The 57,671-nt window shown below is 40.6% G+C and carries 50 protein-coding genes, 1 tRNA gene and 1 pseudogene (1 of these 52 running past the window's edge); 42 read left to right on the top strand and 10 right to left on the bottom strand.

Going from position 1 to position 57,671, the window contains the following annotated elements:
• Positions 1 to 74 precede the first annotated feature (74 nt).
• Positions 75 to 158, top strand: a tRNA-Leu gene (locus ACLN19_RS04630).
• 90 nt (positions 159 to 248) lie between these two features.
• Here ACLN19_RS04630 and ACLN19_RS04635 read toward each other — a convergent pair.
• Positions 249 to 719: an arginine repressor gene (locus tag ACLN19_RS04635; RefSeq protein ID WP_413383790.1), complete on the bottom strand. Its 471-nt coding sequence runs from the start codon at positions 717 to 719 to the stop codon at positions 249 to 251.
• 143 nt (positions 720 to 862) lie between these two features.
• Between ACLN19_RS04635 and ACLN19_RS04640 the strand changes: the two genes are divergently transcribed.
• From ACLN19_RS04640 to ACLN19_RS04725, 18 genes are all read left to right on the top strand, one after another.
• Positions 863 to 1,540 carry a Crp/Fnr family transcriptional regulator gene (locus ACLN19_RS04640; protein WP_413383792.1) on the top strand — a complete coding sequence of 226 codons (678 nt, stop codon included), beginning with the start codon at positions 863 to 865 and terminating at the stop codon, positions 1,538 to 1,540.
• Positions 1,541 to 1,789: 249 nt separating this feature from the next.
• Entirely contained in the window at positions 1,790 to 3,019 is a 1,230-nt protein-coding gene (gene arcA / locus ACLN19_RS04645) for an arginine deiminase (protein ID WP_413383794.1), read from the top strand.
• 60 nt (positions 3,020 to 3,079) lie between these two features.
• A complete protein-coding gene (gene argF, locus ACLN19_RS04650; protein WP_413383796.1) occupies positions 3,080 to 4,093 on the top strand; it encodes an ornithine carbamoyltransferase in 1,014 nt (337 codons plus the stop codon).
• A gap of 67 nt (positions 4,094 to 4,160) precedes the next feature.
• Positions 4,161 to 5,111 carry a carbamate kinase gene (arcC, locus tag ACLN19_RS04655; RefSeq protein WP_413383798.1) on the top strand — a complete coding sequence of 317 codons (951 nt, stop codon included), beginning with the start codon at positions 4,161 to 4,163 and terminating at the stop codon, positions 5,109 to 5,111.
• A gap of 93 nt (positions 5,112 to 5,204) precedes the next feature.
• Entirely contained in the window at positions 5,205 to 6,707 is a 1,503-nt protein-coding gene (locus ACLN19_RS04660; RefSeq protein WP_413383800.1) for a YfcC family protein, read from the top strand.
• A 12-nt stretch (positions 6,708 to 6,719) separates the two neighbouring features.
• Complete coding sequence (locus ACLN19_RS04665; protein WP_413383802.1) at positions 6,720 to 8,060, top strand: M20 family metallopeptidase; 1,341 nt, start codon at positions 6,720 to 6,722, stop codon at positions 8,058 to 8,060.
• A 113-nt stretch (positions 8,061 to 8,173) separates the two neighbouring features.
• On the top strand, positions 8,174 to 9,154 hold the full coding sequence (locus ACLN19_RS04670) for a LacI family DNA-binding transcriptional regulator (RefSeq protein WP_413383804.1): 981 nt from the start codon (positions 8,174 to 8,176) through the stop codon (positions 9,152 to 9,154).
• Positions 9,155 to 9,345: 191 nt separating this feature from the next.
• Positions 9,346 to 10,371, top strand: coding sequence for a hypothetical protein (locus tag ACLN19_RS04675; RefSeq protein WP_413383805.1), 1,026 nt, complete (start codon positions 9,346 to 9,348; stop codon positions 10,369 to 10,371).
• A 4-nt stretch (positions 10,372 to 10,375) separates the two neighbouring features.
• Positions 10,376 to 11,329, top strand: a complete 954-nt coding sequence (locus ACLN19_RS04680; protein WP_413383807.1) for a 2-hydroxyacid dehydrogenase family protein — start codon at positions 10,376 to 10,378, stop codon at positions 11,327 to 11,329.
• A gap of 35 nt (positions 11,330 to 11,364) precedes the next feature.
• A complete protein-coding gene (locus ACLN19_RS04685) occupies positions 11,365 to 12,819 on the top strand; it encodes a PTS galactitol transporter subunit IIC (protein ID WP_413383810.1) in 1,455 nt (484 codons plus the stop codon).
• Positions 12,820 to 12,841: 22 nt separating this feature from the next.
• Positions 12,842 to 13,828, top strand: a complete 987-nt coding sequence (locus tag ACLN19_RS04690; protein WP_413383812.1) for an amidohydrolase family protein — start codon at positions 12,842 to 12,844, stop codon at positions 13,826 to 13,828.
• Between the two features lie 68 nt (positions 13,829 to 13,896).
• Complete coding sequence (locus ACLN19_RS04695) at positions 13,897 to 15,429, top strand: FGGY-family carbohydrate kinase (RefSeq protein WP_413383910.1); 1,533 nt, start codon at positions 13,897 to 13,899, stop codon at positions 15,427 to 15,429.
• On the top strand, positions 15,426 to 16,163 hold the full coding sequence (locus ACLN19_RS04700) for a sugar phosphate isomerase/epimerase family protein (protein ID WP_413383814.1): 738 nt from the start codon (positions 15,426 to 15,428) through the stop codon (positions 16,161 to 16,163). Before ACLN19_RS04695 ends, ACLN19_RS04700 begins: the two co-directional genes overlap by 4 nt.
• 1 nt (position 16,164) lies before the next feature.
• Positions 16,165 to 16,755 (top strand): sugar O-acetyltransferase, encoded by a 591-nt coding sequence (locus ACLN19_RS04705; protein ID WP_413383816.1) that lies wholly within the window; start codon positions 16,165 to 16,167, stop codon positions 16,753 to 16,755.
• Between the two features lie 243 nt (positions 16,756 to 16,998).
• Positions 16,999 to 19,314 carry a glycoside hydrolase family 68 protein gene (locus ACLN19_RS04710; RefSeq protein WP_413383818.1) on the top strand — a complete coding sequence of 772 codons (2,316 nt, stop codon included), beginning with the start codon at positions 16,999 to 17,001 and terminating at the stop codon, positions 19,312 to 19,314.
• A gap of 104 nt (positions 19,315 to 19,418) precedes the next feature.
• Positions 19,419 to 19,862, top strand: coding sequence for a zinc-dependent MarR family transcriptional regulator (locus tag ACLN19_RS04715; RefSeq protein ID WP_413383820.1), 444 nt, complete (start codon positions 19,419 to 19,421; stop codon positions 19,860 to 19,862).
• Between the two features lie 2 nt (positions 19,863 to 19,864).
• Positions 19,865 to 20,566: a metal ABC transporter ATP-binding protein gene (locus ACLN19_RS04720; protein ID WP_413383823.1), complete on the top strand. Its 702-nt coding sequence runs from the start codon at positions 19,865 to 19,867 to the stop codon at positions 20,564 to 20,566.
• Positions 20,566 to 21,372, top strand: coding sequence for a metal ABC transporter permease (locus ACLN19_RS04725; protein ID WP_413383825.1), 807 nt, complete (start codon positions 20,566 to 20,568; stop codon positions 21,370 to 21,372). Before ACLN19_RS04720 ends, ACLN19_RS04725 begins: the two co-directional genes overlap by 1 nt.
• A gap of 24 nt (positions 21,373 to 21,396) precedes the next feature.
• Here the strand turns inward: ACLN19_RS04725 and ACLN19_RS04730 are convergent, their stop codons facing one another.
• Positions 21,397 to 22,146, bottom strand: coding sequence for a TMEM175 family protein (locus ACLN19_RS04730; protein ID WP_413383827.1), 750 nt, complete (start codon positions 22,144 to 22,146; stop codon positions 21,397 to 21,399).
• Positions 22,147 to 22,208: 62 nt separating this feature from the next.
• Entirely contained in the window at positions 22,209 to 23,465 is a 1,257-nt protein-coding gene (gene tyrS / locus ACLN19_RS04735) for a tyrosine--tRNA ligase (RefSeq protein WP_413383829.1), read from the bottom strand.
• Positions 23,466 to 23,591: 126 nt separating this feature from the next.
• Between tyrS and ACLN19_RS04740 the strand changes: the two genes are divergently transcribed.
• From ACLN19_RS04740 to perR, 9 genes and pseudogenes are all read left to right on the top strand, one after another.
• Positions 23,592 to 24,704, top strand: coding sequence for a low temperature requirement protein A (locus tag ACLN19_RS04740; RefSeq protein ID WP_413383831.1), 1,113 nt, complete (start codon positions 23,592 to 23,594; stop codon positions 24,702 to 24,704).
• Between the two features lie 165 nt (positions 24,705 to 24,869).
• A complete protein-coding gene (gene pbp1b, locus ACLN19_RS04745; RefSeq protein ID WP_413383833.1) occupies positions 24,870 to 27,170 on the top strand; it encodes a penicillin-binding protein PBP1B in 2,301 nt (766 codons plus the stop codon).
• A gap of 308 nt (positions 27,171 to 27,478) precedes the next feature.
• Positions 27,479 to 31,051 carry a DNA-directed RNA polymerase subunit beta gene (rpoB, locus tag ACLN19_RS04750; RefSeq protein ID WP_413383835.1) on the top strand — a complete coding sequence of 1,191 codons (3,573 nt, stop codon included), beginning with the start codon at positions 27,479 to 27,481 and terminating at the stop codon, positions 31,049 to 31,051.
• Between the two features lie 66 nt (positions 31,052 to 31,117).
• The gene (gene rpoC, locus ACLN19_RS04755; RefSeq protein WP_413383837.1) at positions 31,118 to 34,759 is read left to right on the top strand and encodes a DNA-directed RNA polymerase subunit beta'; all 3,642 of its coding nucleotides are present in this window, start codon (positions 31,118 to 31,120) and stop codon (positions 34,757 to 34,759) included.
• A gap of 93 nt (positions 34,760 to 34,852) precedes the next feature.
• Positions 34,853 to 35,287: a cupin domain-containing protein gene (locus ACLN19_RS04760; RefSeq protein ID WP_413383839.1), complete on the top strand. Its 435-nt coding sequence runs from the start codon at positions 34,853 to 34,855 to the stop codon at positions 35,285 to 35,287.
• Between the two features lie 15 nt (positions 35,288 to 35,302).
• Positions 35,303 to 35,623, top strand: a pseudogene (locus ACLN19_RS04765) (carboxymuconolactone decarboxylase family protein).
• A 56-nt stretch (positions 35,624 to 35,679) separates the two neighbouring features.
• Complete coding sequence (gene polA, locus ACLN19_RS04770) at positions 35,680 to 38,328, top strand: DNA polymerase I (protein ID WP_413383841.1); 2,649 nt, start codon at positions 35,680 to 35,682, stop codon at positions 38,326 to 38,328.
• A gap of 11 nt (positions 38,329 to 38,339) precedes the next feature.
• Entirely contained in the window at positions 38,340 to 38,768 is a 429-nt protein-coding gene (locus ACLN19_RS04775; protein WP_413383843.1) for a CoA-binding protein, read from the top strand.
• 124 nt (positions 38,769 to 38,892) lie between these two features.
• Positions 38,893 to 39,354 (top strand): peroxide-responsive transcriptional repressor PerR, encoded by a 462-nt coding sequence (gene perR, locus ACLN19_RS04780; protein WP_413383845.1) that lies wholly within the window; start codon positions 38,893 to 38,895, stop codon positions 39,352 to 39,354.
• 24 nt (positions 39,355 to 39,378) lie between these two features.
• On the opposite strand, the gene dusB is transcribed toward perR, so the two are convergent.
• The 5 genes from dusB to gshAB all read right to left on the bottom strand — a co-directional run bounded on the left by dusB (position 39,379) and on the right by gshAB (position 45,846).
• Positions 39,379 to 40,362 carry a tRNA dihydrouridine synthase DusB gene (dusB, locus tag ACLN19_RS04785; RefSeq protein WP_413383847.1) on the bottom strand — a complete coding sequence of 328 codons (984 nt, stop codon included), beginning with the start codon at positions 40,360 to 40,362 and terminating at the stop codon, positions 39,379 to 39,381.
• The gene (gene hslO, locus ACLN19_RS04790; RefSeq protein WP_413383849.1) at positions 40,349 to 41,221 is read right to left on the bottom strand and encodes an Hsp33 family molecular chaperone HslO; all 873 of its coding nucleotides are present in this window, start codon (positions 41,219 to 41,221) and stop codon (positions 40,349 to 40,351) included. The genes dusB and hslO overlap by 14 nt, the downstream gene beginning before the upstream one ends.
• A gap of 86 nt (positions 41,222 to 41,307) precedes the next feature.
• Positions 41,308 to 42,573, bottom strand: coding sequence for a toxic anion resistance protein (locus ACLN19_RS04795; protein WP_413383851.1), 1,266 nt, complete (start codon positions 42,571 to 42,573; stop codon positions 41,308 to 41,310).
• Position 42,574: 1 nt separating this feature from the next.
• A complete protein-coding gene (locus tag ACLN19_RS04800) occupies positions 42,575 to 43,435 on the bottom strand; it encodes a hypothetical protein (RefSeq protein WP_413383853.1) in 861 nt (286 codons plus the stop codon).
• A gap of 158 nt (positions 43,436 to 43,593) precedes the next feature.
• Positions 43,594 to 45,846 carry a bifunctional glutamate--cysteine ligase GshA/glutathione synthetase GshB gene (gshAB, locus tag ACLN19_RS04805; RefSeq protein ID WP_413383855.1) on the bottom strand — a complete coding sequence of 751 codons (2,253 nt, stop codon included), beginning with the start codon at positions 45,844 to 45,846 and terminating at the stop codon, positions 43,594 to 43,596.
• 210 nt (positions 45,847 to 46,056) lie between these two features.
• On the opposite strand from gshAB, the gene ACLN19_RS04810 reads away from it, so the two are divergent.
• From ACLN19_RS04810 to ACLN19_RS04865, 12 genes are all read left to right on the top strand, one after another.
• Complete coding sequence (locus ACLN19_RS04810) at positions 46,057 to 47,349, top strand: adenylosuccinate synthase (protein ID WP_413383858.1); 1,293 nt, start codon at positions 46,057 to 46,059, stop codon at positions 47,347 to 47,349.
• A 154-nt stretch (positions 47,350 to 47,503) separates the two neighbouring features.
• Positions 47,504 to 47,866, top strand: coding sequence for a DUF1033 family protein (locus ACLN19_RS04815; protein WP_413383860.1), 363 nt, complete (start codon positions 47,504 to 47,506; stop codon positions 47,864 to 47,866).
• 218 nt (positions 47,867 to 48,084) lie between these two features.
• Entirely contained in the window at positions 48,085 to 49,026 is a 942-nt protein-coding gene (comGA, locus tag ACLN19_RS04820) for a competence type IV pilus ATPase ComGA (RefSeq protein WP_413383862.1), read from the top strand.
• Complete coding sequence (gene comGB / locus ACLN19_RS04825) at positions 48,950 to 49,993, top strand: competence type IV pilus assembly protein ComGB (RefSeq protein ID WP_413383912.1); 1,044 nt, start codon at positions 48,950 to 48,952, stop codon at positions 49,991 to 49,993. Before comGA ends, comGB begins: the two co-directional genes overlap by 77 nt.
• A complete protein-coding gene (gene comGC, locus ACLN19_RS04830) occupies positions 49,990 to 50,316 on the top strand; it encodes a competence type IV pilus major pilin ComGC (RefSeq protein ID WP_413383864.1) in 327 nt (108 codons plus the stop codon). The genes comGB and comGC overlap by 4 nt, the downstream gene beginning before the upstream one ends.
• Positions 50,285 to 50,719, top strand: coding sequence for a competence type IV pilus minor pilin ComGD (gene comGD, locus ACLN19_RS04835; RefSeq protein WP_413383866.1), 435 nt, complete (start codon positions 50,285 to 50,287; stop codon positions 50,717 to 50,719). Before comGC ends, comGD begins: the two co-directional genes overlap by 32 nt.
• Positions 50,673 to 50,966 (top strand): competence type IV pilus minor pilin ComGE, encoded by a 294-nt coding sequence (gene comGE / locus ACLN19_RS04840; RefSeq protein ID WP_413383868.1) that lies wholly within the window; start codon positions 50,673 to 50,675, stop codon positions 50,964 to 50,966. Before comGD ends, comGE begins: the two co-directional genes overlap by 47 nt.
• The gene (gene comGF / locus ACLN19_RS04845) at positions 50,950 to 51,381 is read left to right on the top strand and encodes a competence type IV pilus minor pilin ComGF (protein WP_413383870.1); all 432 of its coding nucleotides are present in this window, start codon (positions 50,950 to 50,952) and stop codon (positions 51,379 to 51,381) included. Before comGE ends, comGF begins: the two co-directional genes overlap by 17 nt.
• Complete coding sequence (gene comGG / locus ACLN19_RS04850) at positions 51,365 to 51,778, top strand: competence type IV pilus minor pilin ComGG (protein ID WP_413383872.1); 414 nt, start codon at positions 51,365 to 51,367, stop codon at positions 51,776 to 51,778. The genes comGF and comGG overlap by 17 nt, the downstream gene beginning before the upstream one ends.
• Before the next feature lie 66 nt (positions 51,779 to 51,844).
• The gene (locus ACLN19_RS04855; protein ID WP_413383874.1) at positions 51,845 to 52,789 is read left to right on the top strand and encodes a class I SAM-dependent methyltransferase; all 945 of its coding nucleotides are present in this window, start codon (positions 51,845 to 51,847) and stop codon (positions 52,787 to 52,789) included.
• A gap of 68 nt (positions 52,790 to 52,857) precedes the next feature.
• On the top strand, positions 52,858 to 54,048 hold the full coding sequence (locus ACLN19_RS04860; RefSeq protein ID WP_413383876.1) for an acetate kinase: 1,191 nt from the start codon (positions 52,858 to 52,860) through the stop codon (positions 54,046 to 54,048).
• A 152-nt stretch (positions 54,049 to 54,200) separates the two neighbouring features.
• Complete coding sequence (locus ACLN19_RS04865; protein WP_413383878.1) at positions 54,201 to 54,848, top strand: CPBP family intramembrane glutamic endopeptidase; 648 nt, start codon at positions 54,201 to 54,203, stop codon at positions 54,846 to 54,848.
• Positions 54,849 to 54,869: 21 nt separating this feature from the next.
• Here the strand turns inward: ACLN19_RS04865 and proC are convergent, their stop codons facing one another.
• Both proC and pepA read right to left on the bottom strand, forming a co-directional pair.
• Positions 54,870 to 55,640, bottom strand: a complete 771-nt coding sequence (gene proC, locus ACLN19_RS04870) for a pyrroline-5-carboxylate reductase (protein WP_413383880.1) — start codon at positions 55,638 to 55,640, stop codon at positions 54,870 to 54,872.
• Between the two features lie 10 nt (positions 55,641 to 55,650).
• Positions 55,651 to 56,718, bottom strand: coding sequence for a glutamyl aminopeptidase (pepA, locus tag ACLN19_RS04875; protein ID WP_413383882.1), 1,068 nt, complete (start codon positions 56,716 to 56,718; stop codon positions 55,651 to 55,653).
• A 222-nt stretch (positions 56,719 to 56,940) separates the two neighbouring features.
• Between pepA and ACLN19_RS04880 the strand changes: the two genes are divergently transcribed.
• On the top strand, positions 56,941 to 57,270 hold the full coding sequence (locus tag ACLN19_RS04880) for a thioredoxin family protein (protein WP_413383914.1): 330 nt from the start codon (positions 56,941 to 56,943) through the stop codon (positions 57,268 to 57,270).
• Positions 57,267 to 57,671, top strand: partial view of a YtpR family tRNA-binding protein gene (gene ytpR / locus ACLN19_RS04885; protein ID WP_413383884.1) — the 5' portion only. 222 nt of this gene lie beyond the right edge of the window; the window shows 405 of its 627 coding nt (coding positions 1–405); its start codon is at positions 57,267 to 57,269; the stop codon falls past the right edge of the window. The genes ACLN19_RS04880 and ytpR overlap by 4 nt, the downstream gene beginning before the upstream one ends.

Below are 57,671 nucleotides of genomic sequence, written 5' to 3' on the forward strand. Positions count from 1 at the left end.
TAAGGCAAGGGACTTTGACTCCCTCATGCGTTGGTTCGAATCCAGCTACCCCAGTTGTCATCATATAGTATGATGCCGGCGTGGCGGAATTGGCAGACGCGCTGGACTCAAAATCCAGTGTCCTCACGGACGTGCCGGTTCGACCCCGGCCGCCGGTATAGCTTAAAAGTAGTAGATTATTCTACTGCTTTTTTGTAGTTAAAAAACTCCTCAGAGATACCTTGAGGAGTTTACGATAGGAGTAGTGATTATTTATCAGTGAAAAAGAATGGAGGTGTATAGGCGCTTAGTTGTTCAAAGCAGGCTTGGGCTTTTTGGGCATCTTCACAGATGACTAGACAAGTATCATCACCGCATATGGTTGTGATGATTTCATCCATATCTAAAAAATCAAGGATAGAACCAAAAGTTTGAGCGAGTCCAGGTAATGTTTTGAGTACAACTTGGTGTTGTACGGGACGCATCATGACAAGAGCGTCTTCCATGTAGAAGCGCAAGCGATACTCCCAGCGAGATTTACTGATACTATAAATCTCATAATGTGGATCACCGTTATTGATTTTGATGAGGTTGAGCTCTTTCATATCGCGTGAGAGTGTCGCTTGTGTGATCGAAATGCCATTTTGTTGGAGTAATGCTTGTAGTTCTTGTTGGGTTTTAATGTGTTTTTCAGAGACAAGAGATCGTATTAACTTTTGTCTAGCTTCTTTTTTATTCATGATAATACCTCCATAATACTCAGCTTGAGTATAACAAAATTAAGGAAAATTGTAAAACGTTTTCAATTTTTAGGGTTTAATGGTACAATAAAGGTGATTAGGGAACAAGAGAGTATCAAGACTAAATGGAGGGTAAAACTGGGATGATTAGTAGAGAACAGTACTATTATTTACGGCAGTTAGATGATTTCCGTTATTTTTCCATTGATGAATTTGATCATCTTGTTTCTGCTGTGCAATTTAGAAAAGCTAAAAAGAAGCAAATTCTCTTTTATCGTGAAGATAATAGAGACAAGCTCTTTTTATTAGTGTCTGGTTATGTTAAGTTTGAGCAGGCAGACCGTTCGGGGAATTTTTTATATACTGATTTTGTGAAACGTGATTCGATTTTCCCTTGTGGTGATTTGTTTTCTGAGACGACTTATCATTTTTTGGCAGTGGCGATGACGGATATCGAGTATTTTACGATTCCTGTAGATTTGTATGAAAGTTATTCGTTGGGGAATCGGTATCAGATGAAGCATCTCTATACGAATATGTCACGAATTTTAGAATTTCATGAGATTCGTTTGAGAAATATGGTCACTTCCAGTGCTCAAACACGTGTTATCCAATCATTAGCGCTTCTTTTAGTAGAGATGGGAGATGATGAGAAGTTACCATTTACGTTGACAACCATTGATATTGCCAATCTTAGTGGAACAACAAGAGAGACGGTGAGTCGTGTTTTGGGGCAATTAAAGGAAAAAGGCGTTTTATCTTTGTCTCATAAATATTTATGCTATGAAGATAAAGATTATTTTTTACAATATATCACTTAAAATCCAATTTTTTTGGATTTTTTTATTTTATAATTATGAGTGTATTTATATTTTTTAATACTTTTTTCGTTTTTAGCTGCTTTTTATGTAAATATATGTAAAAAAAGGGTAAAAGTGTGATGGATAGCGCTTTCTATTTGTCTTAATGGTCACGTTACCAAAAAGCAAAACGTTTATAATAAAACTGTAAATGAGATAGCTAACTCGCTGGTATGTGAATTCACTTATCGTTAGAAAGGATGACAATCTATGGCTGAAAAACAACCAATCCACGTTTACTCTGAAATTGGTAAGCTAAAAAAAGTAATGCTTCACCGACCAGGTAAGGAAATTGAAAATCTAATGCCTGACTACCTTGAGCGTTTGTTGTTTGATGATATTCCATTTTTGGAAGATGCCCAAAAAGAGCATGATGCTTTTGCTCAAGCGCTTCGTGATGAGGGTGTTGAGGTACTTTATTTAGAGGATTTGGCGGCGGAATCGTTAATCAATCAAGATATTCGTGAACAATTTATTGATGAATATTTGGAAGAAGCCAATATCAAAGGACGTGCTACTAAAGAGGTTATTCGCAATTTGCTGTTGTCTATCGAAGATAATAAAGAGTTGATCGAAAAGACAATGGCAGGTATTCAAAAGGCAGAACTTCCTGAAATTACAGAAGAAAAAGGGTTGACTGACTTGGTTGAATCTGACTATCCTTTTGCAATTGACCCAATGCCTAACTTGTACTTTACTAGAGACCCTTTTGCCACTATTGGTAATGCAGTGTCTCTAAATCATATGTACTCAGAAACACGTAATCGTGAAACGATTTATGGTAAATATATTTTTACCTACCATCCTGAGTATGGTGGAAAAGTACCTATGGTTTATAGTAGGGATGAAACAACACGGATTGAAGGTGGCGATGAGCTAGTCTTATCAAAGGACGTCTTAGCAGTGGGTATTTCTCAACGTACAGATGCTGCGTCTATCGAAAAGCTCCTTATCAATATCTTTAAACGTCGTGTCGGCTTTAAAAAGGTGCTCGCCTTTGAATTTGCCAATAACCGTAAATTTATGCATTTAGATACTGTCTTTACCATGGTTGACTATGATAAGTTTACCATTCACCCTGAGATTGAAGGGGATTTGAAGGTGTACTCTGTCACTTATGATGATGGTAAGCTCCACATTGAAGAAGAGACAGGAGACTTAGCAGAACTTCTAGCTGACAATTTAGGGGTTGATAAGGTTGAGTTGATTCGTTGTGGTGGTGATAATATGGTTGCTGCGGGACGCGAACAATGGAATGATGGTTCTAATACCTTGACCATCGCCCCAGGTGTAATTGTTGTGTATCGACGCAATACCATTACAAATGCTATTTTGGAATCTAAGGGTCTGCGCTTGATTAAAATTGGCGGTAGCGAATTGGTACGCGGTCGTGGTGGACCTCGTTGTATGTCAATGCCGTTTGAGAGAGAAGATCTCTAGAAGTATCAATCGTACAAGGCTATTAAATAGCTAGTGAAAGACAATAGAAAAGAGGATGTTATGTCATCAGTATTTCAAGGAAGAAGTTTTTTAGCAGAAAAAGATTTTACACGAGCAGAGCTAGAATATTTGATTGATTTTTCAGCTCACCTAAAGGATTTGAAAAAACGTCATATTCCGCATCGTTATCTAGAAGGTAAAAATATCGCTCTCCTTTTTGAAAAGACTTCAACACGTACACGTGCGGCGTTTACAACAGCTGCGATAGACTTGGGAGCTCATCCTGAGTATTTAGGGGCAAATGACATTCAGCTTGGTAAAAAAGAATCAACTGAGGATACAGCAAAAGTCTTAGGACGTATGTTTGACGGTATAGAATTCCGTGGTTTTAGCCAACGTATGGTTGAAGAGTTGGCTGAGTTTTCAGGTGTTCCTGTCTGGAATGGTTTGACAGATGAATGGCACCCAACACAAATGTTGGCAGATTTTCTAACAATCAAGGAAAACTTTGGTAAATTAGAAGGATTGACGTTGGTTTACTGCGGTGACGGTCGTAATAATATGGCTAATAGCTTGCTTGTGACAGGCTCTCTCTTGGGTGTCAATGTTCATATCTTTTCACCAAAAGAGCTCTTCCCAGAACAAGATGTTATTAGTTTAGCTGAAAAATACGCTAAAGAAAGTGGCTCTCATATTTTATTGACAGAAGATGCAGATGAAGCTGTTAAAGGTGCTGATGTCCTATATACAGATGTTTGGGTTTCTATGGGGGAAGAAGATAAATTTGAAGAACGTGTGACATTATTGAGACCTTATCAAGTCAATATGGAGTTGGTTAAGAAAGCCAATAATGACAATCTTATCTTCTTACATTGCCTACCAGCCTTTCACGATACCAATACTGTCTATGGTAAAGATATTGCAGAACGCTTTGGTGTGCGTGAGATGGAAGTGACCGATGAGGTCTTTCGTAGCCAGTATGCACGTCAGTTTGACCAAGCAGAAAACCGTATGCACACCATTAAGGCTGTCATGGCAGCAACTTTGGGAAATCTTTTTATTCCAAAAGCTTAAACGAGAAGAACAGGAGGGCTGAGCTAAGTTTGCTTTAGCTTAGTCCTTATTTGTTAGGAGATAAGGTATGGCACAGAGAAAAATTGTTGTGGCTTTGGGTGGCAATGCGATTTTATCGTCAGACCCATCAGCACAAGCCCAAAAAAAGGCTTTAGTAGAGACAGCTAAATACCTTGTAGAATTGATTAAAAATGGAGATGAGCTGATTATTACCCATGGTAATGGACCTCAAGTGGGAAATCTCTTGCTCCAAAATTTAGCAGCGGATTCTGAAAAAAATCCCGCTTTTCCTCTAGACTCTTTAGTAGCGATGACAGAGGGTAGTATTGGTTTTTGGTTGCAAAATGCTCTTGAAAATGAATTGACCAAGGAGCATATCACAAAAGAAGTAGCGTCATTGATTACGCAGGTGCTTGTTGACAAAAATGACCCTGCCTTTGACAATCTTAGTAAGCCCATCGGTCCTTTTTATACCGAAGAAGAGGCTAAACAAGAAGCTCAAAAGACTGGTGCGACTTTCAAAGAAGATGCAGGGCGTGGTTGGCGAAAAGTTGTCGCCTCCCCTAAACCAATCGGTATCAAGGAAATCGGTACTATTAGAACCTTATTAGATTCAGGTGCTGTGGTTATCGCTAATGGTGGCGGAGGCATTCCTGTCATCGAAGAAAATGACGGTACGCTTACAGGTGTTGAGGCTGTTATTGATAAGGACTTTGCGTCTCAGATTTTAGCAGAGTTGGTTGATGCTGATTTATTTATTGTATTGACAGGTGTCGATTATGTGTATATTGACTTTAACAAACCTAGCCAAAGACGTTTAGAGCATGTGACCTTATCAGAGCTTAGAGAGTATATCGCAGACAATCAATTTGCACCAGGTAGTATGTTACCTAAGGTAGAGGCCGCTATGAATTTTGTAGAGCATAAGCCTAGCGCAAAAGCAGTCATTACTTCGCTTGAAAATCTAGGGGCTTTGATTGCATCTGATAGTGGAACCATTATTGAACATCATAAGTAAGTGAGAAAGGGAGGTTTGTGAGGTAAGTGTCACAGACCTCTTTTTAAGTAGGAGATGATACAGGTGTATCACAAATCATAGGAGGTTATTGCTATGGGCAAAACAGCAAAAAAACGGTTTAAAATGCCGACATCCTATACCATCTTGATGCTAATTATTGCTATCATGGCGGTTTTGACATGGATTGTCCCAGCTGGTGAATATCAGGTGGATAAAGCAGGCAACTTAATCACAGGAACGTATCAGCAAGTTAAGCAAAATCCGCAAGGGATATGGGATATCTTGATGGCACCGATTAGGGCGATGCTAGGTCACGGTGCAACGTCAGGAGCGATAGATGTTGCCTTGTTTATTTTAATGGTTGGTGCGTTTTTAGGCGTGGTCAATGAGACTGGTGCGCTTGATGTCGGGATAGCTTCTATTGTGAAGCGTTTTAAAGGGCGTGAAAAAATGCTTATCTACATTTTAATGCCTTTATTTGCCTTAGGGGGCTCTACCTATGGTATGGGCGAGGAAACTATGGCTTTTTATCCCCTTCTTGTGCCTGTCATGATGGCTGTTGGCTTTGATAGTATCACAGGTGTGGCTATTATCTTATTGGGTTCACAAATCGGCTGTCTAGCTTCTACGGTTAATCCTTTTGCAACAGGTGTGGCTTCAGCGGCAGCTGGTGTGAGTATTGCAGATGGTATGATTTGGCGTTTGGTATTTTTTGTCGTCATGCTGGCGCTAGCTATGGTTTTTGTGGGAAATTACGCTGAGAAAGTCAAAAAAGATCCGACCCAATCCTTAGTTTATAAGACGCGTGAAGAAGACATTAAGCATTTTAATGTAGCTGATACGCAAACGCTCACAGCGGATCTCTCTTCAGGTCAAAAACGTGTCCTTTGGGTCTTTGTTTTGACGTTTGTTCTGATGATTTGTAGCTTTATCCCATGGGAAGACTTGGGTGTGACCTTGTTTAGTGATATTAACAACTGGTTGATTCACTTGCCATATCTCGGACAAGTCATCGGGACATCTATGTCTGCGCTAGGGACATGGTATTTCCCAGAAGGAGCAATGCTTTTTGCATTTGCTGGTGTTTTAGTCGGTATCGTCTATCGTATGGACGAGCATCGTTTGGTCAATGCTTTTATGGCAGGAGCAGCTGATTTGCTTAGTGTAGCTTTGATTTGTGCAATTGCGCGTGGTATTCAAGTCATCATGAATGATGGTATGATTACAGCAACTATTCTTCATTGGGGTGAGTTGGGGCTTAAGGGTCTCTCCTCACAAGTCTTTATCGTATTGACTTATCTTTTCTATCTGCCAATGTCATTCTTAATTCCATCTACATCTGGTTTAGCCAGTGCTTCTATGGGTATTATGGCACCTATGGGTGAATTTGTCCATGTGCCAGCAAGCCTGATTATTACGACTTTCCAAGCTGCATCAGGTGTCTTAAATCTGGTAGCTCCAACATCAGGTATCGTTATGGGAGCTCTAGCGCTTGGCCGCATTGAGATTGGTACTTGGTATAAGTTTGTCGGTAAATTTATCGCTTTAGTAGTTGTTGTTAGTATGGCTATTTTAGTCATTGCGACCTTATTTTAGAGGGGGAGGAAGATGACGTTTATTACAGAAAAACAGCAAAAGGATTGTGTTGAGGCACTAGCTCATCTAGTGAGTTTTGCCTCTGTATTGCAAGAGGATGATAGCAAGACTCCCTTTGGTCAGCCGATACAAGATGCGCTTGATTATACCTTAGCATTAGCCAAGTCATTAGGTTTTAGAACTTACTGTGATGATAAAGGTTACTATGGTTATGCTGAGGTCGGTGAGGGAAGCGAGCTTTTGGCGGTACTTTGTCATTTGGATGTTGTACCTGCTGGAGATAGAACAAAATGGCTTAGCAATCCTTTTAAGATGGACATTAGGGATGGAAAAATCTATGGACGTGGCGTCCAAGATGATAAAGGTCCCTCTATGGCAGCTTTATTTGCCATGAAGGCTTTACTGGATAAGGGTGTTGTCCTAGATAAGAGAGTGCGCTTTATCTTTGGAACAGACGAGGAAACCTTGTGGCGTTGCATGAATCGCTATAATCAACGAGAAGAACAAGCTACTATGGGATTTGCTCCTGACTCTGTCTTTCCTCTGACTTATGCTGAAAAAGGGCTTTTGCAAGTCAAGTTACACGGTAAGGGGGATGCTAGTTTATCTTTAGAATGTGGTGATGCTTTTAATGTCGTTCCTGCGAAGGCTCGCTATTCAGGAGAGTTTTTAGAGGAGGTGACTCGTGCTTTAGATGAGCATCATTTTGAGTATGAGAGTCAAGACGACTCAGTCATCATTGTAGGTTTAGCGCAACACTCTAAAGATGCAGCAAAAGGTATCAATGCTATTGTCCGTTTAGCCAAAGTTTTGTCGCCTCTTTATGATTGTCCTGCACTTAGCTTTATCAGTCAGGTGATAGGTGAGGATGCTACTGGAAGGTCGCTTTTTGGTGACTTATCAGATAGAGAATCAGGCGATTTGAGTATCAATGTTGCAGGTCTTACAGTCAATGAGCGTTTATCAGAGATACGTCTTGATATTCGGATTCCAGTCCTAGCTGACAAGGAGGCTCTCGTCCAACAGTTGGTTACAAAAGCAGCAGACTATCAGCTTGATTATGAGGAATATGACTATTTAGCTCCCTTATATGTCCCACGAGATAGCCAATTAGTAGAAACATTGATGGCTGTGTACCGTGAACAGACAGGGGATTTGAGTGCTCCTATTGCTTCTGGTGGTGCTACATTTGCTAGAACCATGCCCAATTGTGTTGCCTTTGGCGCTTGTTTTCCTAATAGCCCGCAGACAGAGCACCAGGAAAATGAGCATATGGCACTAGAGGATTTGTATAAAGCGATGACGATTTACGCTGAAGCGCTCTATCGTTTGGCAGCAAAACACTCAGAATAACGCAAAAAAACAGGACTTTTGTCCTGTTTTTTCTGCTAGGTCTATATAAGTATTGGTGAGGATCTTATTGCTGTTTGGGATATGGTATAATAAAGAGGTAGGAGGGAGATATTGTGTTTAAAAATGTGACAATTAAAGATATTGCTCTTTTAGTCGGTGTGTCAACTGCAACCGTATCTTATTATCTTAACGGTAACTATAAGAAGATGTCAGTAAAAACACGTGAAAAAATAGCACAGGCCATTGCTACGACTGGTTATCAGCCGAGTCAGATAGCCAGAAGCTTAGTAACAAAGGATACTCAGACCATAGGTGTTGTGATTGCAGATATTACGAACCCTTTTATTTCATCTGTGATGAAGGGGATTCATGACACGTGTAAACAATTTGGCTATAGTGTCAACTTTACGAATTCTGATAATGATGTCCAATTGGAGCTAGAAAATCTGAATCGTCTAAGTCAGCAAAATGTATCAGGTATTATTTTGGATTCGGTGGATGCTAATCATCAAATTGTGCATCTTTTAGATAGAGATAAAGTCGTAATGGTTGATAGACAATCAAAGACACTAGAGATTGATACAGTAGTTGCTGATAATTATCAGTCAACACGAAGCTTTTTGCGTTTGATGAAACAAAAAGGTTATAAGCGTATTTATTTTGTATCTTTTCCGATAGAAGGTATCTCAACACGAGAGATTCGCTACCAAGCTTTTTGTGATGAAGTTAGTGATGATGTCAATAGGTTGATTATTTTAGGGCAAGATAATGTGAGACAGCTAGTAGATCATATCATTGAGACGTCACATGAAAAAGTGGCTTTCTTTACAATGAATGGTCCTTCATTATTAACGTTTATGAAATTGATGCATCAGTCAAAATATCATTACCCTACAGATTATGGTCTAGGTTCTTATGAGGATTTAGAGTGGATGGAAGTTTTAAATCCTAATGTATCTTGTATCCAGCAAGACTCTTATCGGATTGGACAACTAGCTGCACAAACCCTATTGGATAAATTAAGTGCAGACACCAAGCAAGCGCCTCAGTTGTTGGAGGTGAAAAGTCATATTATCGAAAGACATTCTTTTTAAGATTGGCAGTGAGTCAATCTTTTAGAAAAGTTAAACGATTCACTCTTTTCAAAAGAAAGCGCTTGCTTTTTGTCAGAGGAAGATGTATAATAAATATATAGAAAAAAAGAAACTTTAGTCGACTTTAAGTTTGTTTTTTTAGACCTTTTTAGTTAAACGTTTAACTCTCTGCGCGATAGAAGGAGGATATATTGGACGTTAGAAAAGTGATTTCAGATACTTTGCCATCCTGCTATGCAGTAGCTAGGTTGACAGACGAGCACCATGATTATTTACTTGTAGCATCTGAAGTGAAGGACTCGTGTTTTGCTTATGATGTGAATGATGATTTTAAAAAACAGATAGTTTGGGATACTGTTGGTGGAACGATGAGTATCGTCCAAATTCCTGGGACGATGGATTTTTTAGCGACACAGCGTTTTTATCCAGGATTTGATGCAAAAGATTGTCAAATAGTATATGGTCAGTTTAAAGATGGGAATTGGATAGTTAAGCCTTTGTGCGACTTTCCTTATTTACATCGTTTTGACTTGATTTTAGATAATAGTGGTGACATTTTATTTGTTGGGTGTACGATTGCCAATTCAAAAGCATATGTTGAGGATTGGTCAGATAGTGGTAAGATTTTTGTGGGTCGTTTTGATACAGTTGACAAAGCGCTAAAAGACATCAGTGAACTACCCTTACGATTGTTAAAAAATCATGGTTACTATGCGGTCAAAGAAGAAGGTTATTCCTTGATTACAGCCGTCGAAGGTGTCGTTAAATTAACCTACCCGTCATTTTCAGATACTGGAGATTGGCGACTGGATATTCTTTTTGCAGAAGAGACGAGCGATATTGTCCAAATTGATCTTAATCAAGATGGGAAAAAGGAAAATATTCTCATTCAAGGTTTTCACGGAGATCGTCTAAGGGTCTTGACAGAAGACTTTAGCACAGAGCTGTATCATCATCCAAAGGAAACGCCGTTTGGGCATGCTATTTGGTCGGGTCAATTACTTGGTCAAAAGGGGGTTGTTTTTGGTTTTCGTTCTGGAGAAGCAGATTTATTGTGGTATCCTGAAAGTAATACCAGTTTTAAGCCGATTATGTTGGATGCTAGCGCTGCGTCAAGTAATGTGTTGGCATTTGAAAAAGAAAAAAGAGCATATGTCTTTTCGGCCAATAATGGCCGTGGTGAAGTAGCACTCTATGAGTTAGGAAAAGGAGAGTAACATAGTGGTAAAAGAGAAAATTTTAGTGACAGGTATTGTACCTAAAGAGGGTTTGGAAGAATTGATGGCAACTTATGATGTCACTTATTCTGAAACCCCATTTTCACGAGAGTATGTTCTTGAACATCTTCATGAATATGATGGGTGGCTTTTGATGGGGCAAAAAGGGGATAAAGAGATGATTGATGCTGGGGAGAACCTTAAAATTATCTCTTTGAATGCAGTTGGTTTTGATCATGTTGATATTGATTATGCTAAAAGTAAAGGGATTGTCGTATCCAATTCACCTCAGGCGGTACGTGTGCCGACAGCCGAGATGACTTTTGCATTATTGTTGGCAGCAACAAAACGTCTTGCTTTTTATGATCAGATTGTTCGTCGTGGTGATTGGATTGATCCAAGTGAAAAGCGTTATCAAGGTTTAGCTTTAGAAGGAGCGACTCTTGGTATTTATGGTATGGGACGCATTGGATCGACTGTTGCAGGTTTTGCTAAAGCATTTGGAATGAAGGTGCTTTATCACGATGTTTATCGTTTACCAGAAGATGTTGAAAAAGAGCTTGATGTGACGTATGTAGATTTTGATGATTTGGTGACACAAGCAGATGTCATTACAATTCATGCGCCATCTCTTCCTTCGACTAAGCATAAATTTAACAAAGATGTTTTCAAGAAAATGAAAAATCGTAGTTATCTGATCAACGCAGCTCGTGGTCCAATTGTATCTGAACTTGATTTGATTGAAGCTTTGCAGACAGGTGAGATTGCTGGAGCAGGTTTGGATGTTTTTGAATTTGAGCCAGAAGTATCTGAACAATTGAGAGCTTTAGATAACGTCATTATGGCCCCTCATGCAGGGACAGGGACAATTGAGGCTCGTCGTCATTTAGCGAAAGAAGCAGCTGATAACATTATTGCCTTTTTCAATGGAGAAGCGCAAAACGTTGTTAATAAATAAGAGCTAAGAAAAGAAAAAGGGAATAGGTGAGCAATATGCTAGAAGCATTGCGTAAATTTTTTGAAGTATTTGGAGCATCGACAGTTGTTCCGATGATGATTTTTATCGTCAGTCTTTTTCTTAAAGTAAATCCTAGGAAAGCCTTCTTCAGTGCCTTGCGCGCTGGAGTTGGTTTGACGGGATTTGGTTGGATTATATCGTCTTTTGCACCTATGGTAACCACTTATATTCAACAAATGGTAAAGACGACAGGTCTGAATTTACCTATTGTAGATATCGGTTGGCAAGCGGGTTCTTTGACAGCCTTTTCATCTGAAATAGGATTATCATTTTTTGTGTTTGGTTTACTCATTGAGCTAGTTTTGTTTTTAGTGGGTATTACACGCGTTTTTGTTCCGTCTAATCTTTGGAATAATTTTGGTTATATGATTTGGGGAACAATGGCTTATGCAGCGACAGGAAACTTTGTTTTATCCTTTGCTTTTATGGTTTTTGTCTTACTCTATTCGTTGATTATGTCAGAAGTTGTCGCAGATAGATGGTCAGATTATTATGGTGTTAAAAATGCGACGATTAACTCAATTCATAACATCGAAACATTGGTTCCAGCTTTGATTCTTGATCCGTTATGGAATCTTTTAGGCGTCAACAAGGTCAAATTGAATCCTGAGTCACTGAAGAAAAAATTAGGTATTTTTGGAGAACCAATGACACTTGGGTTTATTTTGGGATTGATTATTGGTATTTTAGGAAGTTTGAAGCATCTGACTGATGTTGATACTTGGGGTGGTATTTTAACATTTGCGATTGCCTTAGCAGCTGTTATGACTATTTTCCCATTGATTACGGGTGTTTTTGCAAGCGCTTTCTCTCCTTTAGCTGAAGCTGTGGAGCGCAATAAGAAAAAAGAAAGTGAAGCTGAAGAGGCTGGCAATCTGGATAAAAAGCGTTGGTTTATTGCTGTTGATGATGGTGTTGGATTTGGAGAGCCAGCTACGATTATAGCAGGTCTCATCTTAGTACCTATTATGGTGGTTGTCGCCCTACTTCTTCCTGGAAATCAAGCTCTTCCTGTCGTTGACCTTATAGCTATTCCATTTATGATTGAAGCGATGATAGCCGTTTCAAAAGGTAACATTTTAAAGGCGATTTTAAATGGTGTTATTTGGTTTTCTCTAGGTTTATATGCTGCTAGTAGCTTAGGCCCTATCTATACGGATGCTGTGAAACAATTTGGAGCAGCTCTTCCAGCAGGAGTGGCGATGATTATGAGCTTTAATCTTTTAGCACATCCTCTAACAGCTCTTGTATTCTTTGCTTGGATATCAGGAAATCCTTTATGGATAGGAGCTACGATTGTCATTTATCTTATCTTCCTTTTCTTCCTTCGTACTAAGAGGGAGAGCATCTATGCTTATTTGCGTCGTATGGCAGATAAAAACAGTGGTTATGAAGGTAGTTCAGACAAGATTTTTATTGGTGAAGAGTGAGTCACCTAGAAGGATTTAGATTATGAAAAAAATTGATGGACATGCGCATATTGTTAAAGCCGTTGCAGGATTTAATGGAAAAGGACGTCTTAATCCTATCGGAGATGGTTATACTATCTGGGATGATGGGGAATTGATTAAGTTGATTCCAGATGGCTATGGGACAGAAGATTTTAGTGCTGAAGCCTTTCTGACGATCATGGATGAACATCATATTGATAAGGCGGTGATTTTACAAGGTCATCTAAATGGCTATCAAAACTATTATACTTATTTAGCAATGAAACGTTATCCAGAACGGTTCACAGGCGCCTTTTCAGTGGATCCTTATGCTGAAAATGCCATGCAAATTGTACAACGACATGTTGAGCAGCTAGGATTTAGAGCGATTAAGTTTGAGATTAGCCAAGGTGGTGGTATTCATGGTTATCGTACGCACACTCCTTTCAGATTGGATACCGATCCTTATGTGAGCCGTATTTTGAGTTATTTATTAGATTACCCAGGATTTGTAGTAACGACAGATTATGGTAATTTTGATCAGATTAGTCATCAACCAGATGCTATTGCTAATCTTGCACGTCTTTATCCAAGCCTTGATTTTGTAGTGTGTCATCTATCATTTCCGCACGCAGATACCCCAAATCGTTTGAGAGCAGAGCTTGAGATGTGGCAGGCATTTGACAATATCTATACCGATATTTCAGCTATTCAAGATATTGATAGACCAGATGTCTTTCCATTTCCTAAATCGGAGCAAAATATCCGTATTGCCAAAGAAGTGTTGGGAGCTAAACGTTTAATTTGGGGGACAGATTCGCCGTGGTCAGCTACATTTAATACTTACGAAGAATTAGCGACATGGTTAGAACACATTGATGTTTTTAGCCAAGAAGAGTTAGAAGATATTTTCTATCATAATGCTGAACGTGTTTATTTCAAACCAGAGCATATCAAAGCTAATCGTGAAGCAGTTGACCCTGTGACTAAAGATTTGCGACTATTTTAATGAGCAGGAGTGAATGAAGGTGACAAGGTTACCTTTGTTCATTCCTATTTTTATTAGAGGAGATTATGATGTCATATTACATGAGTATTGATTACGGTGGGACAAATACCAAAGTTATTCTTTTTGATGACAAAGGACAGCAGATAGCGGTATCATCTTTTGAGACGTTACGATTGGAAGATAAGACAGGTTATCGTGAGGTGGATTTGTTAGAGACTTGGCAGGCGATTAGTCAAGCGATTAGAAACCTTATGACAGAGTCTAGTATTATACCTAGTGATATTAGAGCGATTGCTTGTATTGGACATGGTAAGGGTCTGTATGTTTTGGATAAGGAAGGTAGAGAATTTTGTAAAGGGATATTATCGACAGATACTAGGGCAAATGATTTGGCAGAGATGTTTGAAAAAGATATTGATAAACTGTGGCCTAAGACACGTCAACATGTTGTAGGTGTGCAAAATCCCGTACTTTTACGATGGCTCAAAGAGAATAAGCCTCAAGACTATGCCCAAATAGGCAGTATTTTATCAGCTAAAGATTATATTCGCTTTAAATTGACTGGAAAAATCAATCAAGAGTACGGAGATGCCTCAGGAAATCATTGGATCAATTTTGAAACAGGTCATTATGATGCTAGTATATTAGACTTTTTTGGTATTGCTGAAATGATAGATTGTCTGCCTCCTTTAGTGGACTATAAAGAGATTGTTGGTGGAGTGAGTCAGGAAACGGCGAGTTTGACGGGGTTAGTAGAAGGGACACCTGTTATTGGTGGCTTGTTTGATATTGATGCTTGTGCAATAGGTTCAGGGGTTTTAGACAGTCAGACGTTTAGTGTCATTGCAGGCACGTGGAACATCAATACTTATCCCAGTTTATATCCTGCTAGTCAAGATAGCGGGCAAATGAATTCTTATTTTCCTGATAGACGTTATCTTATTGAAGGTAGTAGTGCGACATCAGCTGGTAATTTAGACATTATGCTTAAGTTGCTTATGGCTGATGAGATAGAACGCGCTAAGAATAAAGGAAAATCGATCTACGAGGATTTAGAAAGCTTTTTAGAACACACCGATGCTAGCTACAGCAAGCTTATTTTCTTACCGTTTTTATACGGAAGCAATAGTCATGTAGATGCCAAATCGTGTTTTCTTGGTTTGACTGCTAAGACGAGTAAGTCTGAGATGATTCGTGCTGTTTATGAGGGTGTTTGTTTTGCTCATAAACAACATATTGAACAAATGGTTTTAACGGTGTCTAGTAGACCCCATTTAGTGCGTCTGTCAGGAGGAGCAAGCAATTCACCACAATGGTTACAGATGTTTGCAGATAGTTTATCCTTGCCTGTTGAGTGTGTCGAGGCTACGGAGCTTGGTGGATTGGGAGGAGCGATTGCAGCCCATCAAGCAATATATGGCGTTTCATTGGAGGATGCTGTCAGTCAGATGGTTAGAGTCAAGAAACGTTTTGAACCACGATTGAGTCAGAGTGTTCTTTATGAGGAGAAATATGAGGTTTATCAAGCTTTATTAAAGACGTTATGGCCGACTTGGGAGAAAGTACACGGTCTTTTGGCAAGACTAGAGGAGATAGAATGAGGAAAGAAGATATTATTTTAAATACCATAGTGTTTAAAGAAGCGCTAGATAAGGGAATAAAGCAAGTGGATTTACTAGATAGTATAAAGACTTTAGGTCTGAGGCGCGTGGAGATTCGTCGTGAATTTTTAGGCGATATTACAAGTGATTTACTTCTTTTAAAAGCTAAGGCAGATGAGTTAGATGTGGAGTTGTTTTACAGTATCAATGAAGATTTTGTCTTAGACCATAAGATTCATCCTAATCTTCAGCTGTTTTGTCAAGAGGCAGCCTTAATAGGAGCTCCTTTTATAAAGCTTAATGTCGGTGATGCTAGTAGGATTAGCCTCTCAGAATTGGAGGAATGGCATAAGCAATTGGATACAGGCATTGGCATACGTCTTGAAAATAATCAAGATCCTCAGTTTGCTAGTATATCAAATTGTCAATTGATGATGGCTAAGTGTCAAAAAGCTAATCTTCCCATTAGTTTTGTTTTTGATACAGGAAATTGGGCTTGGGTTGGTGAGAATGTCTTTGAAGCTTTGGATGCCTTAAAAGATGTATCAACTTACATACATTGTAAAAACTACCATAAGCAGGAAGATGAGGTAATGTTAACCAGTTTATTTGCTGGGGATTTGGATATGTTAGGATTGATGAATATGTTTTCTGATGTAGAGTATATCGCTTTTGAATACCCTGCATCAGTAGATATCATCAAGAAGGATCTAGAGAAATTTTGTGGAGGTTAAGATGACTTTAGAAGAGCAACGTCAGCATATATTATCAGGAGCTATGTATAATGATTTGACACCAGAACTGATAAAAGCAAGAGAACGAGCAGTCCTTTTGACGAATGACTATAATAACAGTTACGGTCAAGCTAATGATGTGCGTGAGAAGATATTAAAAGAGCTTTTCAATGATGTCGGTGAAGGTACTTATTTTGAACCGCATTTTCGTTGTGAATTTGGCTATAATATCTCTATCGGAAAACGATTTTATGCTAATTTTGATTGTGTGATGTTAGATGGGGCAGAGATTACGATTGGTGACAATGTTTTATTTGGTCCGCGTGTCGGTATTTACACCTCAAATCACGCCATAGATCCACAAGAGCGTAGGTTGGGTGCTTGTTACGCTAAACCTGTTAGGATTGGTGATGATGTTTGGATTGGAGCAGGTGTCCATATCAATCAGGGGGTAACAATCGGCGACAATGTTATTATTGGTTCAGGTAGTGTGGTGACAAAGGATATCCCAAGCAATGTTATTGCAACTGGTGTGCCTTGTCGTGTTATTAGACCCATCACAGATGCCGATAAAAGTGGATATAGAGCTTAGACTAAAGAGGAGTTGGGTTATCTAGACAAGTTATAGTGGGATAAGGTAATTAAGATATAGGTCAGCTAGAGGACTTAGCAATCCCCTCTAGAAGGTGATATGAAGCAGGCGAGAGGATCGTCTGCTTTTTATAGTGATAATTGTCACAATTTTTTCTGAAACATCTTGAAAGTAGCAATGAGATATGTCACTATGAATATATATATATATATTCATTTTGAAAAGAACATAGGAGGAGTGGCCATGAATAAGCGCCAAACAATCTTAGCCGTAAGTTTTGCTACTATGATCTTGGGAGCCAGTAGCCAGACGATTTTTGCCGATGAGACACAAGATGTAGCTGTAAAAGAAGTTGCAACTGTAAAGGAAGTTAGTCAAACAAGCACAAATGATGGTCTTTTGGATACAAATGTACAATCAACAGCTGACATGACTGCAACGTCAACATCAAGCGATAGTGTCGCAGAGCAAGTGCCAGAAACAGCACAAACAGAAGTATCTTCTGCCTCACAAGAGGTGACTGATTCTAAAGTTGAGGCACCAGAAGAAGCAGCTTCTACAGTTACTCCAAGTGCAGATGCTGAGATTGAAGCGGTAAGTACAACTGAGACAGGCGCTAAAGCAGTTACAGAATCCACTCCTTCTGCTGAGTCACTCGATGCTAACGGTCTCAACGAAACAGCCAATAAAATTGCTACTGAAGCAGGATTAGACATCTCCACTCTAACGGCTGATCAAAAAGAAGCTTTGAATGCGATTATTTTAGATAATCAGGCCAATACTGGAACTAAGTTGACTTATAAAAATCTAGAAGATATCGTAGAGACATTTTTAAGTCAAGACGCTAGATATGCCATTCCATATTTTAAAGCTGATACCATTAAAAATATGCCAGCGATGACAACTGTTGATGCTCAGACAATGGAATTAACAGATTTGGATATCTGGGATTCATGGCCAGTACAAGATTTGGATACTAAATTGGTAAGCAATTGGAATGGGTACCAACTGGTAGTTGCTATGGCAGGTGCTCCAAATAAGAACTCAAATCACCTATATTTGCTTTATAATGATTATAAGGACAATAATTTTGCAAACTGGAGAAATGCTGGTCCGATTTTTGGATACTATGCCAATGCTGATGAACAACAGTGGTCAGGCTCTGCTACGGTTAATTCGGATGGAACTATCCAGCTTTATTACACCAAAAATGATACGAGTTATGGAAAATTAAACCATCAACGTCTAGCAACTGCAACACTTAATTTAAAAGTAGTTGATGGCGAAGTGGTTATTGATTCTGTTACAAATGATAGAGAGCTATTTGCAGGTGATGGCTATCATTACCAAACGTATCAGCAGTTTGAATCAACCTTTAACGATGACATCAATAACGATGGTTTTGCAGATAGAGCTGATAACTATACGTTGAGAGACCCACACATTGTCAAAGATGATGATGGTACTCGCTACCTTGTGTTTGAGGCAAATACTGGATTGGAAAACTATCAAGGTTTGCACCAACTTTATGATTTTAAAAATTATGGCGGTGATACAAAGTATAACGTTAAGAACTTTTTATCATTTTTAAATAATAAAGAAAAAACGAAAATAGGAGCATGGGCAAACGGTGCTATTGGGATTGTTCGATTAGTAGGTAGTGAGAAAGTACCGATTGTAGCTGAAGCTTACACGCCACTTGTAACCACTCATTTGGTGACAGACGAGGTTGAAAGACCAAGTGTGGTAAAAGTGGGTAATCGCTATTATTTATTTACAGCATCACGTATTAGTAAATCATCAGATACAGAAGGAACTATTAAAGTTCGTAAAGATGTTGGTGATGATGTTGTTATGCTAGGATTTGTATCAGATAGTCTTAGAGGTCCTTACAAACCGCTTAATAATTCTAGTGTTGTTTTAACAGCTTCTGTACCAGCTGACTGGCGTACAGCAACATACTCTTATTATGCAGTGCCTGTCGAAGGGTCTGATGATACTATATTAGTGACAGCTTATATGACTAATAGAGGTGAGATTGCTGGTGTTGGTAATAATTCGACTTGGGCACCAAGCTTCTTGGTTCAATTATCTCCTGATGGGACATCACATATCTTAGCAGCGATGACAGAACAAGGAGATTGGATTTGGGATGATAGTAGTAATACCTTACATCATGTCGGTACTTTAGAGAATTCTCATTTGCCAGGGGAAGATTATGAAGTTGATTGGGAAAGATTGGGTAGCTATGGTGGTTATAATTTGAAACCGCATCAACCATTGACACCACACAAACCAGTGACTCCGAATACGCCAGTGACACCTGTCACACCTGTTGACCCACAAGATCCAACAGTACCTACGACACCAACAACTCCTGAAGATCCTGCTAAGCCAGAAGATCCAATGACACCTGTGATTAACAAGGAAGTTCCTGTTGTATCTGCTGGGATGGCTCTACCAAATACAGGTTCGAAAGAGATGAATATTATGAGTGGCTTGATGATGGTATTGACGTCCATGAGTGCTCTCTTGTATCACAGAAAACGCAAACATTAATAAAAAATAGGGCTAAATCTAGCCTTATTTTTTATGTATGAGAAGTCCTTGCGGCAGAGATAGGTTCGTGATATAATTAACTGGTTAAGAAAAGGAGGTTCTCTATGGAAATCAATGCACAAATTGACCAACTCATCAACCAAATTGTGATGCGGGCTGAAAATCAGCATGAGTTTTTATTGGGGGCCTGTCAGAGCGGTCTTTCTTTGACCAACACGCAGGAGCATATTTTGATGTTGCTGTTAGATAATGGGCAACTGAGTAATTCGAATTTGGCTAAGAGCTTGTCTGTTAGTCAAGCAGCAGTCACTAAGGCGGTAAAGCCTTTGTTAAAGCAGGAGCTTGTGCGTTCAGTAAAAGGGAAGCACGATGGGCGCTTGGTTCTTTTAGAGTTGACAAAAGCAGGCGCTCCGATTGCTAAGGAGCATAAGCATCATCATGAGTTGACTTTGGCAGTATATGATCATGTGCTGAGTGATTTTTCAGCTCAAGAACAAGACGTCATTGTGCGCTTTATCAAGCGAGTATCAGAGGCGATAAAGGAGTAAGTATGCGCTACATTACAGTAGAAGATTTGAGTTTTCAATATGATAGCGAACCTGTTTTAGAAGGGGTCAATTATCATCTTGATAGTGGCGAATTTGTGACCTTGACTGGGGAAAATGGTGCTGCTAAGTCCACCTTAATCAAGGCAACGCTAGGCATTTTAAAGCCTAAGCTAGGGCAGGTGACTATCAGTGATGTCAATAAAGACGGCAAAAAATTACGCTTGGCCTATTTACCACAGCAGATTGCTAGCTTTAATGCTGGTTTTCCATCGACTGTCTATGAATTTGTTCGTTCAGGACGTTATCCTCGTAATGGCTGGTTTCGTAGGTTAGATAGTCATGATGAAAAGCACGTCCAGATAAGCTTAGAGTCGGTAGGCATGTGGGATTATCGCCATCGTCGTATAGGAAGTCTATCTGGTGGTCAAAAACAGCGAGCGGTGATTGCCAGGATGTTTGCCTCAGATCCTGATATTTTTGTCTTGGATGAGCCGACAACAGGTATGGATAGTCGAACGACAGAGACTTTTTACGAACTGATGCACCATAGTGCTCATAAGCACGGTAAATCAGTTTTAATGATTACTCACGATCCAGAAGGGGTGAGTCGATTTGTTGATCGTAATATTCATCTGGTGCGTGATAATAGTCTGCCTTGGCGTTGTTTTAATGTCCATGAGGCTGATGAAAGTGAGGAAGTCTAATGTTAGAACTGTTATCCTTTGGGTTTATGCAGCGTGCGCTTCTAGCGGCTATTTGCATTAGTATTTTTGCACCTATTTTGGGGATTTTTTTGATACTGCGTAGGCAAAGTTTGATGAGCGATACGTTGAGCCATGTGTCTCTAGCGGGTGTTGCTTTTGGTCTTCTTTTAGGCGTTTCAACGACTTGGTCAACCTTGGTCGTCGTGGTTCTTGCAGCTGTTTTATTAGAGTATTTGCGGACAGTCTATAAACACTATATGGAGATTGCAACGGCGATTATCATGTCGTTTGGCTTGGCGATTGCTTTGATTGTCATGAGTAAGGCTGATGGTGGTAGTGTGAGCTTAGAGCAGTATCTTTTTGGTTCCATTATTACGATTAGTTTGGAACAGGTGATTTTTCTAGCTATCATGGCGATTTTGATAGTTTGTTTGACTTTTTTATTTATCCGTCCTATGTATGTTTTGACCTTTGATGAGGATACTGCCTTTGTAGATGGCCTTCCTGTCAAGCTCATGTCTATTTTATTTAATGTCGTGACAGGTGTTGCGATTGCACTGACTATCCCTTCAGCAGGGGCGCTTTTGGTATCGACCATTATGGTCTTGCCAGCCAGTATTGCTATGCGATTGGGTCGCAATTTTACCTCTGTTGTCTGGTTGGGAATGCTGATAGGCTTCATCGGTATGGTATCTGGTTTGTTTATCTCGTATTATTGGGAGACACCAGCGAGTGCCACGATTACTTTGATTTTTATTAGTCTGTTTGCCTTAGTTGGCTTTATCGGGCGCTTTTTAAAGGCATGAAAAAAGAACCCCTAGGGGTTCTTTTTATCTTTGTAGAGGCTGACGAGCTTGTGATTTTAGGGAGTGCCTAAAGGAAATGATAGGGTTGATAATATAGAAATAAAAGGCGATTTGTGGGTTGATAAAGGATAGGGCAAGGATGACAAGGCTCAGTAAAAAGGTACCCAGGAGCCTACGATAATTCATGCGGTTGATGAGTTGTTTGGTATAAGTCGTGTCTTGAAAGCGCAGGCTTGAGATAAGATAGCCGATAAGCCAATGGAAAAAATTGGTTATCAAAACAGCTATACCGTAGCTCAAAACGGCTATGGTTGTCACATCTTCCATCATCCAACGCGCAAAGATAGGAAGCAATGCCAGTCCAGCCATAAAGCCAAACTGAGAAATGACGATAGCAGGTGTTATAGTTTTGACTTGATTAAATTGCTTGTGATTGTCCCACCATTTATCAAGGACAATGAAAAAGGTTGTCAAAAAGATGAAAATACTAAAGAGAAAGTCATGAAAACGACTAACTTCCGTAGGCAGTGGTATCTCTAGCAGCATAACTGTTGCGATAATGGCAATGATAGCATCAGAAAAGACTTCGGTGTGCTCTTTGAGCCGCTTGCTATTATCTATCTCTTGCTCTTCAATCAAGCGTTTTCTTACCTCAAGTGATTCCTCATCTGATAGCCCTTCAAGCTCTGGATAGAGTTGGGAAAATTCTTCTTGAATGTGATTAAAAAACGGTTCTAATTCTTGTTTGCGACGTTCTTTTTTAGATTGTCTCATAATCCTCTCCTAAATAATCTTCCTTTCGATAGAAAAGAGCGAGTAATTTCGCTCTTTTAGTATTAGTAGTGTAGGACGAAGTATTTTTTCTTCCCACGACGAATAACGGTAAGCTGACCTTCGATTTTATCTTGCTCTGATAAGGTGTAATCTAGGTCTGTGATACGCTCGCCGTTGATGTAGATGGCACCGTTTGTGACATCTTCTCTAGCTTGGCGTTTGGAGTTGACAATCTTAGCACTTACTAAGATATCAACGATGTTTAGGCTATCCTCATCTTGAACGGCGTAATTAGGGACATTTTTGAGTCCTTGTTTAAGTTCAGCAACAGAGAGGGCCTTGATATTTCCTGTAAAGAGTTGCTCAGTGATATTGACAGCTTCTTGATAAGCATCTTTGCCATGGACCAAGGTCACTACCTCACGAGCCAAGGTCTTTTGGGCTAGACGTTCATGTGGTGCTGCTTCAAATTGAACACGAATCGCTTCGATATCTTCTAAAGATAAGAAGGTGAAAATCTTGAGGAAACGTATAGCATCCTCATCCATAACATTGAGCCAAAATTGGTACATCTCGTAAGGAGACGTCTTTGTAGCATCAAGCCAGACGGCATTACCTTCTGATTTACCAAATTTTTTACCTGTCGCATCGGTGATAAGCGGCACGGTCATGACGTGTCCAATCTTATCTGCTTTACGGCGCAACAACTCAGTACCTGCTGTCATGTTGCCCCATTGGTCGCTACCGCCGATTTGTAGAGTCACATTGTATTTGTCATTTAATTCGTAAAAGTCATAGCCCTGCATGATTTGGTAGGCAAACTCTGTGTAGGAAATTCCTGTCTCGATACGTTTTTTGACAGACTCTTTACTCATCATGTAGTTGACGGTGAAGTACTTACCGACATCACGGAGAAAGTCAATGAAACTCACGCTAGCAAACCAATCGTAGTTGTTGACCATGACAGCTTTATTGTCACCGTCATCAAAATTTAAAAAGCGTGAGAGTTGGTTTTGGATTTTGCTAACCCAACCATAGACAGTTTCCTTGGTTTGTAGGCTACGTTCGGCATCTTTAAAAGATGGGTCACCAATCAAACCAGTTGCACCTCCAACAAGAGCGTAAGGTTTGTGTCCTGCCAATTGTAAGCGGCGGCTTGTCAAGATAGCGACTAAGTGCCCTAGATGTAAGCTATCAGCCGTAGGATCATAGCCTGTATAATAAGAAACCTGTCCACTTTCTAGCGCCTTGCGTAGGGCATCTTCATCGGTCGTCTGAAAGACAAGTCCACGTTCCTTTAGCTCATCAAAAATGTGCATGGTTCTCTCCTTTGAAAAATATAATCAAGTATCATTGTATCATATTTTGACTAAAAAGGGCGAAAATTCCTGAAAAAAGCCTTCAAGCTTATGCTATAATGAAGTAACGGAGGAGAAAGGAATACTATGACAAAAAAAGTTGAAATGAGTGAGCTCTTTTTTGATCTTGTTTTTGTGTATGCGATTTCTAAGATGACAGCGCTTATTCATCATTTACATGAGGGTATTATCCCTTTATCTGCTCTTATCGCTTTTATGCTTTGCTTAATTGTGGTTATCAATACGTGGATGTATCAGACGGTCTTTACCAATCGTTATGGTAAAAATAGCATCTGGGATCATTTGTTTCTGCAGGCAGAGATGATAGCAGTGCTCTTTTTATCCAATAACTTTTCACTAGAAGGTGCAGAAGCACTTTTTCGCCCCTTTTCGGTGGTTGTAGGTGTGATATCCTTGTTGATTTTAGGTCAGTATCTCAGGCAAGTTTTTCGATGTGAGGATGACCTCTATATCTCGCTTGCGAAATCTTACGTTAAGATTTTAGCTATTCGGACAGGGCTTGTGTTTTTAGGTGTTTTTCTACCTTACCAGGTGGGTATTTATGTCGTTAGTGCTGGTATTTTGTTAGGCATGTTGTTGCCAATTTCGTTAGAGAAAAAGATGCAAAAGACGCCCGTCATTGTCCCTCATTTGCTTGAGCGTCTATCTTTATTAGTGATTATCACTTTTGGAGAGATGTTGATTGGGATTGCGCCTTACTTTAGTGTGGAGACCTTATCTGTGACGTCTGTATTGGTCTTTATATTGGTTTTGTGTTTGTTTTTCTTTTATGTGATGACATTTGAGCGTTTTGTCAATCATCATGCTGAGCAGGAGACAGGGGTTAGTATGATTTATCTCTATTATCCAATGTTTATTGGACTGAGCTTTGTGACGGTATCGCTATCTGTCTTTGAAAGTGACGTTAATCGTCTCTTTTGGGTAGTGTTTTGCTATTTGGGGCTATATCTCTTTTATAGTGGTTTACTCGCTCAAAGACACTACAATCATGACCGTTTGGTGTACTCGAAAAACTATCTTCTTAAACAAGCTGTGATTTTTGGAGTTGGGCTATGCCTTAGTCTCTTTCTCAGGGAAAATGCAGAGCTGGTCTTACTGCTGACCACAGCCATGACAGGGATTATCTTACTAAACCATTATCTTTTTTATCAGAAACAAGTCAACAGCCCAAAAAGCTGAGGTTGACTTTTGAAGTTCGTATCGTCATTTTAGAGGAGCTAGAGGGCATTTGCCTTAGCATTTTTTAAAAGTGAGGAGACGAGCTTTTTTAATTTGTCAAGAGAGCTGACTAGACAATAGGCAAGCACCGTTAAATTTGGTATAATGTAAAATGAGGTATTTTTGATGTTTAAGAAATCAAACAAAAACAGAAAATCTGATAAAAAAGGTACTCAGACGTTTAGTCTATCTGAGATTGGCGCGATTTTGTTGCGAACGCTAAAGTTGCTCTCAGACTTTGTCTATATCATTATCATCCTGATGGTTATGCTTGGCGGAGGGATGGCAGTGGGTTATCTGGCTAGCCAGATTGATAGCGTCACAGTGCCAGATGAAGCAACACTGGTCAAGGATGTAACCTCTGTCTCTCAAGTGTCACAAATGACGTATTCAGACAAATCATTGATTTCAGATATTGATTCGGATTTGTTGCGTACGCCTGTTGAGAGCAGTGCTATTTCAGACAATGTCAAAAAAGCCATTATTGCAACTGAGGATGAAAATTTTGAGGTGCATCATGGTGTGGTGCCAAAGGCCGTCTTTCGTGCGGCGGTCGGCTCACTTTTAGGTTTGGGGGAGTCTAGTGGTGGCTCGACCTTGACGCAGCAATTGCTCAAGCAGCAAGTCTTGGGAGATGACCCTTCATTTAAGCGGAAATCACGTGAGATTATCTATGCTCTATCGCTTGAGCGTTATATGAACAAAGATGATATTCTCACCGCTTATCTCAATGTGTCTCCTTTTGGGCGTAATAATAAGGGACAAAATATTGCAGGTGTTGAAGCAGCTGCTCAGGGTATTTTTGGTGTCTCAGCTAAGGATTTAACCATGCCACAGGCAGCGTTTATTGCTGGCTTACCACAAAGTCCTATTGTCTATTCACCATACAGTGGTAATGGTCAGCTCAAATCTGACGAGAATCTCCAGTATGGTATCAAACGCCAACAAGATGTCCTCTACAATATGTATCGTACAGGGCTTTTGACCAAAGAGGATTATGACACTTACAAAGCCTATGATATTAAGCAAGATTTCATCGCACCAGAAGCGCAAGAAGTCAATACACATGATTATCTGTATTACACAGTGATGAGCGAGGCTCAGGAGGTCATGTATGATTACCTTATCAAGCGTGATAAGGTGTCTGAGCAGGATTTGAAAAATGACGAGACCAAAGAAAGCTACCAAAAACTAGCTCTTGAGTCTCTTCAACAAGGTGGCTATACCATTAAGACGACGATCAATAAAAAGGTCTATGAAGCCATGCAAACTGCAGCTGCGCAGTATGGTAGTATCTTGGATGATGGGACAGGGACCGTTCAGATGGGTAATGTCCTAATGGACAATAATACAGGCGCTGTTTTAGGCTTTATTGGTGGACGCAATTATGCTAGTAATCAAAATAATCATGCCTTTGATACCAAGCGTTCAACAGGCTCAAGTATTAAGCCGATTATCCCATATGGTATCGCTATTGACCAAGGCTTGATGGGAAGTGCTAGTATCTTATCTAACTATCCAACGACCTTTTCAAATGGTGAGAAAATCATGCACGATACCGAAGAAGGTACAGCCATGATGGACTTGACAGAAGCGCTCAATAAATCATGGAATATCCCAGCTTATTGGACTTACCAGCTCTTATTGAGTAAGGGGGTGGATGTCAAAGGCTATATGGATAAGATGAACTATAATATCAGCAACTATAATATCGAGAGCTTGCCGCTTGGCGGTGGCGTTGAGGTATCTGTGGCTGATCAGACCAATATCTATCAGATGCTAGCTAATAACGGTGCTTATCACAAGCGTTATATGGTAGAGTCTATCACAGATAGTAGTGGCGAGGTCATCTATCAGCATGAGTCTAAGGCAACGCAAGTTTTTTCAAAAGCAACAGCCACGATTATGCAAGATCTGCTCAGAGGTCCTATTGAGTCTGGTCTGACGACGACCTTTAAAAAAGACCTTCAATCTATCAATGCAACCTTGGCAGGTTCAGACTGGATTGGAAAGACAGGGACGACCAATAACTTTTCTGATGGATGGCTGATGTTAGCGACTCCTAATATTACGTTGGGTGGCTGGATTGGTCATGATGACAATAGTTCGCTAGCGAGTACGACAGGTTATTCTAAAAATTCACAATATATGGCAAACCTTGTCAATGCGATTTACCAAGCAGATAGCTCCCTCTTTAGTGATAGGCGTTTTGGGTTGGATCCTAGTGTTATCAAGGCAAATGTCCTGAAAGTGACAGGTCTAAAGCCAGCGACAGTCACCATTAATGATCAGAAAATCACCTTATCAGGTGAGATGACGACAAGCTACTGGGCTAAAAATGGTCCTGGAGATACGGTTTATAAATTTGCCATTGGTGGTACAGACAGTGATTATCAAAAAGCGTGGGCAAGTATTTTACGCAGATGACTTGCCATTTATCAAAAAATAAGTTATAATAGTTGATAACTATTTGTCGTCTGCTTTCTTGAAATATTGTCCAAGAAGGCTTACAGCAGTTAAATCAAACTTTTTTGAGTCGGGTTTAGCTGCTCTTTTTGTGCCTATTTTTAGGATATTTTAGCAATTGTAACCAATACTTAAACTTTCTAAAAACTCACAAAAAAGCCTCATGATATAATTGACAGAAGCGACGGCCTTGCAGGTACTTTTAGTTGTTTGGATGTCAGCAGACAACTGAAACTGGCTTAGTATCTTTAGATAAAAGGAGTAACATCTTGGCAGGACATGAAGTTCAGTACGGTAAACACCGCACACGTCGTAGTTTTTCAAGAATCAAAGAAGTTCTTGATTTACCTAATTTAATTGAAATTCAGATAGACTCTTTCAAAGACTTTTTAGAGACAGGTTTGAAAGAAGTGTTTGAGGACGTTCTTCCTATTTCAAATTTTACAGACACTATGGAGCTTGAATTTGTCGGATACGAATTCAAGGAGCCAAAGTACACACTAGAAGAAGCACGTATCCATGATGCGTCTTATTCTGCTCCTATTTTTGTGACTTTTCGTTTAATCAATAAAGAAACCAATGAAATCAAGACACAGGAAGTTTTCTTTGGTGATTTTCCATTGATGACTGAGATGGGGACGTTTATTATCAATGGTGGCGAACGTATCATCGTTAGCCAGCTTGTGCGTTCTCCAGGTGTTTACTTTAATGATAAAGTCGATAAAAATGGTAAAGTAGGCTATGGTTCAACAGTGATTCCTAACCGTGGGGCTTGGCTTGAACTTGAGACAGACTCAAAAGACATCGCTTATACGCGTATTGACCGCACACGTAAAATTCCATTTACAACCTTAGTACGTGCTCTTGGTTTTTCAGGTGATGATGAGATCATGGATATTTTTGGTGATAGTGAGCTTGTGCGTAACACTATCGAGAAAGACATCCACAAAAACCCAGCAGATTCACGTACAGATGAAGCCTTGAAAGAGATTTATGAGCGCCTTCGTCCAGGTGAGCCAAAGACAGCTGAGAGTTCACGTAGTCTTTTGACAGCTCGTTTTTTTGACCCACGTCGCTATGACTTGGCAGCTGTTGGTCGTTATAAGATTAACAAAAAATTAAATATCAAGACGCGTTTGTTGAATCAAGTAATCGCTGAAAACTTGGTAGATGCTGAGACTGGTGAAATTCTTGTTGAAGCTGGTACGGTTATGACACGCGATGTGATTGATAGCATTGCTGATCAGTTGGATGGTGATTTGAATAAATTTGTCTATACACCAAATGATTATGCCGTCTTGACAGATCCTGTTATCTTACAAAAATTCAAAGTTGTTTCACCGATAGATCCAGATCGTGTTGTGACTATTGTTGGTAACGCCAATCCAGATGATAAAGTGCGTGCACTGACGCCAGCAGATATCTTGGCAGAGATGAGCTATTTCCTAAACCTTGCTGAAGGGCTTGGTAAGGTAGATGATATCGACCACTTGGGAAATCGTCGTATCCGTGCCGTAGGTGAGTTGTTAGCCAATCAATTCCGCATTGGTCTAGCACGTATGGAGCGTAATGTTCGTGAGCGTATGTCTGTCCAAGATAACGAAGTCTTGACACCACAACAAATCATCAATATCCGTCCTGTAACAGCAGCTGTTAAAGAATTCTTTGGGTCTTCTCAGTTGTCACAGTTCATGGACCAGCACAATCCTTTATCAGAGCTATCGCATAAGCGTCGTTTGTCTGCCTTGGGACCTGGTGGTTTGACACGTGACCGTGCAGGATATGAAGTTCGTGACGTTCACTACACTCATTATGGTCGTATGTGTCCGATTGAGACACCAGAAGGTCCTAACATCGGGTTGATTAACAACTTATCTTCTTATGGACATCTTAATAAATACGGCTTCATCCAAACACCTTATCGTAAGGTTGATCGTAAGACAGGTGTTGTCACTAACGAAGTGAAGTGGTTGACAGCTGATGAGGAAGACGAGTACACAGTAGCTCAGGCTAATTCTAAATTGAATCCTGATGGGACTTTTGCTGAGGAGATTGTTATGGGACGTCACCAAGGTAACAACCAAGAATTCCCAGCTAGTATCGTTGATTATGTCGATGTATCACCTAAGCAGGTAGTGGCGGTAGCGACAGCATGTATTCCTTTCCTTGAAAATGACGACTCTAACCGTGCCCTTATGGGTGCCAACATGCAACGTCAGGCGGTGCCTTTGATTGATCCGCATGCGCCATATGTTGGTACTGGTATGGAATATCAAGCAGCTCACGACTCAGGTGCTGCGGTTATTGCTAAGCATGATGGACGTGTTGTCTTTTCTGATGCTGAAAAGGTTGAGGTGCGTCGTGAAGATGGCAGTCTTGATGTGTATCACATCACAAAATTCCGTCGTTCAAACTCAGGAACAGCTTATAACCAACGAACACTTGTCAAAGTAGGGGACCAAGTTGAAAAAGGAGACTTTATCGCTGATGGTCCATCTATGGAAAATGGTGAGATGGCGCTTGGACAAAATCCGATTGTTGCTTATATGACCTGGGAAGGTTATAACTTTGAGGATGCTGTCATCATGAGTGAGCGCTTAGTCAAAGAAGATGTCTATACGTCGGTTCACTTAGAAGAGTTTGAGTCTGAGACACGTGACACAAAGCTTGGCCCTGAAGAAATCACTCGTGAAATCCCAAATGTAGGTGAGGATTCTCTGAAAGACCTTGATGAGATGGGAATTATCCGCATCGGAGCTGAGGTTAAAGAAGGTGACATCCTTGTCGGTAAAGTAACGCCTAAGGGTGAAAAAGACCTCTCAGCCGAAGAGCGTTTGCTACATGCTATCTTTGGTGATAAATCACGTGAAGTCCGTGATACCTCACTTCGTGTGCCACATGGTGGCGATGGTGTCGTTCGTGATGTTAAAATCTTTACCCGTGCCAATGGTGATGAGTTGCAATCAGGTGTCAATATGTTGGTACGTGTCTATATCGCCCAAAAACGTAAGATTAAAGTTGGGGATAAGATGGCGGGACGTCACGGAAATAAAGGGGTTGTCTCTCGTATCGTACCTGTTGAGGATATGCCATATCTTCCAGATGGAACACCAGTTGATATCATGCTTAACCCACTTGGGGTGCCATCTCGTATGAATATCGGTCAGGTTATGGAGCTTCACTTGGGTATGGCTGCGAGAAACTTAGGCATCCATATTGCAACACCAGTCTTTGATGGTGCTAGCTCAGAAGACCTCTGGGAAACAGTGCGAGAAGCAGGTATGGATTCTGATGCTAAGACGGTCCTTTATGATGGACGTACAGGTGAGCCATTTGATAACCGTGTTTCTGTTGGTGTCATGTACATGATTAAACTTCACCACATGGTTGATGATAAACTTCACGCACGTTCTGTGGGACCATACTCACTTGTAACCCAACAACCGCTTGGTGGTAAAGCGCAGTTTGGTGGACAACGTTTTGGTGAAATGGAGGTTTGGGCTCTGGAAGCTTATGGTGCTTCAAATGTCCTTCAAGAAATCTTGACTTACAAGTCAGATGATGTGGCAGGACGTCTTAAAGCTTATGAAGCCATTACCAAAGGTAATCCAATTCCAAAACCAGGTGTCCCAGAATCATTCCGAGTGCTCGTAAAAGAGCTTCAATCATTGGGGCTTGATATGCGAGTGCTTGACGAAGATGATAATGAAGTGGAACTTCGTGATTTGGATGAAGGTGAAGATGATGACGTGATGCACGTTGATGACCTTGAAAAAGCACGTAAAGAGCAAGAAGAGCAAGCTAAAGCACAAGCAGAAGCGGCTACTGATGCAACTGACTAATAGCTAAGTGCTGAGGATATCCTCAGCTTAGCTCGTTTTGAGATAAATCTAAGAAAGGTAAAACTAGTGGTTGACGTAAATCGTTTTAAAAGTATGCAAATCACATTAGCCTCACCTAATAAAGTCCGTTCATGGTCTTATGGTGAAGTTAAGAAACCTGAAACAATCAACTACCGTACGCTAAAACCAGAGCGTGAGGGCTTGTTTGACGAAGTCATTTTTGGTCCGACAAAAGACTGGGAATGTGCGTGTGGGAAATACAAACGTATCCGCTATAAAGGGATTATTTGTGACCGCTGTGGTGTCGAAGTGACACGTGCCAAGGTACGTCGTGAGCGTATGGGGCATATCGAGCTAAAAGCACCAGTATCACATATCTGGTACTTTAAAGGTATCCCAAGTCGTATGGGCTTGACACTTGATATGAGCCCTAGAGCGCTTGAGGAAGTTATCTATTTTGCGGCTTATGTCGTGATTGATCCTAAAGATACACCGCTTGAGCCAAAATCTCTCTTGACAGAGCGTGAATACCGTGAAAAATTACAAGAATATGGCCAAGGTTCTTTTGTTGCCAAGATGGGAGCAGAAGCTATCCAAGATCTCTTAAAGCGTGTGGATTTAGACGCTGAGATTGAAGAGCTTAAAGAAGAGCTTAAAACAGCAACAGGTCAAAAACGTGTTAAGGCGGTCCGTCGTTTGGATGTACTGGATGCGTTTAAAAAGTCAGGTAATAAACCTGAGTGGATGATTTTAAATATCTTGCCAGTTATTCCACCAGACCTTCGTCCTATGGTGCAGCTTGATGGTGGACGTTTTGCAGCGTCTGACCTTAATGACCTTTATCGTCGTGTTATCAACCGTAACAACCGTCTAGCACGTCTTTTAGAGTTGCACGCACCAGGTATCATCGTTCAAAATGAAAAGCGTATGCTCCAAGAAGCGGTTGATGCCTTGATTGATAATGGTCGCCGTGGTCGTCCTATCACAGGGCCAGGAAGTCGTCCGCTCAAGTCACTTAGTCACATGCTTAAAGGGAAACAAGGACGTTTTCGTCAAAACTTGCTTGGTAAGCGTGTTGACTTCTCAGGACGTTCGGTTATCGCTGTTGGTCCAACCTTAAAAATGTACCAGTGTGGCGTCCCACGTGAGATGGCGATTGAGTTGTTCAAACCCTTTGTGATGCGTGAGCTGGTTGCCAAAGGCTTAGTGGGAAATGTTAAGGCAGCTAAACGTATGGTTGAGCGTGGTGATGAGCGTATCTGGGATATTTTAGAGGAAGTCATCAAAGAACACCCAGTATTGCTTAACCGCGCACCGACACTTCACAGACTTGGTATCCAAGCCTTTGAGCCTGTCCTTATCGACGGTAAGGCGCTACGTCTTCACCCATTGGTATGTGAGGCTTATAATGCCGACTTTGACGGTGACCAAATGGCGATTCACGTGCCATTGTCAGAAGAAGCGCAAGCAGAAGCACGTCTTTTGATGTTGGCAGCAGAGCATATCTTAAACCCTAAAGATGGTAAGCCTGTTGTAACACCTTCTCAGGATATGGTGCTTGGAAACTACTATCTGACTATGGAAGATGCTGGTCGTGAAGGCGAAGGGATGATTTTTAAAGACCGTGATGAAGCGGTTATGGCTTATCGTAATGGCTATGTCCACTTGCATACACGTGTAGGGATTGCCGTTGACTCTATGCCAAACAAACCTTGGACAGCAGAGCAACAGCACAAAATTTTGGTGACAACTGTCGGTAAGATTCTCTTTAATGACATTATGCCTGATGATCTCCCATATCTCATCGAGCCAAATAATGCCAACTTGACAGAAAAAACACCTGATAAATACTTCCTAGAACCTGGCCAAGATATTAAAGAGGTTATCGCTGGGCTTGCGATCAATACACCATTTAAAAAGAAAAATCTCGGAAATATCATTGCCGAAACCTTTAAACGTTTCCGCACAACAGAAACATCAGCCTTTCTTGACCGTTTGAAAGATCTTGGTTATTATCATTCAACCTTGGCAGGTTTGACAGTGGGTATTGCAGACATTCCTGTCATTGATAATAAACAAGAAATTATCGATGCAGCGCACAGCAAGGTTGAGCAAATCAATAAAGCCTTCCGTCGTGGTTTAATGACTGATGATGACCGTTACGTAGCTGTTACGACGACTTGGCGTGAAGCTAAAGAAGAACTTGAGGCACGCTTGATTGAGACACAAGACCCTAAAAACCCAATCGTTATGATGATGGACTCAGGGGCGCGTGGTAACATCTCAAACTTCTCACAGCTTGCCGGTATGCGTGGTTTGATGGCTGCGCCTAATGGACGTATCATGGAGTTGCCAATTCTATCTAACTTCCGTGAAGGATTATCTGTATTGGAGATGTTCTTCTCTACTCACGGTGCGCGTAAAGGGATGACTGATACGGCCCTCAAGACAGCCGACTCAGGTTACTTGACTCGTCGTTTGGTCGATGTCGCACAAGATGTGATTATCCGTGAAGATGACTGTGGAACTGACCGTGGATTGACGATTACAGCCATTACAGATGGCAAAGAAGTCACAGAAACCCTAGAAGAGCGTCTTAATGGTCGTTATACGAAAAAATCAGTTAAACACCCTGAGACAGGTGAACTTATTGTAGGACCAGATACCTTGATTACAGAGGATTTGGCAGCAGCTATTGTCAATGCTGGTGTTGAGGAAGTGACTATTCGTTCGGTCTTTACATGTAACACACGTCACGGTGTTTGCCGTCATTGTTATGGTATCAACCTTGCGACAGGTGACGCTGTCGAAGTTGGTGAGGCAGTAGGTACTGTCGCAGCCCAGTCTATCGGTGAGCCTGGTACACAGCTTACCATGCGTACCTTCCACACGGGTGGTGTTGCTTCAAATACTGACATCACTCAAGGTCTTCCACGTATCCAAGAAATCTTTGAAGCTCGTAATCCTAAAGGGGAAGCTGTCATCACTGAAGTTAAAGGTGAGGTTACAGCAATCGAGGAAGATGCAAGTACACGTACGAAAAAAGTCTTTGTCAAAGGTCCGACAGACGAAGGTGAGTACATCGTACCATTTACAGCTCGCATGAAAGTAGAAGTAGGTGATAAGGTACATCGTGGTGCTGCCCTGACAGAAGGGTCTATCCAACCAAAACGTCTCCTTGAAGTTCGTGATACCTTGTCAGTTGAGACTTATCTACTTGCTGAGGTGCAAAAAGTTTACCGTAGCCAAGGGGTAGAAATCGGTGACAAGCACGTTGAGGTGATGGTTCGTCAAATGCTTCGTAAAGTACGTATCATGGATCCAGGAGATACAGACCTCTTACCAGGAACCTTGATGGATATCTCAGACTTTACAGATGCCAATAGAGATATTCTCATTTCTGGAGGCATTCCTGCGACAAGTCGTCCAGTACTTATGGGGATTACAAAAGCCTCTCTTGAGACGAATTCTTTCTTGTCAGCAGCATCCTTCCAAGAGACCACACGTGTCCTTACAGATGCAGCAATTCGTGGGAAGAAAGATCATCTTCTTGGTCTTAAAGAAAATGTTATTATCGGTAAAACCATCCCTGCTGGTACAGGTATGGCACGTTATCGTAATATTGAACCATTGGCAGTCAATGAAATCGATGAACTGGATGCAGAAGAAGCTATCGCAGAAGAAGTCGTTGCTAATGAATCTCATTAATGTTACAAAAAGTAAGCTCATTGAGCTTACTTTTTTGACTTGCTTTCACCTAGAGATAGGTGTAAACTGTTAGTGAAAAAAGGAGATCGTGTTGTGAAATATTATCAAGAATCAGATTTTGAGAAGGTTAATGTTTTTGGCTTAGGCGCTAAAAATGACGCTTATGCCAAGTATTTTAAAGGTCAGTCTTATCTCAATCCTTTAGGGGTGACCAAAGCTAAGGATTTTGCGTTAGCTAATGTCACCTTTGAGCCTAGCTGTCGCAATAATTGGCACATCCATAAAGCGAGTCAAGGTGGCGGACAGGTGCTTATCTGTACCGCTGGTGAAGGGTGGTACCAAGAGGAAGGCAAGGAGGCTATTTCTCTTACAGAAGGGTCTGTTATCATCATTCCTGCTAACGTCAAGCATTGGCACGGGGCAAAGGCAGATTCGTGGTTTAGCCATATCGCCTTTGAGTTAGCTGGAGAGGATAGAGAGACTGTGTGGTTGGAGGAAGTTTCTGACCAAGATTATCAAGCGTTATAAGAGTAGGAGGCTATTATGGTAAAACAAACAGCAGGACATGATCAACTGGGTGATTTTGCACCGACCTTTGCTCATCTGAATGATGATGTTCTTTTTGGTTAGGTCTGGTCTCGTGAGCAAGAACTATCACCTAAATTGCGCTCTATTGTTACTGTGACTGCTTTGATGACTTCAGGTGCTTTTGAGCAACTAGAGCATCACTTGGCTTTTGCTAAGCAAAATGGTGTCACTAAGGCTGAAATTGCAGAAATCATAACACATGCAGCCTTTTACGCGGGTTGGCCTAAGGCCTGGTCAGCGTTTGGTTTGGCTAAAGCGATTTGGAAAGAAGACTAAGCACTCGTCAAAAGCCTAATGGCAACGAAATAAGAAGAATATGGTATAATAAAAGCATGACAAACAAGAAAAAATTATTATTGATTGACGGCTCTTCAGTAGCTTTTCGTGCTTTTTTTGCGCTTTATAATCAAATTGACCGTTTCAAAAATGCCAACGGCTTACATACCAATGCCATCTACGGTTTTCATCTCATGCTCAATCATCTGATGGAGCGTGTCCAACCCAGCCATATTTTAGTGGCTTTTGATGCTGGAAAAACAACCTTTCGTACGGAGATGTATGGTGATTATAAGGCAGGTCGCGCTAAAACACCAAATGAGTTTCGGGAGCAACTTCCTTATATTAGGGACTTATTGACGCATTTGGGGATTGCTTATTATGATTTGGTCAATTATGAGGCAGATGATATTATCGGTACGCTTGATAAATTGGCTGAAGATGAGAAGACCTATCAAGTGACCATTGTCTCAGGAGATAAAGACCTCATCCAGTTGACTGATAATAACACAGTTGTTGAGATTTCTAAAAAAGGTGTGGCAGAATTTGAAGCGTTTACGCCTGATTATCTCATGGATAAGCTAGGTATTACGCCTAGTCAATTTATCGACTTAAAGGCGCTTATGGGGGATAAGTCTGATAATATCCCAGGGGTCACTAAAATCGGTGAGAAGACAGGGCTAAAACTTTTGGCTGAGTATGGTAGTCTGGAGGGGATTTACGAGCAGATTGACCGTATGAAAGCCTCTAAGATGAAGGAAAATCTCATCAATGATAAGGAGCAGGCTTTCTTATCAAAGACTTTGGCAACTATCGACACCAAGGCGCCCATTACCATTGGTCTTGAGGACATTGTCTATGAAGGTCCTGATAAGGAGAAACTGTCAGCTTTTTATGATGAGATGGGCTTTAAGCAGTTCAAGGCGGATTTAGGTGACGATAGTGAAGGCAAGGCTACATTTGAGGTTGCTTATAAATCAGTTGAAAACGCAGCTGATGTGAGTGCCGATATGTTTTCAGAGGATACCTTTTATTACGTTGAGACGTTAAGAGATAATTATCATCTTGAGGAGATAGTTGGCTTTGCTTGGGGAGATGACAAGCAGATTTATGCGTCTCAAAACCTTGAGCTCTTAAAGACAGAGGTATTTCAAAAAGCCTTGTCAAAACCTATCAAAACCTATGATTTCAAGCGAAGTCAGGTCTTGTTGAGCCATTTGGGACTAAAAGCTAAGGGTGTTTCTTTTGATAGTAGGTTAGCGAAATATTTGCTATCGACGGTTGAGGATAATACTGTCTCAACGATTGCTAGGCTCTATACAGATTTACCATTAGAGACCGATGAGGAAATCTACGGAAAAGGTGCCAAGCTAAGCCTCCCTGATAGTGATACTTTACTAGCTCATCTGGCTAAAAAAGTGAAAGTCTTGCAGATGTCTGAGGCACCTATGTTAGAACAATTAAAAGCTCATGAGCAAGAAAGTCTGCTATTTGATATTGAGCAGCCTTTGGCAGAAGTCCTTGCCGACATGGAAATCACAGGTATCAGTGTCAAAAAAGAGACGCTCCAAGAGATGGAAAAGGACAATCAAGCCCTAATTGACCAGCTGACTGCTGAGATTTATGACTTGGCAGGTGAGACCTTTAATATCAATTCACCAAAGCAATTGGGGATTTTGCTTTTTGAAAAGTTAGGCTTGCCTGTTGAGATGACGAAAAAGACCAAGACAGGCTATTCGACAGCAGTTGATGTTTTAGAGAGCTTAGCGCCAATTTCACCTCTAGTTACTAAGATTTTAGAGTACCGTCAGATTAGTAAATTACAATCGACTTATATTGTTGGTTTGCAGGATTTCATTTTAGATGATGGTAAGATTCATACTCGCTATGTGCAGGATTTGACACAGACAGGTCGTCTCTCAAGTGCTGATCCTAACTTGCAAAATATCCCTATCCGCTTAGAGGCAGGACGTCAGATTCGTAAGGCGTTTGTGCCGTCGCATTCTGATGCTGTCTTGTTGAGCTCAGATTATTCACAGATTGAATTGCGAGTTTTGGCGCATATCTCAGGCGATGAGCATTTGATAAGAGCGTTTAACGAAGGAGCTGATATTCATACATCAACAGCTATGCGTGTCTTTGGTATTGACAAGGCTGAAGATGTCACAGCCAATGACCGTAGAAATGCTAAGGCTGTCAATTTTGGTATCGTTTATGGTATCTCAGACTTTGGATTATCAAATAACCTAGGTATTTCCCGAAAGCTTGCAAAACAGTACATTGAGACTTACTTTGAGCGCTATCCAGGCATCAAGGATTATATGGAGCGTGTGGTCCGTGAAGCAAAAGATAAGGGGTATGTAGAGACCTTGTTTAAGCGCAGAAGAGAGCTCCCAGATATCAATTCACGTAATTTTAACATTCGAAATTTTGCTGAGAGAACGGCGATTAACTCACCAATACAGGGCTCAGCAGCGGATATTCTCAAGATTGCGATGATCAATCTTGCTAAAGAGTTGAAAGAGGGTGGCTTTAAGGCTAAGATGTTGCTTCAAGTGCATGATGAAATTGTTCTTGAAGTACCACAAGACGAGCTAGAGGCTATTAAAACGCTAGTGACAAATACTATGGAGTCTGCTATATCTCTATCAGTACCCTTGATTGCTGATGAGAGCGATGGCAAAACGTGGTATGAAGCCAAGTAAGGAGGCCGCTTATGACTTATCATTTTACCAATCCAACGAAAGCCGTTATTGATGACTATATGAGGTCAGCAAAGACCATTGCAGTGGTGGGTTTATCACCTCGTGAGACGAGTCCTGCCTATAAAGTAGCTAAACGAATGCAGGAAGCGGGCTACCGTATCGTGGGTATCAATCCTCGATACAGCGGTGAGTTGATTTTAGGTGAGCCTGTTTATGAGAGTCTAGCTACCTGTCCTGTAGCCCTTGACATTGTTGATGTTTTTAGACCGAGCGAGGCTTTAGCAGATGTAGCGCGTGATTTTTTGAAAACAGACGCCAAGGTATTTTGGGCACAGTTGGGCTTAGAAAGTCAAGAAGCAGAGCAGCTTTTACGAGAGCAAAAGCGTGATGCGATTGTAATGAATAAATGCCTTAAAATAGAATATGACAAGATGAGATGACAGGTAAACTGTCGTCTTTTTTAGGAAATATTCCCAAAGTATTGACTTTTTTGGTATAATGAAGATATTGAGGGTTACGCTATAGCAAGATGTTATCTCATCGCGTAAGGAAAGGAGGAGGTTGATGGACGTTGAACTAAAACCAAAATCACATAGAGCTTATGAGCATGTTTTAGCGCATTTGCGTGACAAACATGTGCGTATCACAGAGACACGCAAGGCTATTATCGCTTATATGGTAGATAGTGATGAGCATCCAAGTGCGGAAAAGATTTACAAAGACCTTCTGCCCATCTATCCTAGCATGAGTCTCGCTACGGTTTACAATAACTTGAAAGTCTTAGTGGACGAAGGATTTGTCGAGGAGATTAAGATCAGCAACGATAGTACGACTTATTATGATTTTATGGGGCATGAGCATGTTAATATCATTTGTGAGTCTTGTGGGAAAATTGTTGATTTTAAGGATGTGGAAATCTTGGATATCTCTCAAGAAGCCTATGAGCAGACCCAATTTAAAATTACAAAGATGCAGCTGATGGTTTATGGGATTTGTCCTGAGTGTCAGCTTGATCAAAATAGATAAAAAAGACTGGTATAACCAGTCTTTTTACGATGTTTGTAAAGTGGCAAAGAGGTCTTTGACTTCTTGGACGGACTCAGCTCTGGAGACAGCACCACGAATTTTAGCAGCACCAGAAGTACCACGTAGATAGTGCGGCGCTAAGCCACGGAACTCACGAACAGCAATTGCTTCGCCTTTTAGATCAGTTAGGCGCATGAGGTGATCTAGAGCGATGGCTAGCATTTTTTCAAAAGGAAGGTCAGGCAGTTCTTCACCCGTTTCAAAGAAGTGGTTGATTTGCGTAAAGATATAAGGGTTACTTCTAGCCCCTCGTCCTACCATGACAGCATCGGCACCGATTTCTTCAATCATAAAGGCAGCATCTTGGACGGAACGGATATCTCCATTGGCGATGAAAGGAATTTCTGTGATGGCTTTAGCGACGTTGGCAAGTGTTTCGTGGTCACAGACACCTGTGTACATTTGCTCTCTGGTGCGTCCGTGCATAGCAAGAGCAGAGACACCAGCAGCCTGAGCGGCTAGGGCATTTTCCACGGCTAGACTGTTATCTGACCAACCAGTACGCATCTTGACGGTCAAAGGAATATCAAGGACAGACTTGACGGTACTGATGACCTTATAGATTTTTTCAGGGTCTTTTAACCACATGGCGCCCGCTTCATTTTTAACGATTTTATTGACGGGACAGCCCATATTGATATCAACGAGGTCAGTCTTGGTATTTTTTTGGATAAATTCAGCAGCACGTGCTAAACTATCGCCATCGCTGCCAAATAATTGGATAGAGACAGGATGTTCGCCCTCATCAATATGGAGCATATGAAGGGTTTTTTCGTTATTGTACTGAATGCCTTTATCAGAGACCATCTCCATAACGACAAGACCAGCTCCGAATTCCTTAGCGATTGTCCGAAAGGCAGAGTTGGTCACACCAGCCATAGGAGCAAGGACGGTGCGGTGGGGAATTTCAACATTTCCAATGTAAAAAGAGCTATTAAGCTTTGTCATTGATAATCTCCTCTAAGTCATTTTCTGAAAACGTGTAAGTTTGATTGCAAAATTGGCAAGTAATCTCAGCTCCATGGTCTTCTTCTTGCATGGCTTTAAGGTCATTCGTAGGTAGAGCAGCAAGGGCATCTTCAAAACGCTCAGCTGAACAATCGCAAGCAAAACGCAACCCGTCTTCTGATAAGCGTTTGTAGTCATCCTCACCGTAGATGGCATCAAGAAGAGCATCAATAGGCTTTTCAGATGCTAGTAAGGTTGATATGGCAGGCATATCCTCAATACGTTTTTCATAGCGTTTGATATCTTCTTCAGAAGCACCAGGAAGGACCTGCAGCATAAAGCCACCAGCTACTTTGACCTTATCATTGTCATCGAGTAAGACATTGAGTCCCACAGCAGAAGGCGTCTGTTCGCTTTCGGTTAGGTAGTAGGCAAAGTCTTCCCCAATTTCCCCAGAAATTAGAGGGGTCATAGATGTATAAGGCTGACCTGTACCATAGTCAGTGATGACGATAAATTGACCTTGCCCCATAAAAGGACCAACTAAGACTTCGCCAGTTGCTGTCTTTTTGATGTCAACACCCGCATTTTGAATGTAGCCTTTGACATTACCATGTGTATCTGCGACAGAGATGATATGCCCAAATGAGCTATTACCGATAATTTTGAGGGTGATTTTGCTATCACCTTTTTGGTTGGCAGCAAGCATTTGATTGGCAATGAGCGCACGTCCAAGTGCTACGGTAGAACTTGATAGCGTTTGATGTTTTTCCTGTGCCTCAGCGACGCTCTGACTACAATCTAGAACATAAGCACGAAAGGCACCATTACTTGAAATTGATTTAACGATTTTATCCATACTTGTTATTATACCACAAAGCGTTTATTTTGCATGAATGAGGTTTTCCTATACCTATAAAAACAATCCATAGTCACTATGGATTGTTAGGGTGTCGTATCTTCTTTGAGTTGTTCTTGGACGTCTTTGCCATCATTGAGTAGAGATTGGATAACCTTTTGGTCACGGAGCTTGACAGAGTCGTTGATAGTTTCTGCTGACTTGATGACTGCCGCTTCAAGTTGAGCTCGTTTTTGGCGTCCGTTAGTGATGGCTGCGATAATCATATTGTTTTGAGAAACTAAACTCTCAGCAAGGGCCGTTACGGATGCGACAGAGACCGTAGGGTTTTGAGCTGTTTTTTCGAGCATAGGGATGGCTTCCTTGCTGGTTTCTGCGAGCATTTGGAGCGCTGCGTTATTGGCATTGACAATAGCATCAGCTGTCATTCCTGATTTGATAGATTGTTGCATGACACCGAGTTGTGCGATAGAGAGTTTCATCGTAGGGATGGTATTGCGGCGCAACATACCTAGTTTTTGACGCATATCAGAGGAAACTTTGACGAGATTTCGCATTTGGGGAGTGGTTGCCCAAGCAACATAGAGACGGCTTAGATACTCTGTATGTTGTTGTTCAAGAGTGTTGATAACCTCGGTGGTATGGGCGAGTTCATTACTTTTGAATTGATAGTCAGGGATAGTGCTATCAAGCATATCCAGCTCTTCTTGGATAGCCTTAGCACGTGAGGTAGCTTCTTTTTGGCTAGCTTCTAAAAAGGCAATGACACCAACCAAGTTTTCAATAGATTGGTTGTTATCTTCGATGAGCATCTCAGCTGAGACGATATTGCGCGCAAGAACTTCTTCTTGCTTGACGACAGAGGCTGCCATACTGTCCATTCGTTGTTCGATGGTCTGAGAATCAAAGTAAAATTCCTGCAAGGTGTTTTTGCTTTGTTTGAAAAGCTTTTGCAGAAAATTTTGCTTTTTTTCAAGCTCTGCTGGTGTCGCGTCTTTATATTTGGCAATGAAACCGTTGAGTTCACGGTTGGCATTGCGTAGCAAATCATCCACTTGAGGAATTTGCAATTTCTTTTGTTCAGAAAGAATATGATTGACCGTGATGTTGACATTTTCAACTGCAGCTTGACCAAAGTCTAATAGTGCATTTTGGTCAGCTAAAAAAGTGTCCACAAGACTAGGCACTTTTTGAGTGATGGCTTTTTGTTGCTCAGGCGTGAGCTTATCAAAAAAGGAAACCTGCCCAGTATGACTGGTGTCAGCACTTGTGATAATGGCGGTTGTTTTATCTGTTTTTGTTAGCGTATTGTCAGCGATTTGATCAATATCAAAATTAAAGGTATCTGTCATCCTAATCTCCTTGATTATCTAAGTGATCGCGCATAATGCGTAAGCTAATATCAAAATCTTTCATGTCATTTTCATTGAGTTGACGCAAGGTCTCGTCTAGATCATAGTCAAATTGAACCAGCGCATCTCTAGCATCGGATAAACGCTTTTCAGCATTATAATAGTCTTTAGGAGAAGCTTTGATTTTTAAATAACCAGAAAGCACATCCTCAAAGCGCTCCATACTGACTTGGTGTAGAGCAGCTAGCTCTTCTTTATTATCAGCTTCTTCAATCTTTTGTAAAATAGTCTTGTGGTCTCTTTGAATGTTTTGATAAGTGGTTAATATCTCTGGTGCTTCTTTGGTGATAAGCTTTTCAAAGTCAGTTGTTGTTTGATCGTCTTTTTCTGGGCTTGGTTCATCATAAGAAGTATTTTGGGGATGCTTGAGGTCATCTAGGGCTGTTAGGATATCATCGTAAGCAGCTTCTGAGCGGTGTTTTAAACGTTGATAAGTATCTTCTCCAATGTCTGATCTTAAGGTATTGATTTCGGATTGGATCTGCTTGATTTGAGGAAGCAGTTGCTGTGCTTTTTGGCTATATTGCTCAAAATCTTTGTCTTCCCAGAGTCTATCAAGCATTTTGATACGTCTGTCTGCTTGGCGAATGTTTTCTTGTAGGGTCTCTATACGCTGTTGAGTGGTTAGGTAGGTCATTTGTTTGTGTTTGTTGGTGTAGTATTTTCCGATACGATAGATACCGTATCCACCAGCTGCGAGAAGTCCGATAGGCAAAACAAATTTGAGAACAAATAGGACAAGTATGATAAAGATAATAGTGCCGATGATACTATCACTAGATTGGGTTGAACGTTTTGACATAGATCTCCTCACTTTTTTGTTAATCTGTCTTTATTGTAGCTTAAAAAATAGGATTAGACAACTTTTCATACCCTTCTTGTGTCAAAGAATTTATCTCTATAATCATGTCTATGATACGAAGATAAGAAGAAAGAAGTCTAGGCAATGACCTAGACTTCTTAGCATTCTGGAAAGAGTTTATCTAAAATTTTACGTGTGATAGCTTGACCAGGCCCTTCCTGACAGTAGGTGTGCATGTACATAGATGGGTTGAAGTTTAGCTCGATGCAGGTTGCAGGGATTTTCTGTTCAGGGTGTTTGAGGTGTTCATCTGGGATGATAAGGTCAACACCACAGGCCCATGCGCCCATAGCACTTGCCATTTGGCTAGCGAGGTCTTTATAATAGTCTGGCATAGTATCGGTTACATCGACAGAGTCGCCACCTGTTGAAATATTAGAGTTGCGTCGTAGATTGACCTTAACACCAGCTTCTACGACACTATCGACATTATAGCCTTCTTGTGCTAGCATAAGACGCTCAATATCGCCTAATTGGATGATTTCAAGGGGAGAGCGATGGTCGTAGCCACGTAGAGGGTTTTGGTTTTTCAGGGCGACCAATTCAGCAATTGTATGCTTAGCATCTCCCACGACATTAGCAGGTAAGCGTAATAGTACAGCCTCACATTTACCGTCAAGGACAAAGAAACGATACTCGGTACCTTCGATGTATTCCTCCACTAAAATACTACTATCTTCTGCAAAGGCTATATCAAGAGCTTTGCCGTAATCTTCAAATGAACATGCTTTCTTAAAGATGGAAATACCCAAGCCAAAGTTGGTCGATTTTGGTTTGACAACAATAGCTTTATCTCTGATATGTGTATAGTAGTTAAGGGCGTCCTTCTTTTGCTCAAAGGCTTTACCTAGAGGGACTTTAAAGCCTTTTTCAGCCAATATTTTCTTAGTGACGACTTTATTAGCCATAGCTAGAGGGACGACATAGTTATCTTTAGAAGTCATATTAGCATTTTTGACCCATTCGATGTGATTGTGGTGCCATAGCTTTAAAAATTGGTCATCTTCATCTAAGATGTCAAGGTTAATCCCTTTTTGGATAGCATCAAACATAAGCATCTGCGTAGATAATTCCATATGTTCAAAGCCCTTCAGCGCATAGGGTGCCTTAAAGGCGTCAGCATGATAGGTTTGACCGATACGCTTGCCAAAATCTTCTAGGGAATGCTCTGTTATCTCGTTTAGAAGTTGCCCTGCTATGGTGAGCTTAGGGTGATTAACTTGCTTGATAAGCGTGTTGAGTAAGTCTTGGTAATAATCATCTAACCCAAAGGCTGTGATAATTGCTGACATAGCTGTGATAATCTCATCAACAGGAGCCGTCTTTGGAAGGGCTTCTAGCGGGTGTGATAAAGCGATAAGATTATTGAGTTGATCTGCTTCTATCAATGTTTTTGTGATATCTTGTGGGCTATCAAGCCATAGGAGCGCTAATATAAAAAGATGAGTCGTATCTAGGGTTTCTTGGCTAATAGCTAGCGGTGTGTAAGGATTAAGGTCAAAAGAGCGGCATTCCAGATAGCTGATAGGATACTCCAGATAGCTTTGACATGATTTTTGTCCTCTAAAGCGCACAGGAGAGTAGTGTTCTTTTTCAGCGATAAGTTGCCCCGTTGAGACACTTTGTGTGAGTGTCTCAACGTAGTCCTTGATAGACTCATAAGAGATAGACAGGTCCTTGTGGTTGACATATCCTAGGTGACTAGAGCGTATAGAGCGTACAGGACTGGTTAATGGTGTCTTTAGAAAGCCTTTTTCAGCAATAGGACTAGCGCCATAAAGGTAGGTTAGCAACCAGCGATAACGTAGAAAGTTCTGCGCTATTTTGAGGTATAGCTCATTTTGAAACGAAGTTCTATCCTCATAGTCACTTAGTATAAAGAGTTGGTCAAGAATATCTGTATCCAGTGCTATGTTAAAATGAATACCTGACATACTTTGTAAGGTTTTGCCGTATTGTTTGGCGAGATATTGTCGATATTGATAGTCAGATGGGTCTGTCAGCTGAGCAATGTCGATGTCGTCTTCATTGAGACAAGCAGGCATAGATAGTGGCCAGAGATACTCATCCTTATCAATAGAGCGGTAAGCAACGTCACTAATAGCTTTTAACCATCTAAGGCATTCTGTTGTTGAGGAGGCAACAGGTGTGATAAGCTCGAGTTGTGCCTCGCTAAAGTCGGTTTGGATATAAGGGTGGTAGTCTCTTGAGCCAAGCGTTGTTGGATGCGCGCTTTTAGCAACATGGTTTGTCTTTTGACACATGCGTAAAGATTCACGCTCAAGCCCAAAAGTCCCCTCAAGAATTGCTAAACGCTTGTCTGCTTTTTGTAGTAAGCCATCAATAGTCATAGTCGTCTCCTCATTTATCATCGTTGTCTAAACAATATCATTCCTATCTCATAGTGTAACTCATTGTAGGGAAAAAGACACGATTTTACTATGGATTCTTGAAAAAAGAGTGGATTTTGCTTATAATGGAGTGTAAGACAAACTTGCAGGTGAGATTCCTGCCATGGTTTTCTAAGAAAGGATTGGGCAGTAAAGCCCAGTGTTTAAGATATGACGTCAGTAGTAGTTGTAGGTACCCAGTGGGGAGATGAAGGTAAGGGAAAAATCACAGACTTTTTGTCTGCAGATGCCGAAGTTATTGCGCGTTATCAAGGTGGCGACAATGCAGGACATACAATTGTGATTGATGGTAAAAAGTTTAAATTGCATCTCATTCCATCAGGGATTTTCTTTCCAGAGAAGATTTCAGTGATTGGCAATGGTATGGTAGTCAATCCCAAATCTTTAGTTAAAGAATTGAACTATCTTCATGGTGAAGGGGTAAGCACTGAGAATTTACGTATCTCAGATCGTGCTCATGTCATCTTACCTTATCATATTGAACTGGATCGCCTTCAAGAAGAAGCCAAGGGTGACAATAAAATTGGAACGACCATCAAAGGTATTGGTCCAGCTTATATGGATAAAGCTGCACGTGTGGGAATTCGCATTGCCGATCTTTTGGATCGCGATATATTTGCTGAACGTCTAAAGGTTAATCTAGCCGATAAAAACCGTCTCTTTGAAAAAATGTACGATGCAGATCCTATTGCTTTTGAGGCTGTTTTTGAGGAATATTACGCTTACGGTCAAGAAATTAAAAAATACGTAACAGATACATCTGTTATTTTAAATGATGCTCTTGATGGTGGAAAGCGCGTCCTTTTTGAAGGAGCGCAAGGTGTCATGCTTGATATTGATCAAGGGACATATCCATTTGTAACCTCATCAAACCCAGTCGCAGGTGGGGTGACAATCGGTTCAGGAGTAGGTCCAAGTAAGATTGACAAGGTTGTAGGTGTATGTAAAGCTTATACCAGTCGTGTTGGTGATGGTCCATTTCCAACCGAACTTTTTGATGAAGTGGGTGATCGTATTCGTGAGGTGGGTCACGAGTATGGTACGACAACAGGACGTCCACGTCGTGTCGGATGGTTTGACTCAGTTGTGATGCGTCATAGTCGTCGTGTTTCTGGTATTACAAATCTATCGTTAAATTCGATTGATGTTTTGTCTGGTCTTGATACGGTCAAGATTTGTATTGCTTACGATTTAGATGGAGAGCGTATTGATTATTACCCAGCTAGTCTAGAAGCGCTCAAGCGTTGTAAGCCTATTTATGAAGAATTACCAGGTTGGTCAGAAGATATTACTGCTTGCCGTAGTCTTGAAGAGTTACCTGAAAATGCTCGTAACTACGTTCGTCGTATCAGCGAGTTAGTGGGTGTGCGTATCTCGACGTTTTCTGTAGGTCCAGGACGTGAGCAAACCAACATTTTAGAAAGTGTTTGGAGCAGCATTTGATGATAGAAAACCGTGAGCTTGTCTTGCGGTTTTTCGATAATACCTACTCTAATAGCAACTATTAGTGTATAATTAAGGGATAATCTGTATTTTTAAACAAAATGGTACCAAAATAAGACTGTTTAGGTTATAATAAACCAAAAGGGTGATGTTTATGTATCAAGTAATTAAAATGTACGGTGACTGGGAGCCGTGGTGGTTTCTGGATGGGTGGACAGATGATATCGTCTCTCAAAAAGTTTTTACTGATTTTGAGGAGGCGGCTCGTTATTATGAATCTCAGTGGCAAAAAGAAAGTGAGAGTTATTGCTGTTATGACAGTCACAAGGACTTTTTGACAGCGTTTTGGGACCAAGAGGATACACGTTGGTGCGAGCCTTGCGGTGATTATTTGCAGCAATATCATTCTTTACTGCTCCTAGAAGATGGCGAGATTCTCCCTAGTAAGTACCATCGCGACAGTTTGGTTAGAAAGAATTGTAAAACCCCTCAAAAAAATTGCCAACTTAAAGGTTAATCAATCAGCTATGTTACAGTAGCTGATTTTTTTGTTTATTTTGAAAAATAGTCAAAAAATAAGCATGTTTAACAATAAGTTGCGAATAGAATAAGTGAGCAGGATAACAGGCACATATATCCTTTAATAAGTAGTAAAAACAACTCAATAATTCATCATAAAACAGTGCCTCCTGCTCATTTTTTATTGAAATATGAAAGACATTTAGAGGTGATAAGATGGTACAAGCACTAGCAGTTGAGCTTATCAAGAAGGCGGTTGCTGAAAACGCTCAAGATGTATATATTATCCCTAAATCAGACCACTATGAAGTGTTTATGCGTATTGGAGATGAAAGGCGGTTTATTGATGTTTTTGGGAGTGATAGGATGGCTAGTCTTATTAGTCACTTTAAATTTGTTTCAGGAATGAATGTCGGTGAGAAACGCCGTAGCCAGCTAGGTTCTTGTGAGTATAGTCTCTCTTTAGATGAGATGGTTTCCTTACGCTTGTCAAGTGTTGGTGATTATAGAGGATTAGAGAGTCTCGTTATACGGCTCTTATATTCTGGAAAGCAAAAGTTGTCGTACTGGTTTGACGGTTTAGCTAAGTTGCAAGATGCCGTTGGTGGACGTGGTTTGTATCTTTTTTCGGGTCCTGTGGGTAGTGGCAAAACGACCTTGATGCATCAATTGGTAGCTTCTTCGTTTAAGGATAAGCAGATTATCACCATAGAAGACCCAGTGGAAATCAAGCAAGACAGTATGCTTCAGTTACAGCTCAATGATAGCATTGGTATGACTTATGATAACTTGATTAAATTATCCCTTAGGCATAGGCCTGATATTTTGATTATTGGAGAAATCCGTGATAGTCAGACAGCACGAGCGGTTATCAGAGCGAGCTTGACAGGAGCTATGGTGTTTTCGACTATTCACGCCAAAAGTATTCAAGGAGTCTATGCGCGCTTACTGGAGTTAGGTGTGTCTAAAGAAGAGCTAGATAATAGCTTGCGCTTGATTGCTTATCAGCGTTTAATAGGGGGAGGAGGTGTTGTTGATTTTGCCCAAAAAGATTTTCAAAAGCACTCTAGCACAGACTGGAATGACAAAATGGACAGACTGGCTAAAGATGGACATATCACTAAAGAAGCAGCCAAAATCGAAAAAATTAACGACTAAAGAGCAAAGTAAGTTGATTCAGTTATTTAGCAATCTTTTTGCTAGTGGATTTACCCTTAGTGAGATGGTTACTTTTTTAAAACGTAGTCAATTAGTCAAAGATAGTCATACCCAGAAGATGACAGAGGCTCTTCTAGCTGGAAATGGCATGGCAGATATGATGTCGGTTGTCGGTTTTTCGGATGCTGTTGTCACTCAAGTTTCCTTAGCTGATATTCATGGTAATACGCATCAGAGTCTTATCAATATTCAGTCTTATCTGCTTAGCATGGATAAGGTCAAGAAGAAAATTATAGAAGTAGCCACTTATCCTTTCATTTTGTTGCTATTTCTTATCATGATTATGCTGGGGCTAAAAAATTATCTGCTTCCTCAATTAGATAAGGGGAATCTGGCGACACAGCTGATCGCTTCTTTTCCGATGATTTTCTTAGGTGTTATGGCGTTGGTGGTATTTTTAGGTATAGTCTTAGTTGTGATAGCCAGACGTTTGCCTAGGATGACTCTGGTTAGAAGGCTTAGCAAGATACCTTTAGTCGGAGGCTATGTCAAATTGTATCTAAGCGCTTATTATGCGCGTGAGTGGGGTAATCTAGTTAGTCAAGGCGTGGATTTGGTTAGTATTGTTCAATTGATGAAAACGCAAAAATCACGTCTATTTCAAGAAATTGGTCAGGATTTAGAGACTAAACTCTTGGCTGGTCAAGCTTTTCATGACACGGTTTTAGCTTATCCCTTTTTTCTTACAGAGCTTGGGCTTATCATCGAATATGGTGAGATTAAGGCGAAATTGGGTAAAGAATTAGCTATTTATGCTGATGAGACTTGGGAGCTCTTTTTTTACCGTTTGCAAAGGGCAACACAATTGATACAACCCTGTGTCTTTATTTTAGTTGCTCTTGTTATTGTCATGATTTATGCAGCGATGCTGTTACCAATGTATCAAAATATGGAGTTTAATATATGAAAAAGTATCTAGAACATCTTAAAAACCGTAAGGCTAAAGCTTTTACTTTGATTGAAATGCTAATTGTTTTAGTGATTATCAGTGTTTTGTTGCTGCTTTTTGTGCCTAATTTAGCAAAGCAAAAGGACAATGTCACTCAGACAGGCAATGCAGCTGTGGTCAAGGTTGTTGAAAGTCAGGCAGAATTGTACAATCTTAGTCACGATGATAAAGCAACACTAGCTAAGTTAGTTCAAAATGGGGATATTTCAAGCAAACAAGCTAAAGCTTATAATGATTACTATGCTCAAAATGCTAAAGAAACTGCCAACGTGGCAAATTAAAGGGTTTACACTCTTAGAGAGTTTGGTGACTTTAGTTGTCGTCTCTTTGATCACATTGACTCTGTCAGGCACTATTCAGACGACATTTGCAACTGTCAAGGAACATCTCTTTTGGCTATCTTTTGAGCAGCTTTATCGTGATACGCAAAAGATGAGTTTGGTTAGTCAGACACCGATGACACTGCAAGTGGGAGAGACCATCAGTAATGGGGTGACTCAATTAGAAGTTCCTAAAACGGTGCAGGTGTTGGAAGCGCGACAGATTATGTTTGACCGCGCAGGAGGCAATTCCTCACTTAGCAAGATTCAATTTCAAACAGAGGCTAAAATAGTCACTTATCAGCTATATTTAGGGAGTGGTAATTATAAAAAATCAGAAACTGGGCGCTTACATTCTCCTTGAGAGCTTAGTTGCGCTAGCTATTTTAGCTATGATTTGTAGTTTAGTCCTTGCAGAATGCAACAAGCAGCAGAAGCGCTTAAGAGCAAGTCAGGCTAGACAGGAAGCTTTGGTCTTAGCGACAATGGCGTTTCAAACGAAAGAAGATAGTCTGAGCATGAATGGTGAGACTATTCAGATAAAGCGCTCCAATAAGGGCATCTGGGTCTATCATAATGGAGAGGAGCTACTACATGCTCAGAAAAAGTAAGTTGAAGGCATTCACTCTTTTAGAATGTTTAGTTGCTTTGCTTGTGATTTCAGGATCAGTCCTTGTTTATAATGGTTTGACACGTGTTTTATCTGCTAATATTGTTTACTTATCACGTCATCAAGAGACTGATTGGTTGTTGTTTGTGCAACAACTGCAGCTAGAGTGGTCAGAAGCGCGCTTTGAAAAAGTAGAACACAATAAGGTTTATGTGACTAAGGGAAATCAAACGCTAGCTTATGGGATTTCTAAGCGTGACGATTTTCGAAAGACGTCTGGTGATAATCGAGGCTATCAACCAATGTTATTTGGTCTTGATAAGTGTCAGATCATAGAGAAGAATGGACGTGTCGCCTTACAATTAACCTTTAAATCAGGCTTAGAGAGGACAGTTATTTATGATTTTAAAGGGTAAAGTTAAGGCTGGCATCCTTCTTTATGCTCTGTTAATGTCAGCACTATTTACACTGATGCTTCAATTCTATTTGGGTCGAGTTATTGCAAATGAGAGGCAACAAATAGCTCAAGAGTATGCTAGTAAAGCTTATCTGATAGCATTAGTGGCCAAAGATAACGCTAAAGATACGATGGTATTTGAGGATGCTATGGTCGAGATAAATAAAGCTAAGGGAAGTTATGTCGTGAGTGTTCAGCTATCAGGAGATAAGTCTTATCAGTATCGCTTTGATGATCGCAAAGCATCAGATGAGCTAGCTAATAGTTCGTCATCAGACTCTCTAGAGACTTCTCAAGTAGAGCAAAAATCTGATGATAACCCAGAAAGCCAATCTAGTAAAGTATCTGATCAGTGAGTTTCAACCACTAGCCTCACTTTTCTTTCTTTGTGATTTTTGTTATGATAACAATCGGAGGAAGATATGAACTTTGAAACTATTGAAAAGGCTTATGAGTTACTATTAGAAAATGTCCAACGTATCCAAAGCCAATTGCAAACCAATAGCTATGATGCGCTCATTGAGCAAAATGCCTATTATGTTAGTGGTAATCAGACCCTACCAGAAGTGATGGCTAATAATGAGGCGCTTAAAGCACTCCATTTGTCAGCAGAAGAATGGAGACGCACTTTTCAATTTTTGCTATTGAAAACCTTGCAGACAGAGCATCTTCAAGCAAATCATCAGCTAACGCCTGATAGTATTGGCTTTTTAATTTTGTATTTACTAGAGCAGCTAACGCCAGCAGATAGCATAGATGTGCTTGAGATAGGAAGTGGAACGGGAAATTTAGCTCATACTTTATTAAACAACAGTCGTAAAACGCTAAACTATATGGGTATAGAAGTTGATGACTTGCTTATTGATTTATCAGCGAGTATTGCAGATGTCATAGAAAGTCAAGCTCAATTTGTCCAAGAAGATGCTGTACGTCCACAGCTAATGAAAGAAAGTGATGTTATCGTGAGTGATTTGCCGATTGGCTATTATCCTAATGATGAGATTGCAAAGCGTTATCGGGTAGCTAGTCCAACTGGACACACGTATGCCCATCATCTTTTGATGGAGCAATCGCTAAAGTATTTGAAAGACGATGGTATTGCTATCTTCTTAGCGCCTACAAGTCTTTTAAATAGCCCTCAAAGTCCTTTACTAAAGGAGTGGCTAAAAGGCTATGCTAGTATGATAGCGGTTATTGCTCTTCCTGAGACCTTATTTGGACAAGAGGAAAATGCAAAGTCTCTGTTTATTCTAAAAAAACAGGCACAAGAAACATCTGAGACCTTTGTCTATCAGCTGGGTGATTTACAAAATCGTCAAGAAATGACAGCGTTTATCACAGCTTTTCAAAATTGGAGAGCGCATTAGTGGTAAAATACCGTATTTTGTGGTAGAATGCAATTATAGTGAAAACGCTTAATTTTACGAGGTGACTTATGACAAAGACTATTGCAATCAATGCAGGAAGTTCCAGTCTTAAATGGCAACTATATCAAATGCCTGAAGAGACTGTTATTGCAAAAGGATTGATCGAGCGTATCGGGCTTAATGACTCGGTATCAACGGTCAAATTTGATGGGAAAGAAGTTTCTCAAACGCTTGATATTACTGACCACACACAAGCTGTAACCATCTTACTAGAAGATTTAAAACAACATAGCATTATCAAAGACTATGCTGAGATTACAGGTGTTGGGCATCGTGTTGTTGCAGGTGGTGAATACTTCAAGAGTTCCGCTCTTGTGACAGATGATGTTATTGAGAAGATTGAGGAATTATCTTTCTTAGCACCTCTTCACAATCCAGGAGCTGTTGCAGGTATTCGTGCCTTTAAGAATTTATTGCCAGATATTGTTAGTGTAGCGGTATTTGATACGTCTTTTCACACAACTATGCCTGAGCATGCTTATCTGTATCCCATTTCTCAAAAATATTATCGTGACTATCAAGTCCGTAAATATGGTGCACATGGTACAAGTCACAAATACGTAGCTCAGGAAGCTGCTAAAGTGCTAGGGCGTCCACTAGAAGAGTTGAAATTAGTAACAGCCCATATCGGAAATGGTGTTTCTATCACAGCAAATGCATATGGTAAATCAGTTGATACCTCTATGGGCTTTACACCATTAGCAGGTCCTATGATGGGGACACGTTCTGGTGATATTGACCCTGCAATTATTCCTTATCTCATCTCAAAAGATCCTGAGTTAAAGGATGCTAGTGATGTTATTGCTGTTTTAAATAAAGAGTCAGGATTGATTGGTGTCTCTGGTGTCTCTAGCGATATGCGTGATATTGAGTCTGGTATGGAAAAAGGTGATAAAGATACTACTCTGGCTTACACTATTTTTGTTGACCGTATCAAGAAATTTATCGGACAATATTTTGCTGTTTTAAATGGTGCAGATGCTATTATCTTTACAGCAGGTATGGGAGAAAATGACCCTCTTATGCGTAAAGATGTTGTTGAAGGGCTATCTTGGTTTGGTTGTGACATTGATCCTGAAAAGAATGTCCGTGGCGCTGAAGGTATTATCTCAACACCAGCTGCTAAAGTACCAGTTCTTGTCATTCCGACAGATGAAGAATTGATGATTGCGCGTGATGTTGAGGCGCTAAAAGCTTAATTTGTTATCACATATATGATAAGACCAGAAAAGCTGTGGTATGACCATAGCTTTTTTGTTGGTAGTTATGATTTAAAGTCAGTTTCTATGGTATAATAGAGTATCTTTTCATGTGCAAGAGAGAATTTGTGATGATATTTAGGAGGGAAAAGATGTCACTCATTTGGGATAAAGTCAAAATAATAGCTATCATAATTGGTTTTTTCGTGATTGATCAATTGCTATTTATACTAGGTATTAACTTTGCAGCTGGTTTTGGGATGACGCTTATGATCAACGTGTTGACTGTTATAGTGTTCACTCTTTTTTGGCTCTATGCCAAAAAGCGTCAGCTGATAGCATTTGGTAGCGTATCGGCTAAATCAGCTCTGCTATGGGTCCTTGGTGGTTATATCGCTATTTATTTTTTCAATTATGTGGGGCTTACGATTGTTTCTCTTCAGGCTAGTGATAATGTGCATAATCAAGCTATCCTCCAGCAAATAGTAGCTGTGTCTGCGCCAAGTTTTATAAGTTTATTTATGATTTTGGTGGGACCACTTATTGAGGAGTTAATATGCCGCTATCTGATTCCTAAGGTACTCTTTAAAGGTTACGAGCCTCTAGGTTTTGTAGTTGGTGCAGTGGTTTTTGCGGCTCTACATGTTCCTCAGAATCTTGGGAGTTGGATCATCTATGGTGGTATGGGAGCTGTCTTATCTTTTGTTTATTATAAGAGTAAACGCTTTGAGTACAGCCTTCTTTTACATATTATCAATAATGCTATTGCTGTTGCGATTTTATTCATGCTGGTATCGTAAAAAAAGACCTTTGAGAATAACTCAAAGGTCTTTTGCTTTTGTGATAGTGGCATCAATGCTTGAGACAACACTAGCTGTAAAATTGTTTTTTTCTAAGTCTAAAAGTCCAGCAATTGTCGTTCCCCCAGGGCTACAGATGGTATCTATTAAGTGATTAGGTGTTTCTTGCCCATTGAGGAGTTGCTTACTGCTAGCAAAGACTGTTTGTGCGACGATATTAAGCGCCGTATCTTTTGAAAAACCATGTTTAAGCCCAGCTTTTGTCAAAGCTTCGATAAAAAGATAGATGTAAGCAGGGCTAGAGCCTGCCAAGGCAGTGAAGGTATCAAAATCTTTTTCAGCAATAGCAAAAGTCTTTCCAAAAGTGTTGCAAATATCAAGGCAGGTCTGAAAGAGTGCATCAGAGACATAAGCGTTGGCGCAAATTGCTGTGCTGCTTTCAAGGATCTGAGCATTGATATTTGGCATAATACGAATGAGTGGTAGTTGTGCTTGTGTGAGTTGGTCAAGGCGCTCTAAGCTGATACCAGCTGCCATGGACATGATAGGCTTGTCTATGGTTAAGTCGGCAAGGACTGATTCAAAGAGTTGGGGTTTTATCCCAAAAACAACTAAATCAACTGTATCGATGAGTTCTTGATGAGAGTTAGCACAGGGGATTCCTAGCTCTGTTGCTAGTTCTTTTGAGCGTTTTAGAGATGAGCCTGATAGGATGAGCTCGTGGTTGCTATGCTTTAGAGCTTTGATGATAGCGCTAGCCATTTTGCCAACTCCGATAAAACCAATCTTCATAGAAACTCTCCTAATAGTTCTTGATAGTATCCACAGTGCTACGGTCTAGTCTTTTGACGATAGCTTGTAGAAATGCTTGGGCTTCTAGGAAATCATCTAGAGCGTAGAGTGTTTGGTGTGAGTGGATGTAGCGTGCGCAGACACCAATTGTCGTCGAAGGGATACCGTTGTTTTGAAGGTGCGCAGCCCCAGCATCAGTTCCCCCTTTGGCAGCATAGTACTGGTATTTGATACCTGCTTCTTCAGCGGTAGTGAGGAGGAAATCACGCATGTTTTTGAGCATGATATGACCTGGGTCGTAAAACCGAATCAAAGTCCCATCGCCAATATGCCCTTGTTCTCCATAAACGTCTCCGGCAGGTGAGCAATCCACAGCAAAGAAAAGATCTGGGTTAAATTGAGTAGTGGAGACATGGGCGCCACGTAGCCCGACTTCTTCTTGGACATTAGCGCCTGCGATGAGTGTGTTTGGCAGCGTTGTATGCTTGAGGTGTTCTAGTAGCTCACTGACCATGAGGACGCCATAGCGATTGTCCCATGCTTTTGAGATGACATTTTTGCGATTGGCTGTCAGGATAGCTTCTGATTGAGGGACGATAATATCGCCTGGAGAAACACCAAAAGCGAGTGCTTCAGCTTGGTCACTAAAGCCTGCATCAAAGATAATATCAGAGATATTTGGTAGTGCAGGTGAGCTACTTGCCCCACGTAGAAAATGAGGTGGAATAGAGCCAGAGATAACAGGGATAGCCTGCTCTTTTCGTGTGTAGAGCATAAAACGCTGGGAGCTCACAACAAGAGGGTTCCACCCCCCAATACCAACGGCTCGAAGAGTCCCATCAGCTTTGATATCAGATACCATAAAGCCGACCTCGTCCATGTGAGCAGCTACCATGATACGTGGAGCGGCTGCATCTTGGTGATGTTTAATCCCAAAAATCCCCCCAAGGCCATCTGTTTCAACGTTATCTACCAAGGGGCTTATCTGTTTTTTGATAAAATCGCGGACACGGTATTCATAGCCTGCGATACCATCTAGTTCAGTTATTGTTTTGATTTTGTTAAAGAGTTCTTTCATAAGCTACCTCAATTCTATACTGATAGTGTAACATGTTTTGACTTGAAAAGTCTAGCGCCTTGGGAGTCTAGTGGTATGAGGGATAATGATTTAGACAAGGGATGATAACTTGTCCTAAATTTTAGTAAAATGCTTGAGGATAGACGTCTAAGGTTTTGTTTTGAGGTGTTTTATGGTAGAATGGGGTCACCGATATACGTATGATATATGAGAGGGGATATGATGCAACAACCAACATCTTATGAAGCTATTGCAGCTTATGTAGAGGCAAACGAGCCAGTAGTTTTCTTTTTTACGGCAGATTGGTGCCCAGACTGTCAATTTATTTACCCTGTTTTAGATGAGATTGAGGCCTCTTATCCTCAATTGACTTTTGTGCGTGTCAATAGAGATGATTTTATGGATTTGGTAAAGACATGGCATATTTTTGGTATTCCTAGCTTTGTCGTCACTCAAAATGGTAAAGAATTGGCGCGTTTAGTCAATAAACAACGTAAAACAAAATCAGAAATTATGGAATTTTTAGATAGTGTCAAAGGAGAAATATCATGATTTTTACTTACAATAGAGCTCACGTCGGAGATGTTTTGATGGTTATCATCAGAGAGACCAATCAAAAACTAGATAGTGAGCGTCGTGGCTCAGTAGCTCGTATTTTTACAGTCGATGACAATCAAACGGTTGCATGGAATATTTTTGATGTCTCAACTAAAATAGCTATTGAAGGTTCTGGTCAAGTTAGTCTTAGTGATGAGGCTGTCGCTACTTTGAATCAAGACTTAGAGAAAGAAGGATTTTCAGAACGTCTTATTAATGACAGCACACCTAAGTTTGTTGTAGGCGAGATTGTAGAGATGACCCCTCATGCAGATAGTGACCATCTCAATATTTGCCAAGTGGCGATTTCAGCGCAAGAGAGTGTTCAAATTGTTGCTGGTGCCCCAAATGCAGCT

The organism is Streptococcus lishijunsis (assembly GCF_047290665.1).
Lineage (GTDB): Bacteria > Bacillota > Bacilli > Lactobacillales > Streptococcaceae > Streptococcus.

Excerpts from the sequence above, each read along its gene's own strand:
- perR (WP_413383845.1), top strand. The coding sequence starts at position 38,893 with ATGGACGTTGAACTAAAACCAAAATCACATAGAGCTTATGAGCATGTT.
- ACLN19_RS04795 (WP_413383851.1), bottom strand. The coding sequence starts at position 42,573 with ATGACAGATACCTTTAATTTTGATATTGATCAAATCGCTGACAATACG.
- ACLN19_RS04725 (WP_413383825.1), top strand. The coding sequence starts at position 20,566 with ATGTTAGAACTGTTATCCTTTGGGTTTATGCAGCGTGCGCTTCTAGCG.
- ACLN19_RS04705 (WP_413383816.1), top strand. The coding sequence starts at position 16,165 with ATGACTTTAGAAGAGCAACGTCAGCATATATTATCAGGAGCTATGTAT.
- ACLN19_RS04715 (WP_413383820.1), top strand. The coding sequence starts at position 19,419 with ATGGAAATCAATGCACAAATTGACCAACTCATCAACCAAATTGTGATG.
- ACLN19_RS04665 (WP_413383802.1), top strand. The coding sequence starts at position 6,720 with ATGACGTTTATTACAGAAAAACAGCAAAAGGATTGTGTTGAGGCACTA.
- arcC (WP_413383798.1), top strand. The coding sequence starts at position 4,161 with ATGGCACAGAGAAAAATTGTTGTGGCTTTGGGTGGCAATGCGATTTTA.
- ACLN19_RS04810 (WP_413383858.1), top strand. The coding sequence starts at position 46,057 with ATGACGTCAGTAGTAGTTGTAGGTACCCAGTGGGGAGATGAAGGTAAG.
- comGC (WP_413383864.1), top strand. The coding sequence starts at position 49,990 with ATGAAAAAGTATCTAGAACATCTTAAAAACCGTAAGGCTAAAGCTTTT.
- polA (WP_413383841.1), top strand. The coding sequence starts at position 35,680 with ATGACAAACAAGAAAAAATTATTATTGATTGACGGCTCTTCAGTAGCT.
- ACLN19_RS04815 (WP_413383860.1), top strand. The coding sequence starts at position 47,504 with ATGTATCAAGTAATTAAAATGTACGGTGACTGGGAGCCGTGGTGGTTT.
- arcA (WP_413383794.1), top strand. The coding sequence starts at position 1,790 with ATGGCTGAAAAACAACCAATCCACGTTTACTCTGAAATTGGTAAGCTA.
- comGB (WP_413383912.1), top strand. The coding sequence starts at position 48,950 with ATGACAAAATGGACAGACTGGCTAAAGATGGACATATCACTAAAGAAG.
- ACLN19_RS04690 (WP_413383812.1), top strand. The coding sequence starts at position 12,842 with ATGAAAAAAATTGATGGACATGCGCATATTGTTAAAGCCGTTGCAGGA.
- pbp1b (WP_413383833.1), top strand. The coding sequence starts at position 24,870 with ATGTTTAAGAAATCAAACAAAAACAGAAAATCTGATAAAAAAGGTACT.
- ACLN19_RS04635 (WP_413383790.1), bottom strand. The coding sequence starts at position 719 with ATGAATAAAAAAGAAGCTAGACAAAAGTTAATACGATCTCTTGTCTCT.
- ACLN19_RS04865 (WP_413383878.1), top strand. The coding sequence starts at position 54,201 with ATGTCACTCATTTGGGATAAAGTCAAAATAATAGCTATCATAATTGGT.
- comGG (WP_413383872.1), top strand. The coding sequence starts at position 51,365 with ATGATTTTAAAGGGTAAAGTTAAGGCTGGCATCCTTCTTTATGCTCTG.
- argF (WP_413383796.1), top strand. The coding sequence starts at position 3,080 with ATGTCATCAGTATTTCAAGGAAGAAGTTTTTTAGCAGAAAAAGATTTT.
- ACLN19_RS04860 (WP_413383876.1), top strand. The coding sequence starts at position 52,858 with ATGACAAAGACTATTGCAATCAATGCAGGAAGTTCCAGTCTTAAATGG.
- ACLN19_RS04640 (WP_413383792.1), top strand. The coding sequence starts at position 863 with ATGATTAGTAGAGAACAGTACTATTATTTACGGCAGTTAGATGATTTC.
- pepA (WP_413383882.1), bottom strand. The coding sequence starts at position 56,718 with ATGAAAGAACTCTTTAACAAAATCAAAACAATAACTGAACTAGATGGT.
- ACLN19_RS04855 (WP_413383874.1), top strand. The coding sequence starts at position 51,845 with ATGAACTTTGAAACTATTGAAAAGGCTTATGAGTTACTATTAGAAAAT.
- ACLN19_RS04800 (WP_413383853.1), bottom strand. The coding sequence starts at position 43,435 with ATGTCAAAACGTTCAACCCAATCTAGTGATAGTATCATCGGCACTATT.
- ACLN19_RS04730 (WP_413383827.1), bottom strand. The coding sequence starts at position 22,146 with ATGAGACAATCTAAAAAAGAACGTCGCAAACAAGAATTAGAACCGTTT.
- ACLN19_RS04660 (WP_413383800.1), top strand. The coding sequence starts at position 5,205 with ATGGGCAAAACAGCAAAAAAACGGTTTAAAATGCCGACATCCTATACC.
- ACLN19_RS04685 (WP_413383810.1), top strand. The coding sequence starts at position 11,365 with ATGCTAGAAGCATTGCGTAAATTTTTTGAAGTATTTGGAGCATCGACA.
- ACLN19_RS04720 (WP_413383823.1), top strand. The coding sequence starts at position 19,865 with ATGCGCTACATTACAGTAGAAGATTTGAGTTTTCAATATGATAGCGAA.
- gshAB (WP_413383855.1), bottom strand. The coding sequence starts at position 45,846 with ATGACTATTGATGGCTTACTACAAAAAGCAGACAAGCGTTTAGCAATT.
- proC (WP_413383880.1), bottom strand. The coding sequence starts at position 55,640 with ATGAAGATTGGTTTTATCGGAGTTGGCAAAATGGCTAGCGCTATCATC.
- hslO (WP_413383849.1), bottom strand. The coding sequence starts at position 41,221 with ATGGATAAAATCGTTAAATCAATTTCAAGTAATGGTGCCTTTCGTGCT.
- tyrS (WP_413383829.1), bottom strand. The coding sequence starts at position 23,465 with ATGCACATTTTTGATGAGCTAAAGGAACGTGGACTTGTCTTTCAGACG.
- comGF (WP_413383870.1), top strand. The coding sequence starts at position 50,950 with ATGCTCAGAAAAAGTAAGTTGAAGGCATTCACTCTTTTAGAATGTTTA.
- comGD (WP_413383866.1), top strand. The coding sequence starts at position 50,285 with ATGCTAAAGAAACTGCCAACGTGGCAAATTAAAGGGTTTACACTCTTA.
- ACLN19_RS04775 (WP_413383843.1), top strand. The coding sequence starts at position 38,340 with ATGACTTATCATTTTACCAATCCAACGAAAGCCGTTATTGATGACTAT.
- ACLN19_RS04740 (WP_413383831.1), top strand. The coding sequence starts at position 23,592 with ATGACAAAAAAAGTTGAAATGAGTGAGCTCTTTTTTGATCTTGTTTTT.
- ACLN19_RS04710 (WP_413383818.1), top strand. The coding sequence starts at position 16,999 with ATGAATAAGCGCCAAACAATCTTAGCCGTAAGTTTTGCTACTATGATC.
- dusB (WP_413383847.1), bottom strand. The coding sequence starts at position 40,362 with ATGACAAAGCTTAATAGCTCTTTTTACATTGGAAATGTTGAAATTCCC.
- comGA (WP_413383862.1), top strand. The coding sequence starts at position 48,085 with ATGGTACAAGCACTAGCAGTTGAGCTTATCAAGAAGGCGGTTGCTGAA.
- ACLN19_RS04880 (WP_413383914.1), top strand. The coding sequence starts at position 56,941 with ATGCAACAACCAACATCTTATGAAGCTATTGCAGCTTATGTAGAGGCA.
- ACLN19_RS04700 (WP_413383814.1), top strand. The coding sequence starts at position 15,426 with ATGAGGAAAGAAGATATTATTTTAAATACCATAGTGTTTAAAGAAGCG.
- ACLN19_RS04695 (WP_413383910.1), top strand. The coding sequence starts at position 13,897 with ATGTCATATTACATGAGTATTGATTACGGTGGGACAAATACCAAAGTT.